This is a genomic window from Oerskovia paurometabola, from assembly GCF_016907365.1.
Classification (GTDB): Bacteria; Actinomycetota; Actinomycetes; order Actinomycetales; family Cellulomonadaceae; genus Oerskovia; species Oerskovia paurometabola.
The window spans coordinates 859,206-916,876 of record NZ_JAFBBV010000001.1 but is presented as its reverse complement, the minus strand read 5'-3'; the positions used below and the strand labels follow the sequence as shown (position 1 = coordinate 916,876).

General features: G+C 73.2%; 44 protein-coding genes and 1 pseudogene (2 of these 45 cut by a window edge). 12 read left to right on the top strand and 33 right to left on the bottom strand.

Going from position 1 to position 57,671, the window contains the following annotated elements; all coding sequences use genetic code 11:
• A protein-coding gene (locus JOD48_RS04070) for a low temperature requirement protein A (protein WP_204807581.1) crosses the window boundary here: on the top strand, positions 1-976 show its 3' portion. 332 nt of this gene lie to the left of the window's left edge; the window shows 976 of its 1,308 coding nt (coding positions 333-1,308); its start codon lies off the left edge, out of view; it ends in the stop codon at positions 974-976.
• On the opposite strand, the gene JOD48_RS04065 is transcribed toward JOD48_RS04070, so the two are convergent.
• The 7 genes and pseudogenes from JOD48_RS04065 to tmk form a co-directional block, all read right to left on the bottom strand.
• A complete protein-coding gene (locus JOD48_RS04065; protein WP_204807578.1) occupies positions 973-1,662 on the bottom strand; it encodes a PAS and ANTAR domain-containing protein in 690 nt (229 codons plus the stop codon). The genes JOD48_RS04070 and JOD48_RS04065 overlap by 4 nt on opposite strands.
• Before the next feature lie 196 nt (positions 1,663-1,858).
• A complete protein-coding gene (locus JOD48_RS04060; RefSeq protein WP_204807576.1) occupies positions 1,859-6,439 on the bottom strand; it encodes a metallophosphoesterase in 4,581 nt (1,526 codons plus the stop codon).
• A 168-nt stretch (positions 6,440-6,607) separates the two neighbouring features.
• Positions 6,608-7,285 carry a histidine phosphatase family protein gene (locus JOD48_RS04055; RefSeq protein WP_204807574.1) on the bottom strand — a complete coding sequence of 226 codons (678 nt, stop codon included), beginning with the start codon at positions 7,283-7,285 and terminating at the stop codon, positions 6,608-6,610.
• Positions 7,286-7,415: 130 nt separating this feature from the next.
• Positions 7,416-8,030: a hypothetical protein gene (locus JOD48_RS04050; RefSeq protein ID WP_204807571.1), complete on the bottom strand. Its 615-nt coding sequence runs from the start codon at positions 8,028-8,030 to the stop codon at positions 7,416-7,418.
• Between the two features lie 78 nt (positions 8,031-8,108).
• Positions 8,109-8,249 carry a hypothetical protein gene (locus tag JOD48_RS04045; protein WP_191791790.1) on the bottom strand — a complete coding sequence of 47 codons (141 nt, stop codon included), beginning with the start codon at positions 8,247-8,249 and terminating at the stop codon, positions 8,109-8,111.
• Positions 8,246-9,382 (bottom strand): DNA polymerase III subunit delta', encoded by a 1,137-nt coding sequence (locus JOD48_RS04040; RefSeq protein ID WP_204807568.1) that lies wholly within the window; start codon positions 9,380-9,382, stop codon positions 8,246-8,248. Before JOD48_RS04040 ends, JOD48_RS04045 begins: the two co-directional genes overlap by 4 nt.
• 161 nt (positions 9,383-9,543) lie before the next feature.
• Positions 9,544-10,164, bottom strand: a pseudogene (tmk, locus tag JOD48_RS04035) (dTMP kinase); the annotation flags it as partial.
• Positions 10,165-10,249: 85 nt separating this feature from the next.
• On the opposite strand from tmk, the gene JOD48_RS04030 reads away from it, so the two are divergent.
• On the top strand, positions 10,250-10,981 hold the full coding sequence (locus JOD48_RS04030) for an HAD-IA family hydrolase (RefSeq protein ID WP_204807563.1): 732 nt from the start codon (positions 10,250-10,252) through the stop codon (positions 10,979-10,981).
• A 7-nt stretch (positions 10,982-10,988) separates the two neighbouring features.
• Here the strand turns inward: JOD48_RS04030 and JOD48_RS04025 are convergent, their stop codons facing one another.
• Positions 10,989-12,086 (bottom strand): FUSC family protein, encoded by a 1,098-nt coding sequence (locus JOD48_RS04025; protein ID WP_204807560.1) that lies wholly within the window; start codon positions 12,084-12,086, stop codon positions 10,989-10,991.
• Between the two features lie 66 nt (positions 12,087-12,152).
• On the opposite strand from JOD48_RS04025, the gene JOD48_RS04020 reads away from it, so the two are divergent.
• On the top strand, positions 12,153-12,620 hold the full coding sequence (locus JOD48_RS04020; RefSeq protein WP_307823963.1) for a GNAT family N-acetyltransferase: 468 nt from the start codon (positions 12,153-12,155) through the stop codon (positions 12,618-12,620).
• Position 12,621: 1 nt separating this feature from the next.
• On the opposite strand, the gene JOD48_RS04015 is transcribed toward JOD48_RS04020, so the two are convergent.
• A complete protein-coding gene (locus tag JOD48_RS04015) occupies positions 12,622-13,107 on the bottom strand; it encodes a MarR family winged helix-turn-helix transcriptional regulator (RefSeq protein ID WP_204807558.1) in 486 nt (161 codons plus the stop codon).
• Between the two features lie 88 nt (positions 13,108-13,195).
• On the opposite strand from JOD48_RS04015, the gene JOD48_RS04010 reads away from it, so the two are divergent.
• Positions 13,196-13,420: a hypothetical protein gene (locus JOD48_RS04010; RefSeq protein WP_204807556.1), complete on the top strand. Its 225-nt coding sequence runs from the start codon at positions 13,196-13,198 to the stop codon at positions 13,418-13,420.
• Positions 13,421-13,533: 113 nt separating this feature from the next.
• Here the strand turns inward: JOD48_RS04010 and JOD48_RS04005 are convergent, their stop codons facing one another.
• The 3 genes from JOD48_RS04005 to JOD48_RS03995 all read right to left on the bottom strand — a co-directional run bounded on the left by JOD48_RS04005 (position 13,534) and on the right by JOD48_RS03995 (position 17,583).
• Positions 13,534-14,628: a Gfo/Idh/MocA family protein gene (locus tag JOD48_RS04005; RefSeq protein ID WP_204807553.1), complete on the bottom strand. Its 1,095-nt coding sequence runs from the start codon at positions 14,626-14,628 to the stop codon at positions 13,534-13,536.
• A gap of 163 nt (positions 14,629-14,791) precedes the next feature.
• Positions 14,792-15,826: a Gfo/Idh/MocA family protein gene (locus JOD48_RS04000; protein WP_204807551.1), complete on the bottom strand. Its 1,035-nt coding sequence runs from the start codon at positions 15,824-15,826 to the stop codon at positions 14,792-14,794.
• A gap of 110 nt (positions 15,827-15,936) precedes the next feature.
• The gene (locus JOD48_RS03995) at positions 15,937-17,583 is read right to left on the bottom strand and encodes an Ig-like domain-containing protein (protein WP_204807548.1); all 1,647 of its coding nucleotides are present in this window, start codon (positions 17,581-17,583) and stop codon (positions 15,937-15,939) included.
• Between the two features lie 184 nt (positions 17,584-17,767).
• Between JOD48_RS03995 and JOD48_RS03990 the strand changes: the two genes are divergently transcribed.
• From JOD48_RS03990 to JOD48_RS03980, 3 genes are all read left to right on the top strand, one after another.
• Positions 17,768-18,592, top strand: coding sequence for an ABC transporter ATP-binding protein (locus JOD48_RS03990; RefSeq protein WP_191791800.1), 825 nt, complete (start codon positions 17,768-17,770; stop codon positions 18,590-18,592).
• Positions 18,592-21,174, top strand: a complete 2,583-nt coding sequence (locus tag JOD48_RS03985) for an ABC transporter permease (protein ID WP_204807546.1) — start codon at positions 18,592-18,594, stop codon at positions 21,172-21,174. The genes JOD48_RS03990 and JOD48_RS03985 overlap by 1 nt, the downstream gene beginning before the upstream one ends.
• A 159-nt stretch (positions 21,175-21,333) precedes the next feature.
• Positions 21,334-22,479 (top strand): glycerol dehydrogenase, encoded by a 1,146-nt coding sequence (locus JOD48_RS03980; RefSeq protein WP_204807543.1) that lies wholly within the window; start codon positions 21,334-21,336, stop codon positions 22,477-22,479.
• 137 nt (positions 22,480-22,616) lie between these two features.
• On the opposite strand, the gene topA is transcribed toward JOD48_RS03980, so the two are convergent.
• From topA to JOD48_RS03940, 8 genes are all read right to left on the bottom strand, one after another.
• A complete protein-coding gene (gene topA, locus JOD48_RS03975) occupies positions 22,617-25,424 on the bottom strand; it encodes a type I DNA topoisomerase (protein ID WP_204807540.1) in 2,808 nt (935 codons plus the stop codon).
• 258 nt (positions 25,425-25,682) lie between these two features.
• The gene (locus JOD48_RS19425; protein WP_307823962.1) at positions 25,683-26,534 is read right to left on the bottom strand and encodes a phosphatase PAP2 family protein; all 852 of its coding nucleotides are present in this window, start codon (positions 26,532-26,534) and stop codon (positions 25,683-25,685) included.
• Between the two features lie 337 nt (positions 26,535-26,871).
• The gene (locus JOD48_RS03965; RefSeq protein WP_204807538.1) at positions 26,872-27,960 is read right to left on the bottom strand and encodes an ABC transporter ATP-binding protein; all 1,089 of its coding nucleotides are present in this window, start codon (positions 27,958-27,960) and stop codon (positions 26,872-26,874) included.
• Complete coding sequence (locus JOD48_RS03960; RefSeq protein WP_239527326.1) at positions 27,957-29,168, bottom strand: ABC transporter permease; 1,212 nt, start codon at positions 29,166-29,168, stop codon at positions 27,957-27,959. The genes JOD48_RS03965 and JOD48_RS03960 overlap by 4 nt, the downstream gene beginning before the upstream one ends.
• Before the next feature lie 4 nt (positions 29,169-29,172).
• Positions 29,173-30,153, bottom strand: coding sequence for an ABC transporter permease (locus JOD48_RS03955; protein WP_191791805.1), 981 nt, complete (start codon positions 30,151-30,153; stop codon positions 29,173-29,175).
• Complete coding sequence (locus JOD48_RS03950) at positions 30,150-31,229, bottom strand: ABC transporter ATP-binding protein (protein WP_191791806.1); 1,080 nt, start codon at positions 31,227-31,229, stop codon at positions 30,150-30,152. The genes JOD48_RS03955 and JOD48_RS03950 overlap by 4 nt, the downstream gene beginning before the upstream one ends.
• Positions 31,230-31,434: 205 nt before the next feature.
• Positions 31,435-33,102, bottom strand: a complete 1,668-nt coding sequence (locus JOD48_RS03945; protein WP_204807535.1) for an ABC transporter substrate-binding protein — start codon at positions 33,100-33,102, stop codon at positions 31,435-31,437.
• A gap of 146 nt (positions 33,103-33,248) precedes the next feature.
• Positions 33,249-35,942, bottom strand: a complete 2,694-nt coding sequence (locus tag JOD48_RS03940; RefSeq protein WP_307823961.1) for a beta-d-glucosidase — start codon at positions 35,940-35,942, stop codon at positions 33,249-33,251.
• Between the two features lie 98 nt (positions 35,943-36,040).
• Between JOD48_RS03940 and JOD48_RS03935 the strand changes: the two genes are divergently transcribed.
• The 3 genes from JOD48_RS03935 to JOD48_RS03925 all read left to right on the top strand — a co-directional run bounded on the left by JOD48_RS03935 (position 36,041) and on the right by JOD48_RS03925 (position 39,302).
• The gene (locus JOD48_RS03935; protein WP_204807533.1) at positions 36,041-36,718 is read left to right on the top strand and encodes a TetR/AcrR family transcriptional regulator; all 678 of its coding nucleotides are present in this window, start codon (positions 36,041-36,043) and stop codon (positions 36,716-36,718) included.
• 70 nt (positions 36,719-36,788) lie between these two features.
• Positions 36,789-37,628, top strand: a complete 840-nt coding sequence (locus tag JOD48_RS03930; RefSeq protein ID WP_275581433.1) for a response regulator transcription factor — start codon at positions 36,789-36,791, stop codon at positions 37,626-37,628.
• Between the two features lie 3 nt (positions 37,629-37,631).
• Entirely contained in the window at positions 37,632-39,302 is a 1,671-nt protein-coding gene (locus tag JOD48_RS03925; protein ID WP_307823960.1) for a sensor histidine kinase, read from the top strand.
• A gap of 116 nt (positions 39,303-39,418) precedes the next feature.
• Here the strand turns inward: JOD48_RS03925 and JOD48_RS03920 are convergent, their stop codons facing one another.
• From JOD48_RS03920 to JOD48_RS03910, 3 genes are read right to left on the bottom strand one after another with little or no spacing between them, the layout of a single operon-like run.
• On the bottom strand, positions 39,419-42,892 hold the full coding sequence (locus tag JOD48_RS03920; protein ID WP_204807531.1) for an ATP-binding protein: 3,474 nt from the start codon (positions 42,890-42,892) through the stop codon (positions 39,419-39,421).
• Positions 42,892-43,614 (bottom strand): DUF4194 domain-containing protein, encoded by a 723-nt coding sequence (locus JOD48_RS03915; protein ID WP_204807529.1) that lies wholly within the window; start codon positions 43,612-43,614, stop codon positions 42,892-42,894. The genes JOD48_RS03920 and JOD48_RS03915 overlap by 1 nt, the downstream gene beginning before the upstream one ends.
• Positions 43,611-45,473 carry a DUF3375 domain-containing protein gene (locus JOD48_RS03910; protein WP_307823959.1) on the bottom strand — a complete coding sequence of 621 codons (1,863 nt, stop codon included), beginning with the start codon at positions 45,471-45,473 and terminating at the stop codon, positions 43,611-43,613. The genes JOD48_RS03915 and JOD48_RS03910 overlap by 4 nt, the downstream gene beginning before the upstream one ends.
• Before the next feature lie 263 nt (positions 45,474-45,736).
• On the opposite strand from JOD48_RS03910, the gene JOD48_RS03905 reads away from it, so the two are divergent.
• A complete protein-coding gene (locus JOD48_RS03905) occupies positions 45,737-46,462 on the top strand; it encodes a hypothetical protein (protein ID WP_204807527.1) in 726 nt (241 codons plus the stop codon).
• A gap of 118 nt (positions 46,463-46,580) precedes the next feature.
• On the opposite strand, the gene JOD48_RS03900 is transcribed toward JOD48_RS03905, so the two are convergent.
• From JOD48_RS03900 to JOD48_RS03860, 9 genes are all read right to left on the bottom strand, one after another.
• Positions 46,581-47,087 carry a P-loop nucleotide/nucleoside kinase family protein gene (locus JOD48_RS03900; RefSeq protein ID WP_204807525.1) on the bottom strand — a complete coding sequence of 169 codons (507 nt, stop codon included), beginning with the start codon at positions 47,085-47,087 and terminating at the stop codon, positions 46,581-46,583.
• A 145-nt stretch (positions 47,088-47,232) separates the two neighbouring features.
• Positions 47,233-47,910, bottom strand: coding sequence for a hypothetical protein (locus JOD48_RS03895; RefSeq protein WP_204807523.1), 678 nt, complete (start codon positions 47,908-47,910; stop codon positions 47,233-47,235).
• A gap of 145 nt (positions 47,911-48,055) precedes the next feature.
• On the bottom strand, positions 48,056-49,540 hold the full coding sequence (locus tag JOD48_RS03890) for a S1 family peptidase (RefSeq protein ID WP_204807520.1): 1,485 nt from the start codon (positions 49,538-49,540) through the stop codon (positions 48,056-48,058).
• 103 nt (positions 49,541-49,643) lie between these two features.
• On the bottom strand, positions 49,644-50,597 hold the full coding sequence (locus JOD48_RS03885; protein WP_204807517.1) for a LysR family transcriptional regulator: 954 nt from the start codon (positions 50,595-50,597) through the stop codon (positions 49,644-49,646).
• A gap of 76 nt (positions 50,598-50,673) precedes the next feature.
• Complete coding sequence (locus JOD48_RS03880) at positions 50,674-50,949, bottom strand: DUF2867 domain-containing protein (protein WP_307823958.1); 276 nt, start codon at positions 50,947-50,949, stop codon at positions 50,674-50,676.
• Between the two features lie 163 nt (positions 50,950-51,112).
• Positions 51,113-51,529, bottom strand: a complete 417-nt coding sequence (locus JOD48_RS03875; RefSeq protein ID WP_204807512.1) for a VOC family protein — start codon at positions 51,527-51,529, stop codon at positions 51,113-51,115.
• A 157-nt stretch (positions 51,530-51,686) separates the two neighbouring features.
• The gene (locus JOD48_RS03870) at positions 51,687-53,273 is read right to left on the bottom strand and encodes a DUF7059 domain-containing protein (protein WP_204807509.1); all 1,587 of its coding nucleotides are present in this window, start codon (positions 53,271-53,273) and stop codon (positions 51,687-51,689) included.
• A gap of 116 nt (positions 53,274-53,389) precedes the next feature.
• Positions 53,390-53,821, bottom strand: a complete 432-nt coding sequence (locus JOD48_RS03865; protein ID WP_204807506.1) for a hypothetical protein — start codon at positions 53,819-53,821, stop codon at positions 53,390-53,392.
• 73 nt (positions 53,822-53,894) lie between these two features.
• The gene (locus tag JOD48_RS03860) at positions 53,895-54,470 is read right to left on the bottom strand and encodes a hypothetical protein (protein ID WP_191791823.1); all 576 of its coding nucleotides are present in this window, start codon (positions 54,468-54,470) and stop codon (positions 53,895-53,897) included.
• 136 nt (positions 54,471-54,606) lie between these two features.
• On the opposite strand from JOD48_RS03860, the gene JOD48_RS03855 reads away from it, so the two are divergent.
• Positions 54,607-55,326, top strand: a complete 720-nt coding sequence (locus tag JOD48_RS03855; protein WP_191791824.1) for a TetR/AcrR family transcriptional regulator — start codon at positions 54,607-54,609, stop codon at positions 55,324-55,326.
• Positions 55,327-55,418: 92 nt separating this feature from the next.
• On the opposite strand, the gene JOD48_RS03850 is transcribed toward JOD48_RS03855, so the two are convergent.
• On the bottom strand, positions 55,419-57,671 hold the 3' portion of the coding sequence (locus JOD48_RS03850; RefSeq protein ID WP_204807503.1) for a sodium-translocating pyrophosphatase. Its footprint extends 51 nt past the window's final position; 2,253 of the gene's 2,304 nt are visible here — the last part of the coding sequence; its start codon lies off the right edge, out of view; its stop codon occupies positions 55,419-55,421.

Sequence of the window (57,671 nt, the reverse complement as noted above, 5' to 3'; positions counted from 1 at the left end):
GTCGAGCGCGATCCCCGAGGCGTTCGGCGACAAGGCGCTGCTGTTCGCGGGGACGTTCGTCGCGATCCAGGTGGGGCGCTCGGCGTGGACGGCGTTCGCGCTCCACCGGCACTGGCCGGAGAACGGCACGAACTTCGTGCGCATCACGGTGTGGCAGGTGTCCTCGGGCGTCCTGTGGATCGCGGGCGCCCTCGTCCCCGACGGCTCGTGGCGCATGCTCCTGTGGGTCGCGGCGGTGCTCGTCGACTACGCGGGTCCGCGCGCGCTGTTCAGGGTCCCCGTGCTGGGGCCGACCGACCCCGCGACGTGGGTCGTGCGCGGCGGGCACATGGCCGAGCGCGTGGGGCTGTTCATCATCATCAGCCTGGGCGAGTCGATCATCGTCACCGGGACGGCGTTCGGGGAGCTCGAGCTGACGGGAACGGTGCTCCTCGCGTTCCTCGCCGCCTTCGCGTCGACGGTCCTCATGTGGCTGCTGTACTTCGACCGCTCCGAGCGGCGTGCGACGGCGTTCTTCGCGGGCTCGGACTCGCCCGGCATGATCGCGCAGACGGCGTACACGTACGTCCCGTACCTGCTCGTGGTCGGGATCGTGCTCACCGCCGTCGCGGACGAGATCGTGCTGCTGCACCCCCTGGGCCACGAGGACGCGGGGCACTCCGACCCGTGGACCGCCGGGCTGATCTGCGGCGCGGGCATGGTCTACCTCGTGGGGAACACGTTGTTCCGGCGCGCGACGGGCGGGTCGTGGTCGGTGCCGCACGTCGCAGGCGTCCTCGCGCTGGGCCTGCTCTACCTCTCGTACCCCGTGCTGTCGCCGCTCGCGATCAACTGGGTCTCGAACGGTGTGCTGCTCGCGGTCATCCTGGGGGACGTCGGCCTCTCGCGGCGCGCGTCCACCGACGAGGGGCGTTCGCCCACCGCCGGAGGGGGCACGCTCTCCGCCGGAGACAGCCCGACGGCGGAGCGCCCCTAGCCCACCTGGCTCGCCGGCGACGGTGGCCGGGGCGTCTCGAAGAAGTGGTCCAGGTCCTCCCGCGTGAGCGACGCCCCGTCGTGATCGCCCGCGAGGCTCCCGAGCAGGCGCGCCGCCAGCTCACGGACGGGTTCGTTGGTGACCGACGAGTGGTGCCGGAGCACCTCGAACGCCTCGTCGTCGTCGAGGCCGTAGACGACCATGAGTGCGCCCTTGGCCTGCTCGATCGTCGCCCTACGGGCCGCGGACGCCGAGACCGCGCGGGTCGCGTGCGCCTGGGCGAAGGCCTCCTGCGAGTCGGTGAGGTCCATGAAGTAGCCCGCGACCTGCGTGACCTCACCGGTCTCCGGGTCGACGTCGCCCTGGCCGACCACCCCGAGGATCCGGGTCCTCCCGGTGGCGTCGACGATCCGGTACATGCAGCTGAACGGGTCGCCGGTGCGCGTGACGTCGGCGAGGACGCCGGCCACCCGGGTCACGTCGTCGGGGTGCTTGTGGGCGAGCATGAGCTGGGTGGTCGGGACGACCTCGTGGGGCGCGAAGCCGTGCATCTCGAACAGCTCGTCGGACCACCACCACCGGCCGGCGGGCACGTCGAGCGTGTACCGCGCGACGGGCTGCCGCCCTCCTGCCAGGAGGGCCGCCACGAGCCCTTGGTCCTTCTCGTCCTTCGTGTCCTGTGCCATCGCGTCGACGCTCCCCAGTGCACCCCTGCGGGCTGCCCTCCCCCAGAGTCCCATCTTTCCGATGGTAGGCACGCCGGGTCGGGGCGCAACAGGTCGCGGCCCCCGCGCTCGTGCGGGTCCCTACCCTGCCCCGACGGCCCGACGGCGCCGCTCCCCTGAGAAGGCGAGCGGCGCCGTCGGGCGTGGGCGTGGTGGGCTACTGCCCGCCGTCGCCCGCCCCGCTCGCGGTGGCGCGGGCCGTGCGGCGGTTGCGCGCGACGAGCGCGCTGCCGCCCGCGACGAGCAGCAGCGCGAGCCCGACGAGAAGGCCCGCCTGGGTCCCGGTCGCGGGAAGACGGGAACCGAGGCCCGTGTCGGCGCCCCCACCGGCGCCGGCTCCCGTGCCCGGGTCGGTCGTCGAGCCCCCGGGCCCTGCACCGCCCGTACCACCCGTGCCACCCGTCGAACCGCCGTCGCCGCCCGGGGTGACCTCGGCGAAGTTCACCAGGTACACCTCGGAGGAGTCGGTGCCGCCGTACGGGTCGGCGGTCACGACGTACCAGCCGTGCTCGCCCGCGCCGGGGCGCTGCCACGTCGCGGACAGCTCGGTGCCGCTCTCGACGTCGTCGAACTCGGCGATGGACCGCGTCATGAGCACCTCGGCCGTGAAGCCGTCCGACGTGAGGGTCTTGGTCCGCGGCTCGATGCCGAGCGCCGCGTACGGGATCACGAAGTCCTGGTGCTCGGGCGCGAGCGACGGGTCGTCGGACCCGTACCGGTCGAGGTACGGCGAGTACGTCCGGGCGTGGATCGTCCGCCCCTGGTTGTCGAACTGGAGCAGGCGCAGGAACGACTGGCCGCCCTCGGGGAGACCCTGGTAGTCGAAGAGGATCTGGTGGACCGAGCGGTCGGTCACGCCGTCACCGTCGTCGTCGAACGCGTCGACGCGCGTGAACGCGTCGTGGTAGTGGCCGGAGAAGACCATCTTGACGTTCGGGTTGGTCGCCACGACCTCGTCGTAGATGCGCTGCGGCACGGGTCCCAGGCCACCGGTCGTGAGCATGTACTCGTGCAGGTTGATGATCGCCTCGCGCTCGGGGTAGCGCGCGAGGACCTCGTTCATCCACGCGATCTCGTCGTCGCCCGGTCCCCAGCCCATGTAGAGCATGAGGAAGTCGATGCCGCCCGCGGTGACCAGGTCGTAGTGCCCGCGGTTGTCCTGGTACGAGCCGCCGTACCAGGGGTTGGCCGCGTAGCGGGCCTCGCCGAAGAGCTGCGAGTACGGCCCGTAGTCGATCTCCTTGTGGCCCACGTCGTGGTTGCCCGCGAGCACCCCGTAGGGCAGGCCGGCGTCGTCGAGCATCGAATAGGCAGCGTCCGCGTTGGCCCACTGGTGGGGCTGGGTGTGGTTGTCCACGATGTCGCCCGTGTGGAACACGTACTGGAGGTTGGTCGCCTCGCGCTGGTCCAGGAAGTAGTCGTGGATGTCGAGCTGCCGGTCGTAGTAGGAGTCGTTGTAGTACTGGGTGTCGGACTCCCAGCCGAGCGTGAAGTCGTACGACGATCGCGGCGTGTCCTCGGGGTGGTTCGGGGTCACGGGCGTCTGGCGCGTCGAGAGGTCCTCGCCCGCGAAGCCCTCGGAGTGCTGCACGAGCACCGTGAGGACGCCGTCGCGCGCGTGGTCCTTCGCGGGGACGGTCGCGGCGAGGGTGAATGCCTCGGGCCCGGTCGCCCCGGCCGCGGTGACGTGCCGGTCGACCTCGTCCCAGTCGCCCGTCGCAGTGTTGAGCACGTACAGGAGCACCTTGGCGTCGGCGTTGGCCGACCCGTCCCACGTGAGGCGGGTCGCGTAGTCCTCGCCCGCGTCCTCGGGGATCGTGACCTGGTAGGTCCGGTAGGGGAACTCCGCGTCCGAGGACGTGGTCGCGCCGTCTGCTCGTGCCGGGTCGCCGACGCGCACGCCCGGACCGGGACGGGCGAGCGCGGTGTCGGCGGCGACGCGCGTCGTGCCCGACGACGTCACGACCGCCGCGTCCTCGTCGTCGAGCCGGTAGCCCTCGCGGAACGAGACGTCGAGACGGTCGCCGCTCGGGTCGGTGACCTTGGCGCGTAGCTCGACCTCGTCGCCCTCGACCGTCGTGCCGCCCGCGGGCGAGACGGCCTCGGAGCCGGGGTTCTCGACGGGGGTCGTGAAGGTCACGGTCCGCTCGCTCCGGTTCCCGACGGCGTCGCGCGCCGTCAGCGCGAAGGTGTGCTCGCCGTCGGGCAGGACGAGCGAGGACGTCGCGTACGGGAGGGTGACGGCCTGGCCGTCGAGCGTCGCGGTGAGCGACGCGAGCCCCGAGCCCGCGTCCGTCGCGGACGCGTCGAGCGTGAACTCGCCGCGGTAGTCCGTGCCGTCCACGGCGTCGGTCGTGATGACCGGGCTCGTGTTGTCCACGAGCACGGTGGCCCGCGCGGAGTCGGTACCGTCCGTCGCGGCGACCGTGTGCTCGCCGTCGGCCGCGGCCGTGGTGTCCCAGGAGTGCGACACCGCGGTGAAGGCGTCGTCCGGGAGCGTGAAGCGGGCGTCGAAGAAGTCGAGCTTGCCGGCGCTGTCACCCATCTGGAGGACCCTGGTCGGGTCATCGTACCCGGCGGGGCGCAGCGTACGGCCGTCGGGCAGGACCAGGCGAAGGTTCTTGATCTGGAAGTCGTCGTTGTTCTCGTCGGGGTCGATCTCCGGTGCCGCCTTGGTGCCTGCGTAGACGCTCACGACGAGCTCGTCGCCCTGGCGCACCATGCGCAGCGGCACGTCGGTCGCGATCGTCTCGTAGCCCTCGTAGATGCCGTCGTCGAAGATGTTCAGCACCTCGCCGCCCGACAGCACGCCGTTGCGGAAGAAGGTGTTGACGCCACCGGCCTCGAACGCGAAGACGGGCTCGTCCTCGAGCGCGGGGGCGACGGGGGTGGCTCTCGTGCCGTCGATCGTGAGCGACAGCGGGCTCGGGTACGTGTCGCCCGCGGCCGCGACAGGCGTCGTGCCCGTGACGAACTCGCCCTCGGCCACGCTCAGGCGCACGGGCGCCGTGTCGACGCCTGTGATCTCGATCCGGCGCGGGGCCGTGCGGGTCTCGTGCGTGCCGTCCGAGGCGACGAGCACGTACTCGTACCAGCGCTTGCCCGTGAGGTCGGCCGGGTGGATCGCGTGCCGGAAGGCGGTCCGGGCACCGGAGCCGTCGGCCGCGAGGCCCGCCGCCAGGTCGATCCGCTGGTAGTCGGCGTCGACGTCGCTGCGCAGCAGCAGGCGCACCGAGCGCACCTGGACGTCGTCGGTCACGGTCGCCTCGATCGCGAGCTCGTCGGCCGGGTCGACCTGCGCCGGGGTGGCGTCCTCGACCGTCGGCGCGGCCGTGTCGGCCGGGACCTCGACGGGCGCGGCGGGCTTCTGCGCGGCGGAGACCGCGCCGGGCGTCGCGGCGCTCACGCCGATCTTGCGCTGGACCATGGCGTCGGCCGCGTCGGCCGCGTACTGGATGCCCTGGTCCGCGACCGGGTCCTTGGCGCCGCCCAGGTTGTAGTAGGCGCGGTTGAGCGCGAAGCCCGTGCGGGTCGTGATCTCCAGCCCGCGGGGCGAGGCGTTGGCCATGCCGCCCGAGTGGATCTCCAGGAGATCGGTCCCGGCCACGAGGTGCGTACCGAACTTCGCGTTGAAGTCGGCCCCGGTCAGGTGGTCGTTCTGGCCGTTCTTGACCCACAGCACGAGCGTCCCGCCCGCGGGCACGACGACGTCGCCCGGCACGGCCGGCCACTCCACGACCTGGCTGTTGGTCAGGTCGTCGAGCGGGTAGAGGTAGTTCAGCGTGTAGTCGTCGAAGTCCACGGGGGTGCTCGACGCGTTGTACAGCTCGACGAACTCGTAGCCGTCCCCCGTCCCGACGTTGGACGAGTCGGGCAGCAGCTCCGTCACCTGGAGGTGCGCGCCGTTCCCCGGCGCGGGCTCGGTCGTGGGCGGGTCGGTCGGTGTCTCGCTCGGGCCGGGCGTGGGCTCGGTCGGCTCGGTCGGCTGGTCCGTCGGCTCGGGGCTGGGCTCCGGGTCGGGAGTGACGGGCGGGACGAGCGCCTCGGGCGCGACGACCCCCGGTGACGGGACGCCCTTCGCCTCGAGCAGCACCGCGGACGCCGCACCCGTGGCCGGCACCTGGAAGTGCGCCGTGCGCCCGGCCGCGACGGACCCGGCCGGGTAGAACGACCAGGTGGGGGACGCGCCGTCGGGCCCGAGGACGCGGATGCCGCGGTCCCCGCCGTTGGCCATGCCCGCGTGGCCGCTCACGCGCACGAGCCGGTAGTCGCTCGCGGTCGCGCCCGCGGCGGCGTAGTGGTCGCGGAAGTCCTGCTCGGTGCGGACCGAGGTGTCGACGTTGCCCGACGTGTAGTCGAGCCACAGGACCACGGCCTGCCCGGCCGGCACGACCGTGCCCGCCGGGATGCTGAGCGGCACGTCGCGCGAACGGTCGTCCGAGTCGGCGTACGTGTACGCGAGCCCGATGCCCGCGGCCGTCAGGTCCACCGGCGCGTCCGAGCGGTTGAAGAGCTCGACGTACTCGAAGTCGTCGACGCCGGTGTTGTCCGGGGCGAGCTCGGAGACGAAGAGGGGGAACGGTGTGCTCGCGGCGGCCTGGTGCAGAGCCGTCGGTGCCGCGGATGCCGCGGGCGCTGTCGGCGCGCCGGCCGTCGCGACGGCCGCGGTGCCGACGGCCGTGGTGAGGCCGATCGACACCACGGCGACGCAGCCGGCGAGTCGTCTGGTCAGGGACATGCGGGTTCCTCCGGTCTTTCCCGGTCGTGGGGGTTCCGCTGGACCGTAGGAAACCGGTGTGAACCGGAGGTGGCCCGACATGTCGGGTACCTGAACGTCGGATGACCTGGGCACCCGTTCCGGGGCAGGAGTGACGCACGCCTCACCGGGCGAGGCGCCCGGCGGACCTCAGGCGGACAGCGGCGCCACGGCCGGGGCCGCCAGTGACACGGCGACCGCCCCGTGCCCGGCGACGTCGACCCCCACGGCGACCACGCGCGCGACGCCGCCCGAGACCTCGACCGTCGAGACCGAGGCGTTGGGCAGCGCGACGAGCCCGACCGGGTCGATCGTCGCGAGCATCGCGCCGAGCGTCAGCCCGTGGCCCACGACGAGCACGTGCTCGTCACGGACCGCGCCCGGGCCGGCCGCATCGTCGTGCGCCGCGACGATCCGACCGAGGACCGCCCGCACGCGCGCCATGAACTCCGCACCAGGCTCTCCTCCGCCGATGCCCGGGTGGGTGCCGGCGAGCACAGCGGGCACGAGGGTGCTCCACGGCACGACCGCGTCGAGCTCGCGCTCGGGCCGTCGCTCGAACGTCCCGAAGGACAGCTCGCGCAGGTCCTCGTCGACCGTGAGCGTGAGCTCGGGGTGGTGGCGCAGGATCTCGATCGCCGTGAGCACGGCGCGCCCTTGGGGCGAGGAGTAGGCGGCAGCGAAGTCGTGGCGCGAGAGGTGCTGCGCCGTGACGCGCACCCCCGCTCGGCCCGTCCGCGTGAGCGGCGAGTCGCACGCGCCCTGCAGATGGCGGCGGGCGTTGAGGACGGTCTGGCCGTGGCGGACGAGCGTCAGTGTGAGGGTCATCGTCGAAGTGCCCTTTCCGGTGGTCCGGTGCGTTGTCGCTCGCGACGCTAGCCCCGGCGTCCGGCGCCACGGTGTCCCCGGCGGGGCGCCCGCACGACGATCGGGTGAACGTCGCGCGGCTCCCGGAGCGTCAGTCGCGTCCCCGACGCGACGCCTTTCGCAGCGCCGGGACGACGAACGTCACGCCGATCCCCGCGACGATCCACCCCCAGCCGAGGTCCGGGTAGGCCGGGGCGAGGAGGTCCGAGAGCCCGGCGTCGGCGAGGCGCACGAGCGTCCCCTGCTCCTGGGCGAGCGCGGGCACGACGCCCACCGCGACGAGCGCGATGCCGAGCCACCGGGCCGTCGCCGTGCCGTCCAGGACCGCGCGCGCACCTCGCGGGCCGCGCCGGGCGAGCAGGTAGGTGAGGAAGAGTGCCACACCGACCAGCGCGAACAACGCGATCAGGTCGATCTTGTCCAGGGGGCGGTGGAGGTAGACGTCGGTCATCGGCAGGGCCTGGCCCAGGACGGTCGTCGCGCCCGAGCCGTAGAGCGCGGTCTCCGAGGCCGTGACGACCGCGCCGGCATCGACCACGCGCACGTCGACGAGCCCGAGCGGCCGGGTGAAGCCGTTGACGAGGTGGATCAGCGCGAGGCCCCCGGCGATCGCCGCGCCCGTCAGGGCGAGCGCACCAGCCTTGCTCTCGTCGCGGGCGCGGGCCTCGCGCCGGTCGGACGTCCTGGGGGGAGCACTGTCGGCCATGGTCTCGCTTCCGTCGCGGGGCGGGTCGCCACATCCTCCCGGAGGGCCGGGGCTGCGTCCAGCCCCGGCCGATGCGCCTCAGTGCGTCGCGGGGGCGGGCCAGGACGCGCAGACCAGCCCCGCAGGCACACCGTCCGTCGAGTACGGCGCGCCGACGAGCAGCGAGAGCGCCAGCGTCCGCAGCCCCTCTGCCGGTGCCGGACCGGCGGGCCCGCTCATCCCTGCGGGCGCAGCGCGATCGCCATGGCCTCGAGCGCGAGCAGCGGCGCCACGTTGCCGCCGAGCCGCTCGCGCGCCACGCCGATCGCGTCCATGCGACGCACGGTCTGCTCGGGCGTCGAGTCCTCCGCGAGCGCCTGCACGGTCTCCGCGAGCTCGGCGTTGACGAGGTCGACCTGCGCGCCGAGCTGGACCACGAGCACGTCGCGATAGAGCGAGAGCAGGTCCAGCATCGAGCGGTCCAGGACGTCGCGCTGGTGACGGGTCGCGCGACGCTTCTGGTCCTTCTCGAGGTCGGTGAGCTGGGACCGGAGCCGGGGCGGCATGGTGCCGCCCGCCTCGACGCCCAGGGCGCGCAGGAGCTCGGCCTTCTCGATCGCGTCGCGCTCCTCGGTCGCGGCCTTGGCCTCCGCCTGCGCGACCTCGACGAGCTCGCCCGCGGCGACCACGGCGTCCCCCACGCCACGGATCCGGCGCGCGAGGGACAGCACCGACGACCTGCGCTCGCGCGCCTTGCCGTCCCGGGCCAGGCGCCGGGCGAGGCCGATGTGGCTCTGGGCGGCACGCGCCGCGGCCTCGGCGACGACCGGGTCGACGCCGTCCCGTGCGACGAGCAGCCGTGCGACGGCCTCGACCGGCGGGACCCGCAGGGCGACCCCGCGACAGCGGGACCGGATCGTCACCAGGACGTCCTGCGGGCTGGGCGCGCACAGGATCCAGACCGTGCGGGGCGGCGGCTCCTCGATGGCCTTGAGCAGGACGTTCGTGGTCCGCTCGGCCATGCGGTCGGCGTCCTCGACGATGATGACGCGCCAGCGACCCTGCGACGGGCGGCGGCTCGCGACGCCGACGAGGTCACGGACCTCGTCGATCGTGATCGTCACCTTCTCCGTCGCGACGATCTTCACGTCGGCGTGCGTGCCCGCGAGCGTGGTCGTGCACGCCTGGCACACCCCGCACCCGCCCTGCTCGCACTGCAGCGCGGCCGCGAACGCCCGGGCCGCGTTGGACCGGCCCGAGCCGGGCGGGCCGGTCAGGAGCCAGCCGTGCGTCATGGCCGCCGGGTCGGTCGCCGCGGCCGAGAGCATCTCGACCGCGTGCTCCTGCCCGACGACGTCGTCCCAGACCGTCACGGCGCGGCCGTCTCGGCGGCGGGACCGGGCGTCGGGTGCGTCACGGGACGCGTGACCGGCAGGTCCGCGAGGTCGGGTGCGTAGCCGATCGCGGAGTCGGAGTCGTCGAACCCGTCGTCGGGCAGCGCCTCCACGGTGTCCTCGGCCTCCTCGACCACGGGCGTGAGCTCGAGCCGGGCCGCGAGGTCCACCCGGATCTGTGCCTGGATGTCGTCGATCGACGCGGTCGCGTCGATCACGACCCACCGCTCGGGGTCCGCCGCGGCGCGCGAGAGGAACGCCTCGCGGGTGCGGCGGTGGAAGTCGATCCCCGCGCTCTCCAGACGGTCGGGCTTCCCCTGGAGCCTCTCGGCCGCGACCGCGGGGTCGAGGTCCAGCAGGACTGTCACGTGCGGCATGAGCCCCTGCACGGCCCACAGCGAGATGAGCTCGACCTCGTCGACGCCCAGCTCACGGCCACCCGACTGGTAGGCGACCGACGAGTCGAGGTAGCGGTCCGTGACGACCACGGCGCCGCGCTCGAGCGCGGGCCGGACCAGGTGCGCGACGTGGTGCGCGCGGTCCGCCGCGTAGATGAGGGCCTCGGTGCGGGCGTCCATGTCCCGGCCGTGCAGCACGGCCTGTCGCAGCTCGACGCCCAGCTCGGTGCCGCCGGGCTCGCGGGTCAGCACGACCTCGCGGCCGGTCAGCTCGCCCAGCCACTCCCCCAGGAGTCGGGACTGGGTGGACTTGCCGACGGCGTCGCCGCCCTCGAACGAGATGAAGTAACCGGGTGTGCTCACGCGCCCACGATAGTCGGGCCACCCGACAAGGGAAGGTCGCACGGCACGGGACGGGCCGCGCGACACGGCCGGTAGCCTCGGTGGCATGTCCGTCCTCCCCGTACCCGGTCCTGGCCTCCCCGACTCCCCCGCGCTCCCGAGCCCGGGCGTCGCGTTCGCGGGGCGCACGTTCGACGCGATCCTGTTCGACATGGACGGCACCCTGATCGACTCGGTGCCCGCGGTCGACCGGAACTGGCGCCGCTGGGCGCACGAGTACGGCCTGCCGGACGCGGACACGTTCCAGATCGAGCACGGCACCCCGGCGAGGACGTTCATCGCACGCCTCCTGCCCGCCGACCTGGTCGAGGAGGCGTACCACCGCATCCACGACCTCGAGCTCCACGACACCGAGGGCGTGCGCATCCTCCCGGGCACGGTCGACGCGTTCGCGTCGCTGCCCGCGACGCGCCAGGCCATCGTCACGTCGTGCACGCGCCCGCTCGCGGCGGCGCGCATCGGGGCGTCAGGCCTGGTGCCACCCGCGGTCGTGGTCACGGCCGACGACGTCACGCACGGCAAGCCCGACCCGGACCCGTTCCTGCTGGGCGCCGAGCGGCTCGGCGTCGACCCGTCGCGCTGCCTCGTGGTCGAGGACGCGCCCGCCGGGGTCGCCGCGGGCCGGGCCGCGGGGTGCGCGGTGCTCGTCGTCGAGGGCACGCACACGCTCGCCCAGCTCGCGCAGGCCCCCGTGGCTCCCGACGCCGGGGCGAGCGGTCTCGACACGGTGCGCTTCGCCGTCGGGCAGGACGGGTCGATCAGCGTGACCGACGCCTGACGGGGACCTACTCCTCGCCCAGCGCCGCGACCCCGCGCCGGATCGCGAGCACGGTCGCCCCCGCGACGAAGTAGTCCTCGTCCGAGCCGCTGCGCACGTCGCGCACGGCGCGTCGCAGCCGCTCGGTCGTGTCCCGGACGCGGTCGAGCGCCTCGGGTTCCGCGAGCGCCCCGACCGTGGACCGCACGGCATCCGCGTACGCACGCAGGGCATCGCGCACGAGGGGTCGCAGGGACTCGCCGAACGCGAGGTCGTCGAGGTCCTGCCTCTCCCACCCGGTGACGAGGCGCGTCAGGTCCCCGACGACCGACGACGTGACGCCCAGCGCTGCTGCCTGGGAGCCCTGCGCCCGGGTCGCCTCGGCGTACCGGCGGGCCCGGCGGTTGATGCGTGCCGCCTCGCGCGCCTGCTCGGCCGACCGCTGCGACCGGTCGACCACCGGACCGAGGAGCAGACGCCGGTCGTCCCACTCCTCGGGAGAGGGCGCGACGTCGCTGTCGAGCCCGTCGGCGAGGTGGTCGAGCTGGTCCGCGAGCGCGCTCCTGAGGCGGTCGAGCTCGACGTCGGACGCCGCGAGCGGCAGCGGCGGGAACAGCAGGTTGATCCCGATCCCCACGAGCGACCCGACCAGGACGAGCCCGATGTACGCCCCCATGTACCCGACCTTGTCCGCGTTCCCGATGATCAGGACGAACAGCGCCGAGGTCACGGCCCACGACCCCATGTCTCCCAGGAGCCCCCACCCCGCGACAAGGATCGCGACGGCGACGACGAGCGCGATCGACAGGGCGCTGGGCGCGAGCACCAGGTCCGCACCACGGGCCACGAGCGCCCCGACGACGATCGCACCGACCGCCTGGAAGGACTCCCGGACGGACCGGGCCACGGTGCTCGTGGTCGCGACGACGGCACCGAGCGGCGCGTAGTACGGGTAGTCGGAGAAGGGCTGCGGCAGGACGATCCCGACGACCCACGCGACGGCGGCGGCCACGGCGCCGCGCAGTGCCATGGCCCACCGGGGGTGCAGGTGCCACTGCCGGAGCGCGCCGGCGGCCAGGCCGCGCGCTCGGGCCGTTCGTGGGTGGGAGACGCTGGGAGAACTCATCGCGCCACCCTAGGCACGGCTGGGACGCGCCCGCAGAGGCGGGCTCCGGGTGGGTACGGTGTCGCCGTGACGACGACCTGGCGGGTGCGCCCCGTCCTCCTCGACGACGAGCACGAGTGGCTCGACCTGTACGCGGGCTACCGCGCGTTCTACGAGCTGCCCGCGGACGCGGCGCGGGACGCCCTGGTCTGGTCCTGGCTGCACGACGGCGCCTCGGGGGTCCGCGGCCTGGTCGCCACGGACGGGACGCGCCTGGGCGGCTTCGCGGTGCTGCGGACGTTCGAGCGCCCGCTCGACGGCTCGCACGGGTGCTGGCTCGACGACCTGTTCGTCGCCGAGGCGGCGCGTGGTGCCGGGGTCGGGCGCCTGCTGCTCGGGGCCGTCGGGGTGCATGCCGGGGACCTCGGGGCGAGCGTCGTGCGCTGGATCACGGACCCGGCGAACGCGACGGCGCGGCGGCTCTACGACTCGGTCGCGACCGCGACCCCGTGGGTCACGTACGACATGTCGCCGGGGACGGTCGCGGGGACCTGAGCTAGATGACGCCCGCGCGCAGCGCGGCGGACACGACCTTGGAGGCCGCGGCGTGGACCTCCACGAGCTCGTCGAGCGTCAGCCCCGTCGCGGCGGTGATCGCGGGCGGCACCTTCTCGGCCTGCGCGCGGAGCTCGCGCCCGGCCGGGGTCAGCGTGACGTCGACGACGCGACCGTCGTGCTCGTTGCGCGAGCGCGTGAGGTAACCCGTGGTCTCGAGCCGCCGCACGAGCGGGGAGAGCGTGCCGGGGTCCAGGTGGAGCCGCTCGGCGAGGGACGTGGCCGTGGTGCGCTCGCCGGCCGCGGCGTCCTGCCACAGCGCGAGCATCACGAGGTACTGCGGGTGGGTCAGGCGCAGCGGCTCGAGCAGCGGCTTGTACATGGCGACCATCGCGCGGGCGCCGGCCGACAGCGCGAAGCAGACCTGGGACTCGAGCGCGAGCGGGTCGGTGCCGGGCAGCGGGGCGCTCTCGAGCGAGGTGGTCATGTCGTCATGGTAGCCAGTTCTCCCCTATGCTTGGTACACCAATCATTGGTGCACCATCGACTTGCACCGTTCGCGAGAGGAGAGGCGCATGGCCGACAAGCAGCGACGACGCCCCCTGGGCCTGCGCATGACCGAGACCTTCCTGCCGATCTTCGGCCCCGCGCAGGTCGGGAAGCAGGGCTCGCCCGGGCGCGGCGTCTCCGCGGCCGAGGCCGAGCGCGACCGCGAGCTCAAGACGCGCTTCGAGTACGTGACGGGCCCCGACGGCCGCAGCTACGTCGTCGAGCACCCGGACGAGCCGACCGCGAGCTAGCCCCGCACCCCACCCCGCCACCCCGCGGTGTCGAGAACGGGGTTGAGGTCGTTCTCACGGGCAGAACGACCTCAACCCCGTTCTCGACACCCGGGTGTCTCGACACACCCAGGTCACTCGTTCGGGTAGACCACGCCCGTCTGGCGGCGGACCTCGTCCATGGTCCGCATGACGTCGAGCGTGTCCTGCCACGTCATGCGCGGGCTCTCGGTCAGGCCGGCCGCGAGGCAGCGCGCGACCTCGGCCGCCTGGTACTGCTTGCCCTCGCCGCGGAAGCCCTCGTAGCGCCACTGCGCGCCGTCGTGCCGGATCACGCGGAACGACGTCGGGGCGTAGAACGTGCCCTCGATCTCGATGCGCCCGGCGGTCCCGGAGATCGACGCGACGTTGGGGGTCTGGGACCACAGGGTCGTCGACAGCGTGGCCATGGCCCGGCCGTAGCCGAGCGTGATGCCGAGCTGGCCGTCGACTCCCGTCTCCGTGAGCGCCCCCACCGCGGTGACCGACGACGGCGCCCCCAGGACGTCGTGCGCGAACGACACGGGGTACACGCCCAGGTCGAGCAGCGCGCCGCCCGCGAGGTCGGGCGCGTAGAGCCGGTGCTCGGGGTCGAACGGGAAGAACTGGCCGTGGTCGGCGCTCACGTTGACGATCTCGCCGATCTCACCGCGCGCGATCACCGCGCGCAGCGCCGCGACGTGCGGCAGGAACCGGGTCCACATGGCTTCCATGACGAACACGCCTGCGGCCCGCGCGGCGTCGAGGATCTCGCGCGCCTCCACCTCGTTGCGCGTGAACGCCTTCTCGACGAGGACGTGCTTGCCCGCCGCGATGGCCAGCAGCGCGTGGTCCCGGTGGTGCGAGTGCGGGGTCGCGACGTACACGACGTCGACCTGCGGGTCCTCGACGAGCTCGGTGTAGTCGGCGTGCGTCGTGTGGATGCCGTGCTCGGTCGCGAAGCGCTCGGCGCGGACGCGGTCGCGCGACCCCACGGCCACGACGCGTGCGCGCGTGTGGTCGCGCACGGCCTCGGCGAACGACCCGGCGATGTTCCCGGCGCCCAGGATCCCCCAGCGCACGGTGGGAGCGGTCCGCGGGTCGGGCACGACGCCGGAGATCACCTCGGGCAGGTCGGCGGCGGTCGCCGCGAGGTGGGGCAGGGAGGCGGGCTGGACTGTCGGTGCCGCTTCGCGGGCGTCGTTGCTCATGGGTTCACGCTAACCCCGTGAGAGCGCTGCCACGGGGTATTGCCCGAGGTGTGGTCGCGCGGCCGACGTGCCGAGGACGAGGTTCCGCGCGGTCGAACCGCCCGGCCGAGGCCGTTCGGGACGCCAGAACGACCGCAACCCCGTTCTCGGCACTGGCGAGCGATCACTCGCCCGGGTACACGACCCCCAGCTGCGCACGCGCCCGGTCCATGACCCGTATCAGGTCGAGCGTGTCCTGCCACGTCATACGCGGGCTCTCCGTGAGCCCCGCCGCGAGGCAGCGCGCGACCTCGGCCGCCTCGTACTGCTTGGCCCCGGGCGCGTACCCGTCGTAGTCGCGGCGCGCGCCGTCGGCCCAGACCACGCTGAAGGCCGTGGGCACCATGAAACGGTCGACGACCTCGATCCGCCCTCCCGTTCCCGCGATCACCAGCGACGTCGCCGACTGCGCCAGGACCGACGAGGCGAGCGTGGCCGTCGCGCGGTCCCCGTACCGCAGCACCACGGTCGACTGGGCGTCCACCCCGGTGGGAGCCAGCAGACCGACCGCCGTGACGTCGTCGGGCATGCCCAGGAGGTCCGTCGCGAACGCGAGCGGATAGATCCCGATGTCCAGCAGCGCGCCGCCCGCGAGCTCGGGCGCGAACAGGCGGTGGGACGGGTCGTACGCGGCGTTCGACCCGTAGGACGCCGTGACCGACCGGACCTCGCCGATCTCCCCCTGCGCGACCAGCGCGCGGATCGCCGCGACGTGCGGCAGGTGCCGCGTCAGCATCGCCTCCATGACGAACACGCCCGCGGCCCGCGCCGCGTCCAGGACCTCGCGTGCCTCGGCCTCGTTGCGCGTGAACGCCTTCTCCATGAGGACGGGCTTGCCCGCCGCGACCGCGAGCAACCCGTGCTCGCGGTGGTGCGAGTGCGGGGTCGCGACGTACACGACGTCGACGTCGGGGTCCGCGACGAGGGCCTCGTACGAACCGTGCACGGTCGCCGACGGCGCGTGCCGCTGCGCGAAGTCCCGTGCCCGGTGCTCGTCGCGCGAACCCACGGCCGCCACGTGCCCCTGCGTGTAGGCCCGGACCTCGTCCGCGAACGAGCCCGCGATCTTCCCCGCGCCCAGGATCCCCCAGCGCACGGGCGGGGCGTCACCCGGGTCGGGTACGGCGTCGAGCACGTTCACCACTGCGTGAGAGACCATGCGTCCACGCTACTGCGACCGGGCTGCGCCCCCCGCAGCGGCCTGGGGCGACCGGTCGATCGACCGGTCGCCCCAGGGGCCGTCGCGGGGCTGCTGCGCTCAGGCCGTCGTCAGGAGGTCGCCCCCCGACGACGCAGCGCCACGAGCGTGACCCCGGTGCCGACCAGCAGCGCGGCCGCACCGGCTGCCAGGCCGACCGTCGCGCCCGTCGTGGCGAGCGCACCACGCGCGGGCTTCTTCGTCGCCTGGGGAGTCGCCCTGACCGTCGGGGCCTTGGTCGGCGGGACGACCGCCGCAGGCGGCGTCGTGACGGGGGGAACCGTGGTGGGCGGCACCGCGGTGGGCGGCACCGGCGCGGCTGGCGGGACGGGCGGGTCCACCGGGGTGACCGGGTTGTCGAGCGCGACCTCGACCACGCCCTCCACGCCGACCGTGACCTGTGCGCCACCCTCGACCGGGGTCACGCCCTCGCCCGAGAACACGGGCTCGCCCCAGGTCACGCCGTCGATCGCGGCGGGCGAGACCTCGCTCAGCGTCACCACGGTCCCGGCGGCGAGGCCGGGGATCGTGACGGTCGCACCGTCGGTCACCGTGAGGCTGCCCGACGTCGTCGCTCCGTTCCGGTCGGTCGTGTAGTCCACGGTGAACGCGGTGCCCGCCGGGACCGACGTCGCGGCCTCGCCCGTGACGCGCTTGGTCAGGCGGAGCTCGCCGTTGCCGTCGCCGCTGCCGTCGCCACCGGCGGCCGCGTACTCGAGCACGCGCTGGTCGTCCCAGCCGGTGCTGCCCGCGACCTGGTTGGCGAACGTGTCACCGTCCTGCACACCCGCGGGCAACGACATCCGGTACGTGAAGATGTACATGCGCGAACCGTCCGTCACGGGGTCGACGAACGTCAGGTCGAACGACGAGCCGGCCACGTCCGGGGTGTAGACGTAACCGGTCCCCGGGCTGAGCCGCACCGCGCTCGAGCCGTAGTCACCGTCGTTCCAGTCGGCCAGGGGGACGTACGCGACGACGAGCGAGTCGTCGCGCATGGTCAGCCGCGAGTCGTAGGTGTCGGTCACGACCACGGGACCGCCCGCCGAGGCGGCCAGGAACTCGCTCGGCACGTAGACCTCCCAGACGGCGGTCCTGCCGTCCGTGCTGACCCAGCCGCCCTTGACGGGCTGCTCCGGGGCGGACCAGCCGCTGGCCGGGATCACGCCGCCGCCCGGTACGGGGACCTCGATCACCATCTCGTTGCCCGTCGTGAACGTGAACGTACCCCCCTCGCCGACGCTGCTGACCTGCGCGTAGAAGTACAGCGTGCCCTGGACGTTGGTCGCGGTCTCGACGTAGGGGCTGAGCGTGCACGCGAAACCGTCCTGCGTGACGTCGCACGTCCCGACGACCGCACCGGCGGGCGTCTTGAGGTCGAACGTCTGCGCGAACCCCGTCACGCGGGGAGACTGCGGGAACGCCAGGGTGAACGTGTCCCCCGCGTGCGAGCCGTCGGGCACGGCCCACGTGGCCTCGATCCGCAGCGACTGCCACAGGTGGACCTCGTCCAACGGCTGGGTGATCGTGACCGTCTTGATGGCGTCGAGCTCGGCGGCGGACGCCGTGCGGGGCATCGCGACGACGCCCACGAGCACGAGCAGGGCCGCGAGCGCCGTCGACAGCAGGCGCCACGCGAGCGTGGGGGCAGCCGTCGTGGGGGGCACGGCGAGCACCGCCGCGTGCCGGGGGGATCCGGCCTGTGTGTGGTTCGTCATGGTGGGCTCCTCGGGTGGTGCCCGGCGGGCAGGGGGGTCGAGCCGTCGGGTCGCACGGGCGGGTGGTCCGTGGTATCGGGGAGGACCACGCCACGCCGACGTCTTGACGCGAGTTCGGCCGATGTGTCGCACGTCACCCGCCCCAGGGGCCACGATGGAGACATTCCGACCGAAGGGATCTCCGATGGAGCCCACCCCGTCCTCGTCCGCCCTGCCCGCACCTCCCCGCTCCGGAACCGGTGCCGTCCCGCCGCTGCCCGCGCTGTCCCCGACCGCTCCGGACGGGACGGCCGCCTGGGCACGCGACCTCGTGAAGACCTACGGGCAGGGCGAGACGGTCGTGCGGGCCCTCGACGGCGTCGACGTCGACTTCCGCGCGGCCGAGCTCACGGCGATCATGGGGCCGTCAGGCTCGGGCAAGTCGACGCTCATGCACTGCATGGCCGGCCTGGACTCCCCGACGTCGGGCCGGGTGGTGATCGACGGGACCGAGGTGAGCCGCCTCTCGCAGCGGCGCCTCACGGGCCTGCGGCGGACCCGGATCGGGTTCGTCTTCCAGTCGTACAACCTGGTCCCCACGCTCACCGCGGCGGAGAACATCACGCTCCCGCTCGACATCGCCCGCGCCCCCGTGGACCGGGCGTGGTTCGACGAGGTCGTGGGCGCCGTGGGCCTGGGCGACCGCCTGCACCACCGTCCGGCCGAGCTCTCGGGCGGGCAGCAGCAGCGGGTCGCGTGCGCGCGAGCCCTGGTGTCGCGGCCGTCCGTGGTGTTCGCGGACGAGCCCACGGGCAACCTCGACTCGCGCTCGTCCGCGGAGGTCCTGGGCTTCCTGCGGCGCTCGGTCGACGAGCTGGGGCAGACGGTCGTCATGGTCACGCACGACCCGCGCGCGGCCTCGTACGCGCACCGGGTCCTGTTCCTCACGGACGGGCGGATCACCGCCGACCTCGCGGCCCCGACGCGGCGCGACATCCTCGACGCTCTCGGGCAGGCGGAGGAGGACTGATGCTGCGGGTCGCGCTGCGCGGGGTCCGGGCGCACCTCGTCCGCTTCCTGCTGTCGACGCTCGCGGTGATGCTCGGGGTCGCGTTCGTGGTGGGGACGTTCACGTTCCGCGCGATGCTGTCGTCGACGTTCGACGAGATCATCGCGACGACCCTCGTGGCCGACGTGTACGTGCGCGGTGCCGACGAGATCGACGACACGACGAGCGCGGGCAGCACGTTCGGGACGCCGCACTCCCCGGTCCCGGTCTCGCTCGCGGACACGGTCGCAGGGGTCGACGGCGTCGCGCGCGCCGTGCCCGACGCGTCGGGTCCGATCGTCCTGGTCGCGGCGGACGGCACGGCCGTCACGACGTCGGGACCGCCGAGCATCGGGATCGCGGTGGGCCCCGACGAGCCGACGGTGACGCTCGCGAGCGGCGCGTGGCCCGTGGGCGGCACGCAGATCGCGCTCGAGGAGAGCGCAGCCTCGGCCGCGGGGCTCGCCACGGGCGACACGACGACCGTGGTCCTGGCGGGCGCTCCCCAGCCCGTCACGGTCACGGGGGTCTTCTCGATCGAGGCGGCCGCCGCGGGCACGATCCTGGTGGGCCTCGACCCGGCGACCGCGCTCGCGACCTACGCCCCCGACGGGACGGTCCCCACGATCTCGGTCTACGCCGCCGGGGACGTGTCCGAGCAGGAGCTCGCCGAGCGCGTGGCCGAGGTCCTCCCGGCGGGCGCGGAGTCCCTCACGGGCGAGGCCGTGCGTGAGGAGGCCCGCGAGGGTGTCGAGCAGATCCTCGGGTTCATCGAGACGTTCCTGCTGGTCTTCGCGGCCATCGCGCTGTTCGTGGGGGCGTTCATCATCGCGAACACGTTCGCGATGTCGGTGCGCGAGCGCCAGCGCGAGTTCGCCCTGCTGAGGGCGCTCGGGGCCTCGCCCGCGCAGGTCTTCGCGTCGATCCTCGCGCAGGCCGTCGCGGTCGGGATCCTCGGCGCCGCGACGGGGGTCGTGCTGGGCCGGGTGCTGGTCAGCGGGCTGCGCGCGGTGTTCGGCTCGACGGGCATGGAGCTCTCGGGGCGCGTGCCGCTGAGCGCGACGTCGGTCGTGGTCGCGATCTCGCTGGGCGTCCTGGTGAGCGTGGTCGCGGCCGCGGTCCCGGGCCGCCGCGCGGCCCTCACTCCCCCGGTCCAGGCCATGCACGACGACGTCGCACCGGACCGCGGGACGGGCACCCGCGCGGTGGTCGGGCTCGTGCTGACGGTGCTCGGCGCGGGCCTGCTGGTGCTGGCCTCGCGGCTCGGGAGCTCGGCCTCGGCCGACCCGACCGGGTGGGCCCTGGTCGACGACCTCAACCCGCGGGTCCTGCTCGCGGTCGGCGCGAGCGCGGCGCTCGTGGGCGTCCTGGTCCTGTCCCCCGCGATCGCCGGCGCCGTGATCACGGTGCTCGCCGTGCCGGCCGTGGCCGCGATCCGCCCGCTGGGGCGCCTCGCGCGCGGCAACGTCACGCGCAGCCCCCGCCGCACCTCGAACACCGCGGGGGCGCTGTTGATCGGGATGGCGCTCGTGAGCGCCACCGGGGTCATCGCGGCCTCGACGCAGGCCTCGGTCCGGTCGATCGTCGACGAGCAGATGCGGGCCGACTACGTGGTCCAGGCCGCCGCCGCCACGGGCGCGCTCCCGCCGGGGGTCACCGATGCCGTGACCGGGCTCCCCGCCGTCGGGCAGGCGCTTCCCCTGCGGCTCGGGACGCTCGACGTGGACGGCGAGCCCAGCGGGGCCACGGTCGTGCCGCCCGGGTTCTTCACCGAGGCGCTCGACGCGCCCGTGGTCGAGGGCGACCCCGACCGGGCCCTCGCCGACGGCGAGGCCGTGGTGCGCCGGACCGCTGCGCGCGACCACGGCTGGGCGGTCGGCGACTCCCTGACCCTGACGAGCGACGACGGCGCCCGCACGCAGGACGTGCGCATCGGGGCGATCGTCGACACCCAGGTGATCTCGTCCGACGTGGTGCTCGCCGACGCGACCTACGCGGTCGTGGGTGCCCCCGAGATCCCGACGTACGCCGTGTACGTCACGGCCGCCCCGGGGACCTCGGCCACCGAGCTGCGCGCCGCCCTGACCGGGGCCGTCAAGCCCTTCCTCGTGGTCTCGGTGCTCGACCGCGAGGAGCTCGCCAACGCGGCCGCGGCCCAGGTGGACCAGGTCCTGGTGATCCTCTACGCGCTGCTCGGGCTGTCGATCGTCATCGCGCTGCTGGGCATCGTCAACACGCTCGCGCTGTCGATCATCGAGCGCACCCGGGAGATCGGGCTGCTGCGGGCCGTGGGGCTCGGGCGCCTCCAGCTCGCGGGCATCATCACGATCGAGTCGGTCCTGACCGCGGTCTACGGGACGGTGCTGGGAGTGCTCACGGGCATCGCGATCGCCGCTGCCCTGCCCGGGGTGCTCGCCGAGCAGGGGCTCACGAGCCTCGCGGTCCCCTGGGGGCAGGTGCTCGCGGTCCTGGGCCTCGCGGTCGTGATCGGGCTCGTCGCGAGCGTCTGGCCGGGCATCCGGGCCGCACGGCTGCCCGTGCTGGAGGCCGTCACGGTCGACTGACGCACCACGTCTCGCGTGACGGGACGACGACGGACGTCACACGGCCCCACCAGGCGCCCTGCCCTGCCCCGACATAGCGTCGAGGTGTCGGCGGTCCGCGAGGAGCGACCCTCCGCGCCGGTCCGGCGACGTCCTGTCCAGCACTCCGAGGAGGTCCCCATGTCCGAGGTCCCGATCCGCACCCTCATCAGCCCTCTGCGCTACGTGCAGTCGCGCGGCGCGCTGTCCCGGCTCGGTGAGTTCGTCGCCCCGATCGGCACCAAGCCGCTCCTGGTGGCCGACGACGTGGTCTGGGAGATCGTCGCGGACACCGTCGCCGAGTCGTTCCAGGCCGCGAACCTGCGCCGCGAGCGCGAGGGCTTCGGCACGTACGCGACCGCGGCGGCCGTCGACCACCTCGCCCGACGCATCCGCGAGACCGGCGCCGACGTGATCGTGGGCATCGGCGGCGGCAGCACGATCGACGCGGTCAAGGCCGCCGGGCACCTCGAGGGCGTCCGCTGGGTCTCGGTGCCCACCGTCGCCTCGACGGACGCGCCCTGCTCGGCGCTGTCGGTCATCTACACCGACGAGGGCGCGTTCGAGGAGTACCGCTTCTTCCCGCACAACCCCGACCTGGTCCTCGTAGACACCCAGCTCGTCGCGAACGCCCCGGTGAAGTTCCTCGTCGCGGGCATCGGCGACGCGCTCGCCACGTGGATCGAGGCCCGCGCCGTGGCCAAGGCCAACGCGACGACCATGGCGGGCGGACTGCCCCTCATCACGGGTACCGCGCTCGCCGAGCTCTCCTGGAAGATCCTGTGGGAGAACTCGCTGCCCGCGATCGAGGCCGTCAAGGAGCACCTCGTCACGCCGGCGGTCGACGCCGTGGTCGAGGCCAACACCCTGCTGTCCGGGCTGGGCTTCGAGTCGGGCGGCCTCGCAGCGGCCCACGCGATCCACAACGGGCTCACGGCCGCGCCGCAGACCCACGGCCTCACGCACGGCCAGAAGGTCAACATCGGCTCGCTCACCCAGCTCGTGCTCGAGGGGGCGCCCTCGCAGGAGATCCGCGACTTCGTCGAGTTCACGACGCGCGTCGGGCTGCCCAACACGCTCACCGAGATCGGCCTCACGACGGCCGACGTGGGCGACCTGCGCCGCGTCGCCGAGGCCGCGACCGCCCCGGGCGAGACCATCCACGCGATGCCGTTCGAGGTCCGCGTGCCCGAGCTCGTCGACGCGCTGCGCTCGATCGAGGGGCTGTCGCGCTCGATCCGCGCGGACGCGGGCCTGCCCGAACCGGTCAAGCACACGCACCACTGATCGGTCGGCCTCCCGACGAGGGAGCGAGGTAGAACGTGCTGTGCGAGGTAGTGCGCACCGCGTTCTACCTCGCACAGCACGTTCTACCTCGGCGGTCCGGCCCCCACGAGGAAGGCCCCGCCGCCGGGGCGCCGCCGCTACTTCTTCTCGGCCGTCGCCTTCTTGGCCGGGGCCTTCTTCGCGGCGGGCTTCTTGGCCGGTGCCTTGCGGGCCGGTGCCTTCTTCTTCGCCGGGCCGGCCGCGCGCTTCTCCGCGAGGAGCTCGATGGCCTTCTCCGGGGTGATGGACTCGGGCGTCAGGTCGCGCGGCAGCGTCCGGTTGGTCTCGCCGTCCGTGACGTACGCGCCGAAACGCCCGTCCTTGACCACGATGGGCTTGCCCGACGTCGGGTCGTCGCCGAGCTCGCGCAGCGGCGGGGTGGCCGTGGCTCCACGGCCGCGCTTGGGCTGCTTGTACAGCTCGAGCGCCTCCTCGAGGGTGACCGTGAACATGGCCTCCTCGGACGGGAGGGTGCGCGAGTCCGTGCCCTTCTTGAGGTACGGGCCGTACCGGCCGTTCTGCGCGGTGATCTCGACGCCCGTCTCCGGGTCCGTGCCCACGACGCGCGGCAGCGACAGCAGACGCAGGGCGTCCTCGAGCGTCACGGTGTCCAGGCTCATGTCCTTGAGCAGCGACGCCGTGCGGGGCTTGGGCAGCGCGGCCTTGGCCTTCTTGAGCGCGGCGGCCGACAGGCCTTCGTCGAACTTCGGCTCGGGGAGCTGCTCGGTCACGTACGGGCCGTAGCGTCCCGCGCGGGCCACGACCGGGTTCCCAGACTCCGGGTCGGTGCCGAGGATCCGGCCGTCGTCGGCGCCCGCGGCAAGGAGCTCGCGCGCCTTGTCGACCGTGAGCTCGTCGGGGGCCAGGTCGTCCGGGACCGAGGCCCGCGGCGGGTTCTCGCCCTCCTTGACCTCGACCGAGAGATCCTCGACGTACGGGCCGTACCGACCGACACGGAGCTGGATGCCCTCGCCGATCTGGACCGAGTTGATGTCGCGCGCGTCGATCTCGCCGAGGTCGTCCACGAGCTGGCGCAGCCCCTCGCCCTCCTCGCGGCCCGTCCCGTCCCCGAAGTAGAAACGGGTCAGCCACGCGACGCGGTCCTTGTCACCGGCCGCGATCGCGTCGAGGTCGGCCTCCATCTCCGCGGTGAAGTCGTAGTCGATGAGCCACTCGAAGTGCTCCTCCAGGAGCCGGATCACGGCGAACGCGAGCCAGCTCGGGACGAGGGCCTGACCGCGCGGCAGCACGTACCCGCGGTCCTGGACCGTCGAGATGGTCGACGCGTACGTGGACGGACGTCCGATGCCGCGCTCCTCGAGAGCCTTGATGAGGCTGGCCTCGGTGTAGCGCGGGGGTGCGGACGTCGAGTGCCCGTCGGCCGTGAGGTCGCGCCCGTCGAGCAGGTCGCCCTCGCCCATCTGGGGCAGGCGGGCGTCCTCGTCGTTGCGACGGCGGCCGGACTTCGCGGGGGTGCCGTCGGCCGTCTCCGCGCCGTCGTCGGTGCCCTCCTCGTACGCGGCGAGGAAGCCGCGGAACGTGATGACCGTGCCGGAGGCCGCGAACACGGCCTCCTTCCCGGCGACCTCTGCCTCGCTGCCCGCGACCGGCGCGGCCAGCCGCACCGACGCCGTCGAGCCCTTGGCGTCCGCCATCTGCGAGGCGACGGTGCGCTTCCAGATGAGCTCGTACAGCTTGAACTGGTCGCCGCTGATCTCACGGGCGACCTGGGCCGGGGTGCGGAACGAGTCGCCGGCGGGGCGGATGGCCTCGTGCGCCTCCTGCGCGCCCTTCGCCTTCGAGGCGTAGACGCGAGGGGAGCCCGGCACGAACTCGGGACCGTACAGCTCGGCGGCCTGGCGGCGGGCGGCGTCCGTGGCCTCGGCCGACAGCGACGGGGAGTCCGTACGCATGTAGGTGATGTAGCCGTTCTCGTACAGCGCCTGCGCGGTGCGCATGGTCTGCCGCGAGTTGAAGCGGAGCTTGCGGCTCGCCTCCTGCTGGAGGGTCGAGGTCGTGAACGGCGCGGCCGGACGGCGCGTGTACGGCTTCGTCTCGAGGCTGCGGACCGCGAAGTCGGCATCGGCAAGTCCGCCGACGACGGCGGCCGCGGCCTGCTCGCCGAGCTGGACCACGCCGTCGCGCGCCGAGGCGGGCTTGAGCTGACCGCGGTCGTCGAAGTCGCGGCCCGAGGCCACGCGCGCCCCGCCGAGCTGGACCAGGCGGGCGTCGAAGCTCTTGTCGGCGTCCTCGGCGCTGGAGTCGGCGAGCGAGAACGTGCCGGACACGTCCCAGTACTCGGCCGCGACGAACGCCATGCGCTCACGCTCGCGCTCGACGACCAGGCGCGTGGCGACCGACTGGACACGGCCCGCCGAGAGACCCTGACGGACCTTGCGCCACAGCACGGGCGAGACCTCGTAGCCGTAGAGGCGGTCGAGGATGCGGCGCGTCTCCTGGGCGTCGACCAGGTGCTCGTCGAGGTCGCGCGTGTTCTCGAGCGCACGCTCGATGGCCTCGCGCGTGATCTCGTGGAAGACCATGCGGTGCACGGGCACCTTGGGCTTGAGCTCCTCGAGCAGGTGCCACGCGATGGCCTCGCCCTCGCGGTCCTCGTCGGTCGCGAGGTAGAGCTCGTCGGCGTTCTTCAGGGCGCGCTTGAGCTCCGCGACCTTCTTCTTCTTGTCCGCGTAGACCTCGTAGTACGGCTCGAAGCCCTCGTCGACGTTGACCGCGAACTTGCCGAAGGGCCCCTTCTTCATGTCGGCGGGCAGCTCGGACGGCTGCGGGAGGTCGCGGATGTGCCCGACGCTCGACTCCACCTCGAAGTCGTCACCGAGGTAGCCCTGGATCTTGCGTGCCTTCGTGGGGGACTCCACGATGACGAGCTTGCGACCTGAGGACATCCGTTCCTGCTTTCCGTTGCTGCTGGTGTGGCTCGCGCCCGGAGCGGTCTCCGGGTGGGCCGAGGTGCTGGGGGTGGGCTACGGCGTCGGGCAGGGGCGTGGCGCTGGACCCCACCGTCTCGTTCCCACCGGCAGCCTATGACGTTACGCCACTGGCGCCAGGCGGCACCTTATCCGTTGTGGACAGCCCTCGTGACCAGGGCTCGTGGTCGTCCGGGACGCCGGGCGCGAGACCGTGACCGGACCTGTGGGCGACCGTCACCTGCGCGGGGGACGGGACGTGGCCTGTCGGAGCAGGAGGAGCATCGCGAACGAGATCGCCGTCGCGGCGACCACCCCCGACGCGCCCCCCACGTAGGCCGTGGTCTCCGCCAGGTCCGTCATGCCCCAGCTCGCGGGGTAGACCTCGCGAAGGCACCAGGCCGCGACGAGCGCAGCCACGAGGCCGCCTGCGATGAGGAGCACCGACACGACGACCGACCCCGGGTAGGCGCCGCTCCGGCCGGCGGGGAGCTCGTCGAGGGCCGAGGTGGGTGTGAACGCCAGGACCAGCGCTCCCCAGGCGAGGACCACGAGCACGGCCGCGACCACGTCGCTCGGTCGGTGCCACTCCCCCACGAGCGTCGAGATGCCCGTGGCCGCCGTGTACGTGCCGCCCAGGAGCGCGACGACGGGGCGATAGCCGCGCGGCACCGCCATCAGCAGCGCGACCGACACCGAACCGGCGACGGTCGTGTGCCCGCTGGGGAGGCTGTTGCCGTTCCACCCGCCGATGAGGTCCGGGCGGTCGAGGACGACCTTCTTCGTGAGCTGCGTCGTGACGTTGGCTCCCACGACGAGGAACGCGACCTGGACCGCGAGTCCCCATCGACGCCGCAGGAGCGCGATGCCCATCGCGGTCCCCAGCCCGAGGACGACGAAGGACACCGAGACGACGTCGAGCACGGGGGACGCGAACGACCACAGCGTCCCCTGCCCGTAGTCGGCGCCACGGAACGCCGCCTGGTCCAGGAACTGCCCCTGCTCGGTCGCCACGAAGACGTTCCACACCTGCCACGTGAGGACGACGGCGGCGACCGCGGTGAGACCCGCCACGACGCGTCCCGGCACGTTCGTCGCGCCTCTGCCGGGTGCGTGCACGGGGCGTGCACCGACGGCCCGCGGGGGGGCCGGCGGACGTGCGGTCGGCTGCGTCGTCGAAGGAGGGGGGAAGCTCACCCGTCCACCGTAGGTCACCGCGTGTGGGGATCCGGCAAAGAGAACGGGCAGGTCAGGGCGTGGCGGCGGGTGGTCTTTCACACCCCCGCCGGGAGCGCCCTGCGACGAGCGCGAGCCGGCCGGCCCCCGACGCGGGGTGCCGACCGGCTCTGCTCGCGGGGACGACCGGGCGGCCCCGCGACCGAGGAGTCACCTGGGATCGTCGACCCCGGCGGACCAGGTGCGCCCCTCAGACGCGCAGCTCCGCGGGGACCTCGCCGTGCCCGTCGTGGAGCAGGCACGCGACCGACCGGCCCGGTTCGCCGACACCGGGCAGGCCCAGCGACGTGGGACCCAGCGTCGGGTGGACGTCGGCGCACGCGTCCATGACGTGCGCGCAGCGCGGCCGGAACGGGCACCCGCTCGGCAGGGCCTGGAGGTCGGGCGGCGAGCCCGGGATGCCGACGAGCGGCCGCTTGGGTCCGTGCAGGGGAGGGAACGAGTTGAGCAGCCCGTGCGTGTACGGGTGCCGAGGACGCCGGTACACGTCGCTCGCGGACGCCTGCTCGACGATCTCGCCCGCGTACATGATCGCGATGCGGTCGGCGACCTCGATGAGCAGCGACACGTCGTGCGTGATGAAGACGACCGAGAAGCCCAGGCGGTCGCGCAGCTCGATGATCTGCTCGACGATCTGACGCTGCATGACGACGTCGAGCGCCGTGGTGGGCTCGTCCATGATGAGCACCTTGGGCTCGAGCGCGAGCGCCATCGCGATCATGACGCGCTGGCGCATGCCGCCCGAGAGCTGGTGCGGGTACGCCGAGATGCGGTCCGTCGCGATCCCGACCATGGACAGCAGCTCGGCGGCCCGCTCGTTGCGGTCGAAGCGTGACATGCCGGGGCGGTGCGCCGCGATCGCGTCGGTGAGCTGCTTGCCGACCCGGTAGACCGGGTTGAGCGAGTTCATGGCGCCCTGGAACACGATCGCGGTGTCCTGCCAGCGCGAGCGGCGCAGCTCCTTGTCGCTCATGCGCAGGATGTCGACGGGCTCGCCGCCCGCGCTCCCCACGCCCCCGTGGAACAGGACCTCGCCGCCCGTGATGAGTCCGGGCGGGGGAAGGAGCCGGGTCGCGGCGTAGACGAGGGTCGACTTGCCGCAGCCCGACTCGCCCGCGATCCCCAGGACCTCGCCCTCGTGCAGCGTGAGGTTCACCCCGCGCAGCGCGCGAACGGGCTCGGGGCCGTAGCCGTAGGCGACGTGCAGGTCGCGGATCTCCAGCACGGGGCTGCCCGTCCCGGTGGGAGACCCGGCGGGGGGAAGGTCGGTGACGGTCATCGGGCGTTCTCCTTGCGTGCGGTCGTGCCGTCGGTGTCGCGGTCGTCGCGCGTGCTCCCCGGGGTGCCCGGCCCGCCCGGGGCGGGCGCGCCCGTCCCCCTGCCCGACGGCGCCGCACCGGTCGGGGTGGGCAGCGCACCCGGGCGCGTGGCGCCGTCGGGCCTGCTGGTGCTCGTGGCGCCCGCCCTGGACGCGACCGGCACCCCCTCGCGGACCACGGCCGTGAAGCCGATGCGCGGCGAGATGCGGCGCCTGCGCAGGGCGCGCGGGCTCGCGCCCGTCGAGCGCAGGCGCGGGTTGACGAACTCGTCGATCCCGAAGTTGATGAGGGTCAGGGCCATACCGAGCATCGCGATGCACAGGCCCGCCGGGACGAACCACCACCACGCGCCGCGAGAGAGGGCCTGCTGCTGCTCGGCCCAGAAGAGGATCGTGCCCCAGTTCCAGTCCGAGATCGACGTGACGCCGATGAACGCGAGCGTGGTCTGCATGAGGATCGCGAACGTCACCGTGCCCACGAAGCTCGACGCCATGATGGCCGTCAGGTTGGGCAGGGTCTCGAACCACACGATGCGCCACGTCGACTCGCCGTTGGCGCGTGCGGCCTCGACGAAGTCGCGACGGCGCAGCGACAGGGTCTGGGCGCGCAGGATGCGCGCACCCCACGCCCAGCTCGTCGCGGCCAGGATGAGCGCGACCGTGAGCCCGCCCGCGTCGGGGAGCTGGCCCGCGACGATGATGATGAGCGGCAGGGCGGGGATGACGAGGAAGATGTTGGACAGCGACGAGAGCAGCTCGTCGCTCACACCCCCCAGGAAGCCCGCGCTCACGCCCACCAGGATCGACAGGAGCGTCGCGCCGATGCCCGCGACGAAACCGACGATCATGACGCCGCGCGTGCCCACGAGGATCTGGGAGAACACGTCCTGGCCGACGTGCGTGGTCCCGAGCCAGTGCGCGGCGCTCGGGGGCTGCAGGACGTCGGGCGACATCGCGCTCGGGTCGTAGGGAGCGATCCACGGCCCGACGACCGCGAGGATCGCGAAGAACCCCAGGATCGCGAGCCCCGTGAAGGACTTGCCGTTGCGCAGGAACAGGAGCTTCTGCTTCTTGCGCGTCCCCTTGCGGCGCCGGGGCACCTCGGGGGCGAGCGGCTCGGAGCCGGTGTCGAGCTGGGCGTGGTCCATCTGGACGGGGATGCCGGTCATCTTCTCAGCCCTCCTGTCGGGTGCGCGGGTCGAGGACCACGTAGGCGAGGTCGGCGAGGATGTTCGCCACGAGGACGGACAGCGTGATCATGAGGAAGATGCCCTGCATGAGGGGGTAGTCGTGCGCGCCGATCGCCTGCAGGAGCGTGAAGCCCACGCCCTGGTAGGAGAAGACCTTCTCCATGACGAGCGTCCCCGACACGATGAATCCGAGGGACAGCGCGAAGCCCGAGACCTGCGGCAGGATCGCGTTGCGGGCCGCGTACCCGAACATCACGCGACGCTCCGAGAGGCCCTTGGCCTGTGCGACCGTGACGTAGTCCTCCGAGGTGACCGTGACCGTCATGTTCCGCATGCCGAGGATCCAGCCCGCGACCGAGGACAGCACGATCGTGATCGCGGGCAGCGTGCCGTGCTGGATCACGGAGCTGATGAACTCCCAGTTCCACCCGGGCACGAGCCCCGGCTGGTAGGCGCCCGACGACGGGAAGATCGACCACGTCACCGAGAAGAGCATGATCGCGACCAGGCCCAGCCAGAAGTACGGCACGGACGAGAAGAAGGTGGTGATCGGCAGGAGGCCGTCGGCCCACGACCCACGGCGCCAGCCGATGACGACGCCGAGGAACGAGCCGAGCAGGAAGCTGATGACCGTCGCGATGCCGACCAGGCCGATGGTCCACGGCAGGGCCTGCGCGATGACCTCGCTCACGGTGCTCGGGAAGAGCATGATCGACAGGCCCAGGTCCCCCGAGAACAGCATCTTCCAGTAGTCGACGTACTGCTCCCAGAGGGAGGCGCCGCTGTCGAGCCCGAACAGGACGTACAGCGACTCGCGGGCCTCGGAGCTGATGCGGCCCTGGTTCTTGTTGATGAAGGACGACACCGGGTCGCCGTCCATCATGCGCGGGATGAAGAAGTTGATCGTGATGGCCGCCCAGGCGGTGATCACGTAGAAGACGATGCGTCGCAGGAAGTACTTCATGCCGACACCCCCACTCGTGCGGCGCCGAGCACGGGGAGCAGGTCCCGCTCGGCAGGATCGACCTCGGACGCGTCCACGTAGCCCCAGCAGGCGACCTCGCGGCCGTCGCCCACGGGCACGAGGCCGGGAACCGTGCTCCGGCACAGGTCCGTCGCGAACGGGCAGCGCGGGCTGAACCGGCAGCCCTCGGGCGGGCGGACCATCGACGGAGGCTCCCCGTTCGCGCCCGTGCGGTCCTGCGCCGCGAGGTTCTCCGGGTCGGGGGCCGAGCGCACCAGGAGCTGGGTGTACGGGTGCGCGGGCTCCTGCGTCACGAGCTCGCTCTCGCCGTGCTCGACGATGCGGCCCGCGTACATGACGCGGGTCTCGTCGGCGAAGTACCGGGCCGAGGCGATGTCGTGCGTGATGTAGAGGATCGCGATGCCGAGGCGGTCGCGCAGGTCCTTGAGGAGGTTGAGGATGCCGATGCGGATCGACACGTCGAGCATCGAGATGGGCTCGTCGGCGAGGAGCACCTCGGGGTCGGCGGCCAGGGCGCGCGCGATCGCGACACGCTGGCGCTGCCCGCCCGAGAGCTCGTGCGGGTACTTGTCGACGTACCGCTCGGGCTGGAGCTGCACCCTGTTGAGCAACGCCTCGAGGGCGTCCTCGAGCGCCTGTCCGCGCAGCTTCGGCTGGTGGATCCGCAGCGAGCGCGTGAGCGAGTAGCGGATCGTGTGGACCGGGTTCAGGGAGCCGAACGGGTCCTGGAAGATCATCTGGACGCGCCGGCAGTACCGGCGGAAGGCCCGGCCGCGGTGCGCGGTCACGGGCTCGCCGTGCAGCAGGATCTCGCCCGACGTCTGCGTGTACAGGCGGGCGAGGAGCCGGGCGATGGTCGACTTGCCGGAGCCGGACTCCCCCACGAGCGCGACGACCTGGCCGCTGCGCAGCGAGACGTCGACGCCGTCGACCGCGTGCACGACGGCGTGGGACCGCAGCCCCTTGACGGGGAAGTGCTTGGTGAGCCCGCGGGCCTCGAGGACGGGCGCGGCGGGCGGGGGCGCGACCGGGGCGGTGTGCGTGTCGGAACTCATGGGTGAACCTGACTGCTGGGGGGGAACGGGGGGCGCCTGCATCAAGCACCGGCCACGTATGCGGCGTGGGGAGCGAAGGACGCGCTGCGCAGGCAGGAGTGGTGGGGAGGGGCGTGGCCGGGCCGTGGTCGGGCCTGGCGGGAGGCCGAGGAACGAGGCCGGATGGTAGGCCCGGCCACGCCCCTCCCCACCTCTCACGAGACGATCAGGAAGCCGGCTTCAGCTTCGTGAGGATCAGCGACGCGTTCGCCGTCGTCGGCTGCGGGTTCGCGTACGGGTCCTCGTCCGAGGGCCAGCCCACGAAGTTCTTGGTCGAGTACTGGGCCGCGGCCGGGCGTCCGAGGAGCGCGATGGTCGGGACCTCGTCGACGAAGACCTGCTGGACGGTCTCGAGCGCGGCGGTACGGGCTGCCTCGTCCGTGGCGTTGGCGTACGTGGCCAGGGCTGCGGTCGCCTCGTCGTTCTTGAAGCGGCCGAAGTTCCAGTTGGCGCGCTCGCCGAGCGGCATGTACTGGGCTCCGTCCATCTGGTTGGAGTAGGTGTCCCAGGGGGTCGCGCCGCCGTCGGTCCAGTGCATGGAGGCCTGGAAGTCGCCTTCGGCGATCGCGGTGAACCATGCGTCGGCGTTCTGGCCCTCGACGGTCGCGGCGATGCCGAGGGGCTTGACGGCGTCGGCGACCATCTGGAGCTCGGTCAGGTAGTCGGACCAGCCCGTGGGGTTGGTGAGCGTGAACGTCACGGCGTTGCCCTCGGGGTCCTTGAGGGTCGTGCCGTCGAGGGTGTAGCCGGCGTCGGCGAGGACCTTCTTGGCGCCGTCGACGTCGACCGTGTACTTCGTGCCCTGGAAGGGCGCGGTGATGAAGTCGGTGCCTGCGGGCTCGGGCATGCCGGTGACGTTGAGCAGGGGCGGGAAGACGCCCGAGGACGCGAGGTCGGAGATCTGCTGGCGGTCGAGGACCATCTGGACGGCCTTGCGGACGGCGACGTCGTCGAACGGCTCGGTCTCGGTGTTGAGGAAGAGCGAGTCGACGCCGAGACCCGTGGGGGCCCACTGGTTGTTCACGTCGGGGTTCGCGTCGATGTAGACCTTCTGGTAGTCGGGGATGAAGGTCCATCCCCACTGCGCCTCGCCCGACACGAGGGCGTTGGTGAGGGCGTTGTTGTCGTTGTAGGAGCTGTAGCGCAGCTCCTTGACGCCGAGCTCGCCGCCCCAGTAGTCGTCGCGCGCGGTGAGCGTCGCGGCCTGCGCGGTCCACGACTTGAGGGTGTACGGGCCGGTGCCGACGGGCTCCTCGTTGGTCCAGGTCGTGGGGTCGTCGACGTCCTTCCAGATGTGCTCGGGGACGATGAAGAGCTGGAGGATCTGGGCTTGCTTGACGAACTGGCCCGAGGTGAAGGAGACCGTGACCTTGTTGCCGTCGACCGCGATGTCGCCGAAGGGCAGGGCGAACGTGTTGAGGCCCTCGTTGTCCTTGCGGATCTGGAACGAGTAGGCGATGTCGTCGGCGGTGAAGTCCTCGCCGTCGGACCACTTGACGCCGTCGCGGGCCGTGAGCGTGAGCTGCGTGTAGTCGGCGTTCCACTCCCACTCGCTCGCGAGCCACGGCGTGGGGTCCTCGGAGGGCCGCACGGTGTTGACCTGGGCGAGGGGCTCGTAGATCGCGAACGCGTAGCCGAGCGACATCGCCGAGGACGTGTTCGCGAAGGGGTTCGAGTTGTCGGTCTGCGGGCCGTTGGGCATGCCGATCGTGAGCACGTCCGAGCTGCCTGCCGACGAGGTGCCCCCGTCGCCGCTGCCGCCGCTGCACGCGGTGGCGACGAGGGCGAGGGACGTGAGCCCGATGATCGCCGTGCTGATCCTGCGCTTGTTCATGAGTGCCTCCTTGCACTGAAAATCTGAACGAACCGTACGTGCGGTCCGCGATGAACCGGTCGTCTTGCTGGTGGGACGGGTGGGGCTGGCCGTGCTGGCGGTGCGGGTCGTGCGTTCGGGGGGCTGGTCGACCAGCTCCCCCGGGGTCAGGCGGGCAGGGTCGCCCTGAGCCGGAGGTCGCGGATCGACCGCCCTGCTCGCAGGACGTGCCCGCCGGCGGCGGTGACCCACCGCTGCGAGGGGACGTCCCAGATCTGGAGGGCGCGCGCGGGGATGCGCACGCGCGCCGTGGTGGTCTCGCCCGGGGCTGCGTCGACGACGGCGAAGCCGCCGAGCCAGCGCACGGGGCGGTCGGGGGCTTCGGTCGCGTCGTGGTCCGAGGCTGCGTCGGGTTCGACGTAGACCTGGACGACCTCGCGGCTCGCGCGGGTGCCCGCGTTGCGGACCGTCACGTCGAGCAGGACGTCCGAGCGACCGTCCGCCACGACGACCGTCGTGCTCAGGTACTCCCACTCGGACCAGCCCAGGCCGTGGCCGAACGGGGCCGCGGGGGTGGCGCCCGTGCGCTCCCACGCGCGGTAGCCGACGTCGAGCCCCTCGGTGTACTCGACGACGCCCTCGTGCGGGATCGCGTGCGGGACGGGGACGTCCTCGACGCGGGCGGGCAGCGTCCACGGGAGACGCCCCGAGGGCTCGGTCGTCCCGAGCAGCGCGTCGGCGAGCCCGGTCCCGGCCTCCTGCCCGCCGAGCCAGGCCCACAGGACGCTCGGGGCGTCGTCGAGCCACGGCAGCAGGACGGGCGCGCCCGCGTTGACGACGACCACGGTCCTCGGGTTGGCGGCGAGGACGGCCTCGACCAGCCGGTCCTGATTGCCGGGCAGGTCGAGATCGGGGCGGTCGTAGCCCTCGGACTCGACCTCCTCGGTCGTGCCGATCACGACGATCGCGACGTCGGCCTCGCTCGCCGCGGCCACGGCGTCGTCGAGCAGCTTCTCGGCGCTCGCTCCGGGCAGCCGGTGGACCAGCTCGCCGCGCACGAACGACGCGTACCCGACGGCGTGGACGACCTGGAGGGTCGCGTCGAGGCGGGCGGTGCGAGGCTCGGCGACCTCGACCGTCACGGTGCGCGCGACGGGGTGGTTGTGGCCCGAGCTCAGCACGACGTCCTCGTCGACCACGACGTCGCCGGTCGAGACGACCTGGCCCTCGACCGTGACGACGTGGACGCCGACCGTGCCGATGCCGAGCTCGTGCGTGCCCGGCTCGTCGAGGTCGACATCGGCGCGGACCCGCACGGCCACGGCGTCGGCGCGGACGTCTTGGAGCCAGCCGTCCCACGACGGTGCCGTGCGGGAGTCGAGGACCTCGCCGTGGGTGCCGAGCAGCTCGACCCGCAGGCCCGGCGCGCCCGTGAGCGGGTCGCTGCACCTGCCGGAGACGTCGAGCGCGGGCGGGTTGGAGCGCGAGCGTGCACCGTCGTGGACGAGGAGACGCGTCCCGGCGGGCAGGCCTGCGCGGATCTCCTCCTCGGGGGTCGAGACGCGGTCCGGGACGACGAACGACGAACCGCCGCCCTGCAGGAAGGGGGCGGTCGCGGCCGGGCCGAGGAGAGCCACGGTCAGGGGGCGCCCGGGGGTCGCGAGGGCGGCAGGGTCGAGCGGGACGAGCCGGACCGGCCCCTCCCCGGCGCGCGGTGCGACCGGCGAGTTCTTGAGCACGACGATCGAGCGGGCGACGAGCTCACGGAGGAAGGCGGCCGACGCCTCCTGGCCCGTGAGCCCGTCGCGGGCCGACGGCGCGGAGGAGGGTGCGCCGTCGGGCTGGAGGCCGGACTCCGTGCCGGAGCCGGTGCCGGGAACGGCGGGGCCGCCGAGGTCGAGCGCGCCGACGCGGTGCGCCAGGCGCAGGAGGCGCAGCACCTTGTCGTCGAGCTCGCTCTCGGCGACCTCGCCCGAGCGGACGGCGTCGAGCAGGCCGTCGCCCCAGGGGCCGTCGGGGCCGGGCATCTGGAGGTCGAGCCCGCCCTCGACCGCGCCCCGGATCGACTTGGTCGCGACCCAGTCGCTCACGACGACGCCGTCGAAGCCCCACTCGTCCTTGAGGATCCCGGTGAGGAGCGGGCGGTGCTCGAGGACGGGCGCGGCGGTCTCGCCGTCGTCGACGCCCGAGTAGGCACCCATGACGCTCCAGGCCTGGGCCTCGTGCACGACGCGCTCGAACGGCGGGAGGTAGACCTCGCGCAGCGTGCGCTCGTCGAGGCGGGCGAGGTAGCGCGTGCGCTCGGTCTCGGAGTCGTTCGCGACGTAGTGCTTGACGCTCATGCCGACGCCGTTCTCCTGCGAGGCGCGCACGAGGCGGACCGCGATCTCGGCGGTCAGGTGCGGGTCCTCGGAGTAGCACTCGAAGTGGCGGCCGCCGACGGGCGTGCGCTGGAGGTTGATCTGCGGGGCGAGGACGACGTGGACGCCGTGGCGGCGGGCCTCGGACGCGAAGAGCGCGCCGGCGCGGGTCGCGAGGTCGAGGTCCCAGGTCGCGGCGAGCGCGCTGGGGGCGGGGAGCATCGCGGAGGTCTGCGCTCCCGCCGCGGCGCCGTCGGTCTCGCCGCCCGTGCCGCGCACGCCCACGGGGCCGTCCGACATCGCGACGGCCCGCAGGCCGATGCGCTCGATCGGGGTGGTGGTCCACATGCCCGCGCCGACGACGAGGGAGACCTTCTCCTCGACCGTGAGGTCTGCGGCGAGGCGCGCGAGGCGTTCTTCGGTCCCGTCGACGTCGACCGCGCCCTCAGGGCTGACGTCGGGGGTGACGTCGGTCGTGACGTCGTGGGTCTTCAGTGACACCAGGTGCTCCGTTCGGACGGCGTTGTCTGCTGGCCGATATACAACCACACTTACTTACAGGTCAGTAAGTCAACGAAGATCACAGTATGGTTGCGGTCATGACAGAGGCCATACCGGCGCGCACGCGCCGACCGCGCAAGGGCACCGCCGCCCGGCGCGAGGAGATCCTGCGCGCAGCCATGCGCGTCTTCGGGTCCAAGGGGTACCACCAGGGCTCGCTCGCCGAGGTCGCCGAGCAGGTCGGGATCACCCACGCCGGGGTGCTCCACCACTTCGGCTCCAAGAACCAGCTCCTCATCGAGGTGCTCGAGTTCCGGGACGTCGTCGACGTCGAGCACCTCGAGGGCAAGCACATCCCCGGCGGCCTCGACCTGTTCCGCCACCTCGTCACGACCGCACGGATGAACGCCGAGCGCCCCGGCATCGTGCAGGCCTACACCGTCCTGACCGGCGAGTCCGTGACCGACCAGCACCCCGCGCGCGACTGGGCCGCGCGCCGTTTCGCAGGCCTGCGCGGAGACATCAGGAGCGCCCTGACCACCGTGATCGCCGAACGCCGCGAGGCCGGCCTCCTGACCCCCGAGGACGACGTCGCGCTCGACCCCGTCGCCCTCGACCGCGCGGCCAGCACCATCATCGCCGTCATGGACGGCCTCCAGACCCAGTGGCTGCTCGACCCCGACGCGGTCGACCTCGCCGGCGCCACGGCCTTCGCGATCGAGGCGATCCTCGCCTCGACGCTCGCCGCCTCGCACCGGGAGCGGCCGCTCGACTGACGAGCGCCCTCACAGTCAATTCATAGGAACACCACAGGCACGACCGAGACACCGCGCGCACCATGGACGCATGACCACGACCCCCGCGCCCACGGAACCCCTCGTCTCCCCGCGCGCCCCCGAACGCCTGACCCGGGCCGACGGCTCCCCGGTGCGCGTCCTCGTGGTCGACGACGAGCCCAACCTCGCCGAGCTCCTCACCTCGGCCCTGCGCTACGAGGGGTGGGACGTCTCGACCGCCCTCGACGGGCAGTCCGCGATCCGCACGGCCCGCGACGTCGGCCCCGACGTGATCGTGCTCGACGTCATGCTGCCCGACCTCGACGGCCTCACCGTGCTGCGCCGCATCCGCGCGGTCTCCCCCGACGTCCCCGTCCTGTTCCTCACGGCCCGCGACACCGTCGAGGACCGTGTCGCCGGGCTCACCGCAGGCGGCGACGACTACGTGACCAAGCCGTTCAGCCTCGAGGAGGTCGTGGCCCGGTTGCGCGGTCTCATGCGGCGTGGCGGTGCGACGGCCGCCCGCGAGGACTCGACCGTCGTGGTCGGCGACCTGGTCCTCGACGAGGACTCGCACGAGGTGTTCCGCGGGGGCGACCCCATCCACCTGTCGGCGACCGAGTTCGAGCTCCTGCGCTACCTCATGCGCAACGCCCGGCGCGTCATGTCCAAGCCGCAGATCCTCGACCGCGTGTGGAACTACGACTTCCGCGGGCAGGCCAACATCGTCGAGCTCTACATCTCCTACCTGCGTCGCAAGATCGACAAGGGCCGCGAGCCCATGATCCACACCCTGCGCGGGGTCGGCTACGTCATCAAGCCCGCCGAGGGAGCCACGGGCTCCCCGGGAGCGGCGACGGGCGGAGCCCGCCCGGCAGGCACCGTGCCCGACGGCGCCGCGAAGGCCTGACGCGTGACCTCGCCCCGGGCGTCGCTCACCGCCCGACCGCACACCCTGCGCCGACAGCTCGTCACGGTCCTCGTCGGGATCCTGCTCGTGCTCAGCGTCGCGCTCGCGGTGAGCTCGACGCTCGCACTGCGTCAGAGCCTGGTCGACCGCCTCGACGACGAGCTCGTGCAGGCGAGCCAGCGCGCCGAGCGCGGACCCTTCGACCGGCCGGGCGACGGTGCGCCCCCCGCCCAGGACCCCGGTGACGGGACCTCCCCGGGCGAGGCGCCGTCGTCGGGCACGGGGAACGGCGACCCCCTGCCGCCCGGGCAGGGCGCCGGGACCATCAACGTCGTGTACGCGGACGGCGAGGTGCAGTTCGCGGGGTACGTCGACGACCTGGGCGACCGGCGCGAGCTCGACGCCGCCCAGATCGCCGACCTCGAGTCCGTGCCCGCGGACGGGAGGCCGCACGACGTCGAGGTGACCGACCTCGGGACGTTCCGCGCGATCTCGACCACGACCGAGCACGGGGAGCCGTCCATCACGGCCATGAGCACCGCCTCGGTCAGCCAGACGGTCGAGGGCTACCTCCTGGTCGAGGTGATCCTGGCGGGCGTCGGGATCGCGATCGCGTCGGTGCTCGGCACGTGGCTCGTGCGCCGCTCGCTGCGCCCGCTCGACTCGCTCGCCGACGCCGCCGTGCACGTGTCCGAGCTGCCGCTCGACCGCGGCGAGGTCGGCGAGATCCCGCGCGTCGACGAGCAGTTCACGGACGAGCGCACCGAGGTCGGCCAGGTGGGGGCCGCGCTCAACCGCATGCTCGACCACGTCGAGGCGTCGCTCACCGCGCGCCACGAGTCCGAGACGCAGGTCCGCCAGTTCGTCGCCGACGCGAGCCACGAGCTGCGCACGCCCCTCGCGTCGATCCGCGGGTACTCGGAGCTCGTGCGCCGCTCCCCCGACGACGTGCCGCCGGACACCCTGCGCGCGCTCGACCGCATCGAGTCCGAGGCGCTGCGCATGGGCGACCTCGTCGAGGACCTGCTGCTGCTCGCCCGGCTCGACGCCGGCAGGCCGCTCGACCGGGAGCCCGTGGACCTCGCGGCGCTCGCGATCGACGCGGTCGCGGACGCGCACGCGGCCAGCCGCGACCACGTGTGGGAGCTGGACCTCCCCGTGGCCGAGGGTGACGGCCCGGTGCTCGACGGTGACGAGGCTGCCGCCGAGGGCGACGTGCTGTGGGCCGACGGCGACGACACGTTCGACCTCCCCGACGTCACGGTCGTGGGCGACGAGGCGCGCCTGCGCCAGGTCTTCGCGAACCTGCTGGGCAACGCCCGCGTCCACACCCCGCCGGGCACGCGCGTGGTCGTGGGCGTCCGGCCCGACGGCGACGACCACGTCGTCCTGTCCGTGACCGACGACGGCCCCGGCATCCCGGACTCGCTGCGCCCGTCCCTGTTCCAACGGTTCAGCCGAGGCGACTCGGCGCGCAACCGGGTCGGGGGCTCGACCGGGCTGGGCCTCGCGATCGCGCAGGCCGTCGTGCAGGCGCACGGCGGCGAGATCACGGTGCGCGACGCGGCGGCGACGGCCCTCGCCCGGCCGAGCCCTACGGGCACGGGAGCCGACGACGCGGGCCGGGCTCCGTCGTCGGGCACGACGTTCGAGGTGCGGCTGCCGCGCGGCTGACGCCTGTCGGCGAACATGCGGTTGACGTCCGCCGAGCATGCGGTTGACGTCCGATCCGGGCCGAATTCCGACGCCAACCACATGCTCGGCACCGAAGAGGTACCTGGAGACACCGGTCAGAGGGCCGCGTGGGCCTCCTTCTCCTGCTGGTACTCCTCGATCGTCAGCGTCCGCAAGCGCGAGTTGCGGCCCGTCGGGTTGTCGACGTAGCCCACGGCCGAGATGTACGGCTCGATCACGTGGATCTTCTGCAGCGGCGTCACGATGAGGAGCTGGAGGCCCAGGCTCTTGAAGAGCTCGAGCGCGAACCGCGTCGACTCGTCCGACCCGCGGCCGAACGCCTCGTCGATCACGACGAACCGGAACGCCTTGGACCGCACCGCGCCCCAGTCGAGCTTGAACTGGTACGCGAGCGAGGCCGCGAGGATCGTGTAGGCGAGCTTCTCCTTCTGACCGCCGGACTTGCCGCCCGAGTCGGAGTAGTGCTCGTGCTCGACGTCGTCCTCGCGCGAGCGCTCCGACGCGGACAGCACGAACCAGCTCCGCACGTCGGTCACGCGACGCTTCCACGCCTCGTCCGCCTCGGCCTGCCCCTCGCGGCCCCGGAAGCGCTCGACGATCGCCTTGACCCGCAGGAACCGCTCCTCCGAGTAGTACGCGACGGTCTCCTCGCCCGTGTCCTCGTCGCGACGCCCCTCGAGGTCGAGCCCCAGGGCGCCGTCGGTGCACGCCCGCAGGTCCGCCCGGAACTCGCGCACCTCGGTGTTGGGCGTGGGCGCCATCTCGAGGCGGATGTACCGGCCGGGGTTGTAGTCGATCGCGCGCAGCGAGTCGTTGATGATCTCGACGCGCTCGCGGATGAGGTCTGCCTGCTTGGACAGCTCGGCGTGGAAGCCCGCGATGTCGCGGATCGTGTTGGTGTTGAGGTACGTCTTGAAGTCGACCTCGAAGCGCGGCAGGTCGTCGCGCGTGAGCCGCTCGTGCAGCGCCCGGTACTCGGGGGCGGAGCGCACGTCGTTGTCGAGCTCGGTCGTCTCGACCGGGTACGCGGCGCGGAACGCCGTCATCTGCGCGGCGATGCGTGTCCCGAGCTGGCCCTGGCGAGCCTGCGCCTCCTCGACCCGGCTCGTGAGCCGGGTGCGCAGCGCGCTCTCGACCGCGTCGGGCTCGACGTCGCCCGGCGCGCCACCCTGAGCGGTGGCCTGGGCGTCGGCCTCGGCGTCGAACATCCGGGCGAGCTCGTCGACGAGCTCCGCGTCGAGCGGTCCCTGCTCGGTCAGGACGCGTGCCGACCGGTCGCGCTGCGCGCGGGCGCTGTCGAGCGCGTGCTTGTCGGCACCGGCCGCGGAGAGCAGCGCGTCGCGCTCGGACGCGATGCCCGCGGCCCGGCGTGCGAGGTCGCGGAGCTGGTCGGCGATGCGGCTGAGCTCGGTCGACGCGCCCTCGATGCGGCGCTTCTCCTCGTGGAGCTCGGCGATCGCGCGCACGGGCTCCTCCCAGTCGAGCTCGCGCCACTCGCGGAACACGTCGAGCCGGTTGAGCGCGCCCGAGCGTGAGATCGCCGCGTTCTTCTCGCGCCCGACCTCGTCGCGGCGCTCCTCGAGGGCCGTGCGCCGCGTCGCGACGTCGGTGGCCTCCTCGAGCAGCGCGTCGATCTTGGCCTGGTTGCTCCAGCCGAGGACGTAGCCGCTGCGGTCGCGGACGGCACGACGGTCGTCCTTCTCGTGGTGGCTCGCCGAGTGCTTGACCTGGCCCTCGCGCGTCACGGCGCGCGGCACACGCTGGAAGTCGGCGAGCGTGTCGGCGCACACGTAGTCCGCGCGGCGTTCGAGCTCGTCGCTCAGCCAGGTCGCGAGGTCGCCGTCCTTGACCTCGAGCAGGTCCGCGAGGAGCGGCCCGTCGTCCCGGCTCGCAGGTGTCCCGACGGCGCCGCGTCCCTTCCCCGAGCGGCCGCCGGCGGGCGCGGGCACCCGGTGGTAGACGAGCTTTGACCGCAGGTCGTGCGCGTTGATCCATGCCGAGACGGCGTCGTAGTGCTGGGCGGGCACGAGGAGCGAGAGCGCGAAGCCGCGCAGCACACGCTCGGCGGCCCCCTCCCACTCGGCGTGCTCGGCACGCACGCCGACGAGCTCCCCTGCGAAGGGCAGGTCGGCGTCCGTGAGCCCGACGTCGGAGCACAGGCGGGCACGCAGGTCCAGGCTCGCGCGGGGCAGGTTGGACTCGCGGTCGGCCAGGGACCTCAGCTCGGCGTTGATCTCGCGGGCCTCGGCCTCGACCGCGCGCAGCTCGGCCGCGACCTCCCCGGCCCGTCCCTCGATCTCGCCGAGGGCGTCCTGCGCGTCCGACTGGAGGTCGGCAGCGCGCTCGCGCAGGGCCGTGAACTCGTCGCGTGACGCCACGGTCTCCAGGCCCGCCGCGGCGAGGTAGCGCGCGTACTCGTCGGCCTTGGCGCGGCGCTCGGCGCGTTCGACCTCGCGGCGGGCGACCTCGCCCTCGATCTGCGCGAGGCGGTCTCCGCCGTGCCCGGCGCGCTCGACCTCGAGGCGCTGGCGCTCGGCGTCGAGCAGCGCGAGCTCCTCCTTGAGCCGGTCGAGCCCGTCGGCGCGGGCCGCGATCGACGCCTCGAGCTCGCCGATGCGCGCGTCGAGTGCCTCGACCCGGCGGCCTGCGGTGAAGCCCCGCAGGGCCTCGCGCTGCGCGGACAGGGTCCGCACCTGCTCCCCCGCGGCGTCGTACGCGTCGGCGTCGGCGAGCAGGGGGGCGAGCTGGTCGATCTGCGCACGGGCCTTGACGACGGCGTCGTGCGCGCTCGTGAGGTCGTCGAAGTGCGCGACGAGCTTCTCGGTCCAGCGGGCCGCGTCGAACGGCTCGAGCATGTGCTCGCGCACGAACTCGTTGAGGTCGCCGACCGACTTCATCGACACCGTCTGGTGGAACAGCTCCATGGCCTGCTCGGACTCGATGCCGAGCAGGCGGCGGAAGTCGCGCCCGTACTCCGGGAAGTGGTCGCGGATCTGCGCGCCGGACTCGCGCAGGCGGCGGCGCAGGACGTTGATGTCCCCGTCGAAGCCCGCGAAGTCGTCGGCGATCGTCATGGGCGAGGTGCTCGTGACGTAGAAGCGCTCGGGCTGGCCCTGCGCGCCGTCCTTGAGCCAGAACACCTGGGCCAGCACGGCGCGCGAGTCGAAGCCGCGGTTGGCGAACTCGCCCAGGATGACCGAGTAGGTGTGGCCGCGGCGCAGGCCCACGTGCCGGGAGGCGCCGGTGACCTCGTTGCGCTCGGACTTGTAGTGCCCCGCGACGTAGGAGCGCAGCGTGCGCTCGCGCGTGTCGGCGCCCGCGGCCTTGTTGTAGCTGATGCGGTTCGCGGGGAGCAGCAGCGTCGTGATGGCGTCGACGATGGTCGACTTGCCCGAGCCGATGTCCCCCGTGAGCAGCGCGTTGCGCCCTTCGAGCTCGAAGCTCCACGCGTACTTGTCGAACGTGCCCCAGTTGAGGACCTCGAGGCGTTCGAGGCGGTAGCCCGACCGCTGGTCCAGGTCCGCCGCCGCGTCGTGCAGCTCGACCGCGCTGAACAGTGCCTCGGCCATCAGGCCTCCTCGTGGGTGGTGCCGGTGCCGGGCTCGGTGCCGAGCATGCGCATGGTCGGCGCACCCACGGGTGCTCCGCCGTCGGGCAGGAGCGCTCCCCCGTCGCGCGACGCGAGCTCAGCCGCGTACTCCGCGAGGCGCGCGTCGAAGTCGGCGAGCCACTGTCCGTCGACGAACGCCTTGAGGATGCGCCGCACCTCGTACGTGTCCGGGGTGTCGGGCACCGGTCGCAGGAAGCCGAGCTCGACCACGCGGCGCACGTTGGCCTCGACACGGTCGCGCGCGCGGGCCTCGTTGCTGGACCCGGGCAGGAAGACCTTGACGAGGTCCACGATCTCGTCGCGCGTCAGGACCAGGCGCGTGTCACCGCCCTCGGAGTCGAACTGCGCGAGGCGCTTGCGCAGCAGCGCGAGCAGCAGGCTCACGTCGAACGACAGCTCGCGGCGCGCGACGAGGCGCGGGATGAAGGTGCCGTCGTGCTCGTCCTCGGGCTGCGCGCGCAGGTACGCGTACCCCTCGGACTCGTCGATCACGATCTCCAGGCCCAGCGTCGCGACGAAGTCCCGCGCCTGCGCCTCGAGCGCGAGCAGGTCGCGCCACGTGCGCGTGCCGGCCTCGCGGTAGACGACGCCCTTCACGAGCGAGGTCACGACGAGCGAGAGCTCGGGGCTGGGCCCACCGGTCTGCCCGGGACGTTCGGTCCGGACGGGCTGCTGGCTCACGGGGTTCCCTCCTGGGGAGACGGCTGGTCGGACGGCGGGCTGGGCGGGGCGGACTGCTGGTCGGGTGCGGCGGGCGGCGCCTGCGCGAGCGAGCGGGCGACCGCGCCCGCGAGGTCCTTGGCCCCCGTCCGGGCGAACGTGACGCGCGGGACGCGGGCGACGCGCACGCGCGGCCCGGCGGGTCGCACCGGGAACCCGTCCTCGTCCACGGCCGGGACGGCCTCGGCGGCCGTTGCCTCGGTGGTCTCGCCCTCGCCGACGGGCGCCCCGCCGAGGCCGCCCGGCACCGGGTCGTCGGCGACGTCGACGACCCACCGCACCTCGTCGATGTGCGCAGGGTCGTGCACGACGGCGAAGCGCGGGTCGTCGAGCGACAGGTACGTCACGAGCTCCGCGAGCCCCTGCTCGAGCGGGTTCTCCTCGACGAGCTGCGCGAGCGAGACCTGGCCCCGACGGCGCAGCGCGTCACGGACGGTGCGGCTCAGACGCTCGGGGTCGACGTGGACCTGGGTGAACAGGGCCGATGCGTCGAAGTCGGCGACGCCCGCGGTCACGCCCTCGCTCGCGAGCGGCTCCTGGTGCTGGGGCCGATAGAGGGGGCGTTCGGTCGGCAGGTGCACGTCGACCGAGGTCGCGTCCATGGTCGTCGCGAGCGGCCCGGTCTCGTCCGCACCGAGCCGCAGGCGGTCCGGTGTGTCGCGCAGCGCGAGGGCGCGCGACTCGATGCTGCGCAGCACGTCGATGACGCGCCGGTTCTCGAGCCACACCTGGTCGTCGAGGAAGCGGCGGAGCTGCTCGGACAGGACGCGCACGGTCGACTGCGTGCGCTCGCCCGCGTCGAGCCAGTCGTAGTGGATGCGGCGCAGGCGGCGTCCGGCCGCACGACCCGTGACGCCGGGAGAGGCCTCGCCGTCGTCCCCGACCTGCTCCTCGAGCGCGGGCAGCGCCTGGACCTTCTCGACGAGCTCGGCGAACTCCTCCTGCCGCTGGCGGTCCAGGAGGAAGTCGTAGAACGCGTGGAAGCTGCGCCCCTGGTCCGAGTCCGCGATCGCGGACCTGCTCCCGACGACGGCGTCCAGCAGGTCGCCCTTGGCGCCGTCCCAGCCCGTGATGCGCTCGCGCATCTCGCGATCGAGGGTCCGGAAGTTCGCCTCGACCTCGCGGAAGTCCGCGAGCAGGTCCGCGGCCGTGCCCGTGAGCTGCTGGTACCGGTCGCGCTGGGCCGCGGCGTCGAGCAGCGAGAGCTGGCCCGCGCGCACGCGCTCGATCTCCTCGTCGATCCGTGCCCGCCGCGCCTCGAGCTCGCGCAGGCGCGCGTCGGCGTCGGACTCGGTGCCGACCGTGAGCTGGCGCAACAGCTCGAAGACCGTGTTGAGGCGCGACTCCGTACCCACGAAGCTCCGCTCGCGCAGCGCGGAGACCCACGAGACGGCCTTCTCGACGGCCGGGGTCGCGTCGTAGTGCGCCTCCTCCGAACCCGTCGGGTAGAACTTGCGCAGCCAGCCCTGCTCGGGTGCGGACCAGTGGTCGAGGTACGCCTTGGGCGAGCGCGGGTACCGGCGCGCCCCAGCCGCGGCCTGCCCTTCGGCGTCCGCCCCCTCCTGCCCGACGACGTCGCTCCCCGTCGCGGGCTCGTCACCCTCGGTCACGGGCCGGGGCTGCACGCGGGCAGGGACGGGCCCGTCGATCGCGTACAGCGCGTCGTCCAGGAGGGAGACCAGCTCGGCCTCACCGATCGAGCGGACGTTCTGCTCGACGAAGACCGTGCCGAGGAAGCTCAGTGCGAGCGGCGCGTTGTCCGAGCGCAGGAGGCGCCAGGCGGGGGTGCGCCGCAGGGCGTCGATGTCGTCGTGCTGCACTCAGGCCCTCTCGCGCGTGTCCGGTGTCGGTGTCGACCGGGGGCTGGGTCGTGCGCCGGTCGGGGCGGTCGCCGCAGGGGATCGCACGATCAGCCGCACCGAGCATCCTAGGCGCCGGGTCCCACGATCCAGGGATCGGCACGGTCACCCGACGCCCCTGCTGCCGCCGACCGGGTCCCTCCGTCGAACGATGTACGCGCGGCGAGCGAAGATCGGCGAGGTGGGCGACGCCGTCGGGCCGGCACCCGACCAGCATGGACACCATGTCGAGCCTCCTGGAGAACCCGCTGGTCCTGCTGATCCTCGCGTGCGAGGTCGGCTTCTGGGTCGTGCTCGGCGCGGGACTGATCTCACGGTACGTGCTGCACCGTCGGCGGCTCAGCACGGTCCTGCTGCTCAGCGTGCCCCTCATCGACCTGCTGCTCGTGACCGTGTCGATCGCGGACGTCGCGAGCGGGTCGCCGCCCGAGGCCGTGCACGGGCTCGCGGCCGTCTACCTGGGGTTCACGGTCGCGTTCGGGCACTCGATCGTCTCGTGGGCCGACGTCCGCGCCGCGCACTGGTTCGGTGACGGGCCCGCGCCCGTCAAGCCCCCCAAGGACGGCCTGGCGGGGCTCGTGCACGAGATGCGCGAGCTCGGCAAGGCGCTGATCGCCGCCGTGATCGCGCTCGGAGTCATCAGCACCCTGTCGGTCGTCGCGGACGACGGCCTGCTCCCGCCCGCGCAGTGGCCCGACGACCCGCTGTGGGCCTGGGCGCTGCGGGTCTCGATCGTGCTCGGGGCGTGGGTCGTGTTCGGTCCCGTGTGGGTGCTGCTCGGGCTCGGGAGCGAGGCGAAGGACGCGGGTGCCGGGCGGGGCGAGGTGCCGGCCTCGGTGGACGTTGCCGAGCCGGCGGCCGCGGACCGCGCAGGTTCGGCTGCGGACCGCGCCGTGGGCTTGACGATCCCGGCGGACCGGATGGGTGGCTACCGGTCGGACGGGGCATAAGGACGGAGAGGCTGGCCGAGCATGCGGTTGGCGCCTGCCGACCATGCGGTTGGCGTCCCGTCCCGGCCGGATTCCGACGCCAACCGCATGGTCGGCAGCGAGGCTGGGCGGGCGGGGCTCAGCCGTCCAGCCAGTCCTTGGCCGCCGCGAGAAGCTCCGCGTCGTCGAGCGAGGCGTCGAGCCGCAGGCGCGGGTCGGTCCAGCCCGCGAGCGCCCTGGCCCGCTCGGCGAGCGAGTCCCACCCGGGCTCCGGGAGCGACGGGTACCGCGTGCCCCGGGTCACGAGGCGCTCGCGGTGCAGCTCCTCGTCCGCGAGGTAGACCTCGACGAACCAGAGCCGGGTGGCCGCCCGCGCCGCGAGGTCGACCCACTGCTGCCGGGCCGCGGGGTGGTCGTTGACCGCGTCGACGATCACGGCGTGGCCCAGGAGCAGGTTCTCCTCGGCAGCAGCCTCGACGGCGAGGTACGCGCCCAGGCCCGTGACGTCATCGTGCACCGCACCCGCGCGCAGGAAAGCGTCCTCGACGGGGTCGACGCTGAGCATCACCGCCCTCAGGTCGCGCGCGAGGAGGCGCGCGAGTCGACTCTTGCCGGTTCCGGGCAGTCCCGCCATGGCGATCAGCACGATCGTGAGACTAGGCCCTCGCCGACCGCGAGGCTCGCTGGACGTGCCGTCGGCGTCCGTCCAAGGTGCTGAGAACGGGGTTGAGGTCGCCACCGGACCGGTAGCGACCTCAACCTCGTTTTCGACCTGGGGCGCTACGTACGCGTCAGCGCTCCGCCGCGACGTAGGTCAGCCCGGCCGGTCCCACGACGAGATGCGCCCGGTCCCGTGGAGCGGCGGGAGCGAGCCGGTCCGGCTCGACCAGGCCGTCGTCGTCGCCCGCGACCTCGAACCCGATCACGGCGCGCCCGAACGGGACGGTCCGGTGCACCGAGCGACAGACTCCGGCCAACCATTCGTCGAGGGGGCGGCGCCACGTGAGGGACTCGGCCCCCGAGCGGTCATCGAACGGGAACCCGTCGACCTCGACACCCCCGGCGTCGAGCCCCGCGAGGGGAAGGTAGAGGACCAACCAGTCCGGTCCCCCGACGTCGAGGCTCGGGCCAGGCGCCGCACCACGGGCGTCGCCGTCCTCGCGCTCTCCCCGAAGGAGCAGGATCCCGCACGACGACTCTCCACCTCCCGGAAGGCGCGCCACGCCGCGCAGGTGCACCCCTCGGACGAGTGCCCCACCGGCTGCCCGGACCCCCGCCCGGTCCTCCGAGGCCACGCGGGCCTCGACCGTGCCGTCGACGACCGTGAGACGTGAGAGGCCGACGGCGGCGACGAGGGCGGCGACCAGGTCGACGAGGTGATCGTCGTCGGGGTGCTCCACCACCAGGGCGAGCTCGTAGAAGCCCCCCGCCCAGTGCCGGGAGCTCATCGGGTCGTCGCGTCGAGTCATGGGACGACGATGCAGGGTGCGAGCCCCTGTGTCCACGGACTTCGCCGACCGGTCATGCCGTCGGCGTCCGTCCAAGGTGCCGAGAACGGGGTCGAGGTCGCCAACGGACCGGTAGCGACCTCAACCCCGTTCTCGACCGAGGGGGCTACGGCGTCGTCGCTCCCAGCGTGTACGCGCCCGAGCCCGCGTACGCGTGGACCACGTACCGGTAGTACCCGGCGGTCCCTGCGTACGTGATCGCCTCAGCCGCGCCGGACGACGTCGACTGTGCGACGTTCGCCCACGCGGACCCGTTCCACTTCTGCAGGTACAGGTCGAGGTCCGTGCCCGCCGGGCCGCTCAGGCACACCCGGTGCGTCCCGTTGCCTGCCGTGACGTACGAACCGTTCGGCTGCGCGACCGAGGTCCCGGCCGAGACGCTGCCCTGGTAGGTCCGGGCATAGCCCGGGCACCCGGCCGGCGGCGGCTCGGTGCCCCCACCGCCCGAGGTCACGAGCGTGAGCCCGTACGCCCCGAGCGCCTCGTTGACGGGCTGGAAGTACGTCGTCCCGCCCGACGAGCAGTTGCCCGACCCGCCCGAGGTCACCCCCTGCGCCTGGTTGCCCGCGAGGAGCGAGCCGCCCGAGTCGCCGGGCTCGGCGCACACGTTCGTGCGGATGAGCCCCGAGACGGTTCCCTGCGGGTAGGTCACCGAGCTGTTGTAGGCCGCGATGGTCCCGCAGTGCCAGCCCGTCGTGGAGCCGGACCGGCAGACGGAGGCCCCTACGGGCGCGGCCGTCGAGCCCGCGACCGCGACGCGCCCGCCGCTGTAGTTGTTGACCGCACCGACCGGGGTGTTCCCCGCGTCGACCTGCACCCAGGCGTAGTCGTTGCCGGGGAAGCTCGACCCGCGGAACGTGCCGCCCGGCCCCGAGGTGCGGGTGCCGACCGTGCCGCAGTGCCCGGCCGTGATGAAGCCCCCGTTCACGGGGAAGCCGACCGAGCAGCGCCCGCCGGAGCCCATGGTGTACGCGTTGCCGCCCACCACGTCGATGAGCGGGCGAGGCGCCTCGGTCGTCGTCACGTAGGTGATGGCCTCGGTGGGCACGCCCGCGCTCGCGGCGGCCTGCTCCGCGAGGGCGCGGCCGCCGTCGTGCACGTTGACGACGACCTGGTTGGTCGTGACGTCGACGTACCAGCTCGGGACCGCGGCCGGGTCGGCGAGCTCGCCGTCGAGCGCCGCCTTCCACGTGTCGAGCTCGGCGAGCGTGTGGTCGACGACCACGGGGGTCGCGCCCGCCGCACGGACCTCCTTGGCCTCGGCGTCGTCGGCGACGCCCACGTACAGCGTGTTCTTCGCGGGGTCGACCCAGGCGCCGGCAAAGGCGTCCAGGCTGTCGGCGAGAGCGTCCTCGGTGCTCGCCGCGTCGGACTGGAACGCCAGACGCTTCGTCGCGTCCTTGGCGCTCAGCCCCAGGTCCCGCTGGAGGGCACGGAGCACCTCGGGCGAGACCTTCGAGGAGGTCTGGGGTGAGATCGTCGGTGCATCGGGGCTGGGTGTCGCCGCGTTCGCGGCGAGCGCTGTGGGTCCGGCAACCATCGCCGTCGCGGCGCACGCCGTGGCGAGCGTCCTCCAGAATGATCGTGCCATCTCGCTGTCCCTTCGTCGGGTCCCGGGATCGCCGGGTGAACGAGGCCCACGCTAGGGAGCGGGACGCGGGCGGCACAGATGCCAGCCGGGTCATACCGGGGCGTTATGTACGGGTCTCCCCGTAGGTGTCGAGCCAGCACAGGTAGCGCGGGCTGCGGCTCACGGCGTCGTGGTGGGACCGGACGGCGGCGTCGACCACCACTTCGACGGGCAGGTGCGCCGAACCGCTGCGCCAGCCCACGTAGTGCGCCCACCGCAGCGGGGCGCCGTCGAGCGGGACGACCTGCGTGCCCGGGGTGTCGGGGAACGTCGGCTGGACGAGGGCGACCGCGTGGCCGGCCTGGACCAGGTCGATCACGGTCGGCCGGTCGGCCTCGCTCAGGCCCGACGGCGTGAAGCCCGCCCGTGCGCACGCCTGCGCGAAGCAGCGCTCGAAGCAGCCGTCCCCGGGCCCGCTGAGCCACACCTCGTCGGCGAGCTCACCCAGCGGGACCGACGAGCGGTCGGCGTGCGGGTGCGCGTCCGGCAGCAGGACGAACACGGGGTCGACGTCGACGCGCCACCACGCGACGCCGCCCGTCGTGGGCGGGATCGCGTCCGAGCACAGGCCGACGAGCGCGACGTCGAGCGTGCCCACCGCGACCTGCTGCGCGGTGTCGTCCACGGACCAGCTCGTGGCGGTCGTGACCCGGACGTCGGGCAGTGCCGTGACGAGGCGGTGCACGAACCGGCCCGCGAGCGCGCTCGCCACGGTCCCGACCCGCAGCGTCCCCGGGCCGTCCTCGTCACGGTTGACGTGCTGCTGGACGTCGTCGAGGAGCGAGGTCATGGCGGGCAGCACCATGCGGGCACGGCCCAGGACGAGCTCACCGAGGGCCGTGGGGTGGGCGCCGCGCTGGTCGCGCGTGAAGACCTGCCCGCCGAGCGCACGGTCGATACGGTTGAGCTGCGCGGTCAGCGCGGGCTGCGCGATCCCGAGGGCCGCCGCGGCCCGTGTCACGCTCCCGTGGTCCGCGACGGCGACGATCAGCCGCAGGTGACGGAGCTCGAGGTCCATGCGCCTGAAACTAGCGCGGCGGGTGACGATCCGCGCCTCGTCGGGCGGAGGGCCGGCCACGGCACCTGGGCCGGGGTCAGCCCAGGCATCGGGCCGCCCGGCGCAGCATCGCGGTCAGCACGGGACCGTGGGCCAGCCGCACCGGGACGAAGTAGGCGCGCCCCTTCCAGCCGTGCAGACGCACGACGGTCGTGACGCGCACGAGGCGAGCGGCGCCGTCGACCCCTACCGCGCAGCGGAAGTCGAGGTGCGTGTCGCGCACCCACAGGGGCGTCGAGCGGACGTCGAAGATCGCGCGTGCCCACGCGGCGGGGTCGGTCGTGGCGCCGTCCTCGGGTGGGACTGACGGCACGCTCCGCAGGGGCCCCGCGGGCGGCCCCGCGCTGCCGAGCATGCGGCTGGCGTCCGTCGAACATGCGGTTGGCGTCGAAGACCCGCCGCTTCACGACGACAACCGCATGCTCGGCACCGGGAGGGAGCGGCTGCCCGGCAGCAGGTTCGCCTGCCCCAGCGGCTCAGCCGCCCTGGGCCGCGACCTCGGCGTCGCTGCGCAGGATGCAGAACTCGTTGCCCTCGGGGTCCGCGAGCGTGACCCACCCGGAGCCGTCGGGTCGCCGGTGGTCGGCGAGCCTGGTCGCCCCCAGGCCGACGAGCCGTTCGACCTCCTGCTCGCGCGTCCCGTCGGTGGGCCGCAGGTCCAGGTGGAGCCGGTTCTTGATCTCCTTGCCCTCCGGGACCTCGATGAACAGCAGGCGTCCGCGGGACTCGGCCGGGGCGTGGGTGCCGGCGGGCGGGAAGATCATGCACTCCTCGTGGCCGGGCAGGTTCGGGTCGTCGGGGTCCTCGACGTAGCCGAGGACCCCGCACCACCAGACCGACTGCGCGTAGGCGTCGCGGGCGTCGAACGTCGTGTGCTGGATTCGAGAGGTCATGGGCTCAACCTAGGGAGGCGCGGCGCGCGCCGCACGGCCTTTCCGGTCGCTGCAGCCGACCAGGAGGTTCCGTGCGGCCGAGCACGAGGTGGAGGCCGTCATCGCCGGGACAACGACCTCAACCCCGTGCTCGGCACCCTAGAGGCAACCCCGAGCGTCACGTGAGCAGGAAGCCGTCCCTCACCAGGCCACGGACCGCCGGGAGGAGCTCGCCCGCCAGGTCGCCCGTCGGGACCTCGAACAGCGACGCGATCGCCCCGATCAGCTGCCCGACGGTGAGCTCGCCGTCGCTCGCCCCCACGAGCGCCGCGAGCCCGGTCGACGCCTGGATCCCTCGGCCCAGGCCGTCGCCCTGCCGCACGATCACGACGTTCGGGTCCTCGGCGCCGGGCGTCAGGTAGCGCTCCTCGGTCACGTCGGGAGCCACCGTGAGACGCGCGGACGCGAGCGCGGCGTCGTCACGGGCTGCGAGCCAGTCGTGGGCCGCGAGCGAGGCGGCCAGGTGCCCGCCGAGCGGCTGACGCACCGCCCCCGTGTGCTCCTCGAGGCGGCGCAGGCTCACGCCGTGCCCCTCGGCGGGCTTGCGGAGCGTGACGATCCCGAAGCCCACGGCCTCGACGTCGCGCGTCGCGAAGTCGTCGAGCCACGCCTCGTACGACGCCGCCCACGCCCCGGGCTCACGCTCGGGGGTCGTGCCGCCGTCGCGGATCCACGTCTCGGCGTACTCGGCCGGGTCCAGCACCTCGCGCTGGATGACCCAGCCGTCGAGCCCGGCCTCTTCCAGCCAGGCACCCACTCGCTCGGTCCAGGGCTCGCCCCGCCGGTGCTCCCAGTTGCCGAGCATCTGCGCGACGCCGCCCGGCGCCAGCACGTCCCCGACGCCTCGGACCAGGTCCCGCACCAGGTCGTCGCCCGCGCGCCCACCGTCGCGGTACTCGTACTCAGGAAGGGCGCTGGTCGCTCCCGAGGTCCCGCGCGGCGTGATGACGAACGGCGGGTTGGAGACCACGAGGTCGAACTGCTCGCCCGCGACCGGGTCGAGCATCGAACCCTCCCGCAGGTCGAGGCGCACCCCGTCGAGGGCGGCGTTGAACTCGGCGAACCGCAGCGCACGCCGGGAGATGTCGGTCCCGACGACCGACTGCGCGTGCCGCGAGGCGTGCAGGGCCTGGATGCCGCAGCCGGTCCCGAGGTCGAGCACCCGGCCCACCGGGGTACGCATCGTGACCTGCGCGAGCGTGATCGAGGCGCCACCCGCGCCCAGCACGTGGTCGCCCGCGAGGCGTCGCCCGGTCGCGAGCTCGCCCAGGTCGGAGGCCAGCCACCACGTGACCGGACCGGCCGCGTCGGCCGCGGCGTAGGGGCGCAGGTCCACCAGGGCGCGGACGCCGTCGTCGGGCCCGTTGCCCGCCGCGGCCACGAGCCCGAGGCGAGCGGCGCCATCTGCCCCGACGCCCGGCAGGGCGGCGTCGAGGTCCGCGCGGCGGACCTCGAGGCCCAGCAGGAACAGCGCGGCGAGCACCGCACGAGGGTCCTTGCGGCCCGACGACGCCGCACCCGTCGCGTCGTCGAGCGCGGCCCGGGCGACACGCAGGGCGGGCACTGCCTGCTCGCGGTGCAGGGCCGCCGCCGCGAGCGGACCGAGGAAGTCCTCGACCCCGTCGACCGTGTAGGAGGCAGCTGCGAGGTCGTCGCGCAGCAGCGGCAGGAGGCGTGGGTCGATCGTGGGTTCACCGAGGGACATGCCCCTATCCTCCCCCGGGCGGCCGCGGGGCACCCTGCCCCCGGCACCCGGCGCCCACGACGAGGGGCCGGCCCCGCAGCGCGCGCTGCGTGACCGGCCCCTCCGGGACTCTCGGGTCAGGCCGTGCAGTTCTCCGCGGAGAACGTCTCGAGGTTCTTCATCGCGGCCGTCACCTTGTCGCTCTCGATGTCCTCTCCGACCGCGGTCGCCTTGTCGAGGAAGGCCGGGTCGGTCGGGTCGAGGTCGTCGAGCTCGGTGAACGTCGCACCGGCCCCGGACATGGCCTCGGTCAGGACGGTCCAGTCGGCGGCGACCTCGTCTGGGGCCGTGATCTTCTTCATCTCGGCGGCGAGGGTCGTGAACGCGTCACCCGTGCTCGCGAGGTCCGACGGGTCGACGTCGGCCATGGTGGCGTCGAGGTCCTCGCCCGCCTTGCAGAACGCGGCGACATCGGCGCCACCGCCGCTGCAGGCTGCGAGCGAGAGGGTCAGGAGGACGGCGGTCGCGAGGCCGCTGACGGTCGTGGTCGAGCTCTTTCGGTTGGTCACGGACCCCATCCTGGAGCATTGCTGAGAGCAACGTCGCCAGAATTCGCCCCGAGGGGACTTCTCCCCATCCGGTTCACCCGGTGCAGGTGGTGTCCAGGTAGGCCGTCACGCGGGCCGACGCCGCCGTCATCGCATCGGTGTCGAGGTCCTTGCCCGCGTCGTCGAGCGCCTTGACGATCTCCTTCGGGGAGTCTCCGTCGGCCTTCGCGAGCGCCTTGGCCGCGGTCGAGACGTAGGACGTCACGGTCTTCCAGTCGGCCGCGACGTCCGCCGGGGGCTCCACGCTCGTGAGCGCGACCCGGGCGTTCTCGAAGCCGGTCACCAGGGTGCGCGGGTGGTCCACGCTCATCGACACCTGCGCGGTGTTGGCTGCGGCCCATGCCGTCTCGGTCGCGGCACAGAACGACGTGTCGACGGCCGGTGCCGCCTCGCCGCCCTCTGCCGCGGCGGCCGCCCCGGCGTCCGCGTCCGCCGCGGAGGCGGCGTCGGTCGCGGCGTCGACAGCAGCGCTGTCGGGCGTGCTCTCGCTCGCGGCCGCCTTCGGCGACGAGGCGGACGACGCGGCGTCGTCGCCTCCCGAGCAGGCCCCCAGGGCGAGCAGCGCGACGACGGCGAGCGCCGTCGTCGGGCGCAGGAACGAGGTCTTCATCCCTCCATGATGCGGGCTGGTGACCCTGCGCAGAAAATCCGCCACCGACGACCGTTCCCGCCCTGCTCCGCGACCGTCACCGGTCCTCCACGGCGTTCGTCGCCCCCTTGGTCCGTTTCCTCCCTAGGATGACCGCGTGAGCGCGACGCAGCGAGAGATGGTCGACCCCTCCCACGACACCGGGCCGGAGGTCGAGCCCCTCCTCGCACGCCCTGACACTCCCCTCACCGGCCCGCCGGACCTCGCTGCGGGCGCCCGCCGCCGGAGCACCGACGCCCGCGTCCCCGTCCAGGCCCGCAGCAGCGACCGCCAGCGCGTCATGGTCGAGGCCGCCGCGCGCCTCCTGCTCGCCGAGGGGTTCCCCGCAGTGACCCACCGACGGGTCGCCCGGGCGGCGGGCGTGCCGCAGGGCTCCGCCTCGTACTACTTCCCGTCGAGCTCCTCGCTCGTCACAGCCGCCGTCGAGGCCGCCGAGGAGCTGCGCGGCACGGCCGCGACCGAGAAGGCCGCAGGCCTGGCGCGACGCGACCGCTCGACCGCGAGCACGGCTCGGCTGCTCATCGAGACGTTCTACGCACCCTCGGTCGACGACCAGGTCGTCGACGTCCGGCTCGACCCCGTGCTCACCGCGATGCGCGACCCCGCGCTGCGCCCCATCCTGCGCGCGTCCCGCCCCCGGCTGCTCGCGGCCCTGCGGACCGTGCTCGAGGCGAGCGGGTACGACCACGTCACCGATGTCGACCTCCTGGGGCACTTCATCGACGCAGCACTCCTGTCCGCGGCGGCCGACGGGACCGAGGACGTCCTCGACAAGGCGACGGGGACGACGGCGCGGCTGCTCGAGCACTGGCGCTGACGCGAGCGACCCACCCGGCAGCCGGGGTGTCAGGACGAGCGTGACCTCGAGGCCACGCTCGTCCTGACACCCCGCCGCCGGAGGGCGCGACCTCAGCTCGTCCGCACCGCCTGCGGCTCCTCCGACATCTGCTCGCGGTCCACGCGCGCCGCACGCAGCCTCGACAGGATGACGGCCCCGAACGCGATGCCCGCCGCGACCACGGCGATCCCGATGCGCAGCGCGTGGTTGGCGTCCGCGGGTACGCTCAGCGCGACCACGGCGGGAGCGATAAGCACCGCGACCAGGTTCATGACCTTGAGCAGCGGGTTGATCGCCGGACCGGCCGTGTCCTTGAACGGGTCGCCCACGGTGTCGCCGACGACGGTCGCCTCGTGCGCCGGGGACCCCTTGCCGCCGTACGCGCCGTCCTCGACGATCTTCTTCGCGTTGTCCCACGCACCGCCCGAGTTCGCCAGGAAGACGGCCATGAGCACGCCCGCCCCGATGGCCCCCGCGAGGAAGCCCGCGAGCGGTCCGACGCCGAGCCCGAAGCCCACCGCGATGGGTGCGAAGGCGGCCAGGAGGCCGGGCGTCGCGAGCTCGCGCAACGAGTCGCGCGTGCAGATGTCGACGACCTTGCCGTACTCGGGGCGCTCGTCGTACGTCATGATCCCGGGGTGCTCGCGGAACTGGCGGCGCACCTCGTAGACGATCGCGCCGGCAGCGCGGGTCACGGCGTCGATCGCGAGGCCCGAGAACAGGAACACGGTCGCGGCGCCGAGGATCACGCCGACCAGGGTGATCGGCGAGATGATCGAGTAGTCGAGCATCGAGACGACGAGGCCGCCGGCCGGGTTCGTGATGTCCGCGAGCGCCCCGCCCACGGCGTCGGCGTACGACCCGAACAGCGCGGTCGCTGCGAGGACGGCGGTCGCGATCGCGATGCCCTTGGTGATGGCCTTGGTCGTGTTGCCCACGGCGTCGAGGTCGGTGAGGATCTGCGCGGCCTCCGGGTTGCCGTCACCGGCCTCGCCGACGGACATCTCGTAGATTCCTTGCGCGTTGTCCGAGACGGGCCCGAACGTGTCCATCGCGACGATCACGCCGACCGTCGTCAGGAGCCCGCAGCCCGCGAGCGCGATGAGGAACAGCGACAGCCATACCGAGCCGCCCGCGATGAGGAAGACCCCGCAGATCGCTGCCGCGATGATGCCCGCGGTGTAGACCGCGGACTCGAACCCGACCCCGATCCCGGACAGGACGACCGTGGCCGCTCCCGTGCGGGAGGTGGCGGCCACGTGGAGGGTGGGCTTCGACGTCGTGCCCGTGAAGTAGCCCGTGACCCACAGGATGATGCCCGCCAGGACCACGCCGATGAGGACCGCGAGCGCCGCGACCACGCGCGGGTCGCTCGTGACGTCGCCCAGGTCCGCGGTGCCCGACAGCTCCGAGAACGACGACGGCAGGTACGCGAACGCCGCGACGCCCGCGAGGACCGCGCCGAGCAGCGCCGAGAGGTAGAACCCGCGGTAGATGGCCCGCAGGCCGTTCTCGCTGCCGCGCACGCGCGTGATGAAGACGCCCAGGACCGCGACGAACGCGCCGATGGCCGTGACGATCAGCGGGAAGACGAGCCCCTGCTCGCCCATCGCGGCCTTGCCGAGGATGAGGGCCGCGACGAGCATGACGGCGTACGACTCGAAGAGGTCTGCGGCCATGCCCGCGCAGTCCCCCACGTTGTCGCCCACGTTGTCCGCGATGGTCGCGGCGTTGCGCGGGTCATCCTCGGGGATCCCCTGCTCGACCTTGCCCACCAGGTCCGCACCGACGTCCGCCGCCTTGGTGAAGATCCCGCCGCCCACGCGCATGAACATCGCGAGCAGTGCAGCCCCGAACCCGAACCCCTCGAGCACAGCCGGAGCGTCCCCTCGGTACAGCAGCACCACGCCGGCCGCACCGAGCAGGCCTAAACCCACGACGGACATCCCCACCACGCCACCGGTCCGGAACGCGACGCGCGCCCCCTCGGCCCGTCCCCCGGGCCGGGTCGCGGCGGACGCGACGCGCACGTTCGCGCGCACCGCGAGCCACATCCCCAGGTAGCCGATGCACGCGGAGAACCCGGCACCGACGAGGAACGCGACCGACCGGCCCACCTTGATCCCGGCGTCGCCGGGCAGGAGGAACAGCAGACCGAAGACGATCACCGCGAACAGCGCCAGGGTCCGGAACTGCCGGTTGAGGTAGGCCGAGGCCCCCTCCTGGATGGCCTGGGCGATGTCCTGCATCTTCGCGGTGCCCTCGGGAGCGGCCAGTACCTGGCGTCTGAGGACGAACGCGAAGACGAGCGCGGCGAGGCCTAT

Bases quoted from the DNA above. Each gene is read 5' to 3' on its own strand.
- JOD48_RS04065 (WP_204807578.1), bottom strand. From the start codon at position 1,662: ATGGCACAGGACACGAAGGACGAGAAGGACCAAGGGCTCGTGGCGGCC.
- JOD48_RS04060 (WP_204807576.1), bottom strand. From the start codon at position 6,439: ATGTCCCTGACCAGACGACTCGCCGGCTGCGTCGCCGTGGTGTCGATC.
- JOD48_RS04055 (WP_204807574.1), bottom strand. From the start codon at position 7,285: ATGACCCTCACACTGACGCTCGTCCGCCACGGCCAGACCGTCCTCAAC.
- JOD48_RS04050 (WP_204807571.1), bottom strand. From the start codon at position 8,030: ATGGCCGACAGTGCTCCCCCCAGGACGTCCGACCGGCGCGAGGCCCGC.
- JOD48_RS04045 (WP_191791790.1), bottom strand. From the start codon at position 8,249: ATGAGCGGGCCCGCCGGTCCGGCACCGGCAGAGGGGCTGCGGACGCTG.
- JOD48_RS04030 (WP_204807563.1), top strand. From the start codon at position 10,250: ATGTCCGTCCTCCCCGTACCCGGTCCTGGCCTCCCCGACTCCCCCGCG.
- JOD48_RS04025 (WP_204807560.1), bottom strand. From the start codon at position 12,086: ATGAGTTCTCCCAGCGTCTCCCACCCACGAACGGCCCGAGCGCGCGGC.
- JOD48_RS04015 (WP_204807558.1), bottom strand. From the start codon at position 13,107: ATGACCACCTCGCTCGAGAGCGCCCCGCTGCCCGGCACCGACCCGCTC.
- JOD48_RS04010 (WP_204807556.1), top strand. From the start codon at position 13,196: ATGGCCGACAAGCAGCGACGACGCCCCCTGGGCCTGCGCATGACCGAG.
- JOD48_RS04005 (WP_204807553.1), bottom strand. From the start codon at position 14,628: ATGAGCAACGACGCCCGCGAAGCGGCACCGACAGTCCAGCCCGCCTCC.
- JOD48_RS04000 (WP_204807551.1), bottom strand. From the start codon at position 15,826: ATGGTCTCTCACGCAGTGGTGAACGTGCTCGACGCCGTACCCGACCCG.
- JOD48_RS03995 (WP_204807548.1), bottom strand. From the start codon at position 17,583: ATGACGAACCACACACAGGCCGGATCCCCCCGGCACGCGGCGGTGCTC.
- JOD48_RS03990 (WP_191791800.1), top strand. From the start codon at position 17,768: ATGGAGCCCACCCCGTCCTCGTCCGCCCTGCCCGCACCTCCCCGCTCC.
- JOD48_RS03985 (WP_204807546.1), top strand. From the start codon at position 18,592: ATGCTGCGGGTCGCGCTGCGCGGGGTCCGGGCGCACCTCGTCCGCTTC.
- JOD48_RS03980 (WP_204807543.1), top strand. From the start codon at position 21,334: ATGTCCGAGGTCCCGATCCGCACCCTCATCAGCCCTCTGCGCTACGTG.
- topA (WP_204807540.1), bottom strand. From the start codon at position 25,424: ATGTCCTCAGGTCGCAAGCTCGTCATCGTGGAGTCCCCCACGAAGGCA.
- JOD48_RS03965 (WP_204807538.1), bottom strand. From the start codon at position 27,960: ATGACCGTCACCGACCTTCCCCCCGCCGGGTCTCCCACCGGGACGGGC.
- JOD48_RS03960 (WP_239527326.1), bottom strand. From the start codon at position 29,168: ATGACCGGCATCCCCGTCCAGATGGACCACGCCCAGCTCGACACCGGC.
- JOD48_RS03955 (WP_191791805.1), bottom strand. From the start codon at position 30,153: ATGAAGTACTTCCTGCGACGCATCGTCTTCTACGTGATCACCGCCTGG.
- JOD48_RS03950 (WP_191791806.1), bottom strand. From the start codon at position 31,229: ATGAGTTCCGACACGCACACCGCCCCGGTCGCGCCCCCGCCCGCCGCG.
- JOD48_RS03945 (WP_204807535.1), bottom strand. From the start codon at position 33,102: ATGAACAAGCGCAGGATCAGCACGGCGATCATCGGGCTCACGTCCCTC.
- JOD48_RS03935 (WP_204807533.1), top strand. From the start codon at position 36,041: ATGACAGAGGCCATACCGGCGCGCACGCGCCGACCGCGCAAGGGCACC.
- JOD48_RS03930 (WP_275581433.1), top strand. From the start codon at position 36,789: ATGACCACGACCCCCGCGCCCACGGAACCCCTCGTCTCCCCGCGCGCC.
- JOD48_RS03920 (WP_204807531.1), bottom strand. From the start codon at position 42,892: ATGGCCGAGGCACTGTTCAGCGCGGTCGAGCTGCACGACGCGGCGGCG.
- JOD48_RS03905 (WP_204807527.1), top strand. From the start codon at position 45,737: ATGTCGAGCCTCCTGGAGAACCCGCTGGTCCTGCTGATCCTCGCGTGC.
- JOD48_RS03895 (WP_204807523.1), bottom strand. From the start codon at position 47,910: ATGACTCGACGCGACGACCCGATGAGCTCCCGGCACTGGGCGGGGGGC.
- JOD48_RS03890 (WP_204807520.1), bottom strand. From the start codon at position 49,540: ATGGCACGATCATTCTGGAGGACGCTCGCCACGGCGTGCGCCGCGACG.
- JOD48_RS03885 (WP_204807517.1), bottom strand. From the start codon at position 50,597: ATGGACCTCGAGCTCCGTCACCTGCGGCTGATCGTCGCCGTCGCGGAC.
- JOD48_RS03875 (WP_204807512.1), bottom strand. From the start codon at position 51,529: ATGACCTCTCGAATCCAGCACACGACGTTCGACGCCCGCGACGCCTAC.
- JOD48_RS03870 (WP_204807509.1), bottom strand. From the start codon at position 53,273: ATGTCCCTCGGTGAACCCACGATCGACCCACGCCTCCTGCCGCTGCTG.
- JOD48_RS03860 (WP_191791823.1), bottom strand. From the start codon at position 54,470: ATGAAGACCTCGTTCCTGCGCCCGACGACGGCGCTCGCCGTCGTCGCG.